46 protein-coding genes and 2 tRNA genes (1 of these 48 running past the window's edge) are annotated in these 57,671 nt (G+C 44.5%); 30 read left to right on the forward strand and 18 right to left on the reverse strand.

All coding sequences use genetic code 11. The annotated features are described in order from the left end of the window. Positions 1-840, reverse strand: partial view of a molybdopterin molybdotransferase MoeA gene (gene moeA, locus QUF19_RS23350; protein ID WP_286300102.1) — the 5' portion only. The gene continues 396 nt to the left of window position 1, outside the view; 840 of the gene's 1,236 nt are visible here — the first part of the coding sequence; it begins with the start codon at positions 838-840; its stop codon lies off the left edge, out of view. A gap of 216 nt (positions 841-1,056) precedes the next feature. On the opposite strand from moeA, the gene folE reads away from it, so the two are divergent. Beyond that, the gene (gene folE / locus QUF19_RS23355) at positions 1,057-1,710 is read left to right on the forward strand and encodes a GTP cyclohydrolase I FolE (RefSeq protein WP_004731548.1); all 654 of its coding nucleotides are present in this window, start codon (positions 1,057-1,059) and stop codon (positions 1,708-1,710) included. 424 nt (positions 1,711-2,134) lie between these two features. Here folE and QUF19_RS23360 read toward each other — a convergent pair whose 3' ends face one another. The 4 genes from QUF19_RS23360 to QUF19_RS23375 form a co-directional block, all read right to left on the reverse strand. Then, positions 2,135-2,716, reverse strand: coding sequence for a hypothetical protein (locus tag QUF19_RS23360; protein ID WP_286300118.1), 582 nt, complete (start codon positions 2,714-2,716; stop codon positions 2,135-2,137). Beyond that, entirely contained in the window at positions 2,709-3,248 is a 540-nt protein-coding gene (locus tag QUF19_RS23365; RefSeq protein WP_286300121.1) for a YaeQ family protein, read from the reverse strand. Before QUF19_RS23365 ends, QUF19_RS23360 begins: the two co-directional genes overlap by 8 nt. Before the next feature lie 117 nt (positions 3,249-3,365). After that, positions 3,366-3,575, reverse strand: a complete 210-nt coding sequence (locus QUF19_RS23370) for a cold-shock protein (protein WP_010430417.1) — start codon at positions 3,573-3,575, stop codon at positions 3,366-3,368. 498 nt (positions 3,576-4,073) lie between these two features. After that, entirely contained in the window at positions 4,074-5,165 is a 1,092-nt protein-coding gene (locus QUF19_RS23375; protein WP_286300151.1) for a PQQ-dependent sugar dehydrogenase, read from the reverse strand. A gap of 297 nt (positions 5,166-5,462) precedes the next feature. On the opposite strand from QUF19_RS23375, the gene QUF19_RS23380 reads away from it, so the two are divergent. After that, the gene (locus tag QUF19_RS23380) at positions 5,463-6,656 is read left to right on the forward strand and encodes a multidrug effflux MFS transporter (RefSeq protein WP_286300153.1); all 1,194 of its coding nucleotides are present in this window, start codon (positions 5,463-5,465) and stop codon (positions 6,654-6,656) included. 126 nt (positions 6,657-6,782) lie between these two features. Here the strand turns inward: QUF19_RS23380 and QUF19_RS23385 are convergent, their stop codons facing one another. Both QUF19_RS23385 and QUF19_RS23390 read right to left on the reverse strand, forming a co-directional pair. Continuing rightward, on the reverse strand, positions 6,783-7,568 hold the full coding sequence (locus QUF19_RS23385) for an ABC transporter ATP-binding protein (protein ID WP_286300156.1): 786 nt from the start codon (positions 7,566-7,568) through the stop codon (positions 6,783-6,785). 76 nt (positions 7,569-7,644) lie between these two features. Further along, a complete protein-coding gene (locus QUF19_RS23390; RefSeq protein ID WP_286300158.1) occupies positions 7,645-8,406 on the reverse strand; it encodes a siderophore ferric iron reductase in 762 nt (253 codons plus the stop codon). Positions 8,407-8,625: 219 nt separating this feature from the next. Between QUF19_RS23390 and QUF19_RS23395 the strand changes: the two genes are divergently transcribed. From QUF19_RS23395 to QUF19_RS23425, 7 genes are all read left to right on the forward strand, one after another. Further along, a complete protein-coding gene (locus QUF19_RS23395) occupies positions 8,626-9,534 on the forward strand; it encodes an AraC family transcriptional regulator (protein ID WP_286300161.1) in 909 nt (302 codons plus the stop codon). A 206-nt stretch (positions 9,535-9,740) separates the two neighbouring features. Next, entirely contained in the window at positions 9,741-11,888 is a 2,148-nt protein-coding gene (locus QUF19_RS23400) for a TonB-dependent siderophore receptor (RefSeq protein ID WP_286300163.1), read from the forward strand. A gap of 91 nt (positions 11,889-11,979) precedes the next feature. After that, positions 11,980-12,933, forward strand: a complete 954-nt coding sequence (locus QUF19_RS23405; RefSeq protein WP_286300165.1) for an iron-siderophore ABC transporter substrate-binding protein — start codon at positions 11,980-11,982, stop codon at positions 12,931-12,933. Then, the gene (fhuB, locus tag QUF19_RS23410) at positions 12,933-14,927 is read left to right on the forward strand and encodes a Fe(3+)-hydroxamate ABC transporter permease FhuB (protein WP_286300168.1); all 1,995 of its coding nucleotides are present in this window, start codon (positions 12,933-12,935) and stop codon (positions 14,925-14,927) included. The genes QUF19_RS23405 and fhuB overlap by 1 nt, the downstream gene beginning before the upstream one ends. A 232-nt stretch (positions 14,928-15,159) precedes the next feature. Next, a complete protein-coding gene (locus QUF19_RS23415) occupies positions 15,160-15,972 on the forward strand; it encodes a crotonase/enoyl-CoA hydratase family protein (protein ID WP_286300171.1) in 813 nt (270 codons plus the stop codon). Positions 15,973-16,065: 93 nt separating this feature from the next. After that, entirely contained in the window at positions 16,066-17,247 is a 1,182-nt protein-coding gene (locus QUF19_RS23420; protein WP_286300173.1) for an OmpP1/FadL family transporter, read from the forward strand. Beyond that, complete coding sequence (locus QUF19_RS23425; RefSeq protein WP_286300175.1) at positions 17,247-17,936, forward strand: hypothetical protein; 690 nt, start codon at positions 17,247-17,249, stop codon at positions 17,934-17,936. Before QUF19_RS23420 ends, QUF19_RS23425 begins: the two co-directional genes overlap by 1 nt. Before the next feature lie 112 nt (positions 17,937-18,048). On the opposite strand, the gene QUF19_RS23430 is transcribed toward QUF19_RS23425, so the two are convergent. The 3 genes from QUF19_RS23430 to QUF19_RS23440 all read right to left on the reverse strand — a co-directional run bounded on the left by QUF19_RS23430 (position 18,049) and on the right by QUF19_RS23440 (position 21,845). After that, the gene (locus QUF19_RS23430) at positions 18,049-19,647 is read right to left on the reverse strand and encodes a bifunctional aspartate transaminase/aspartate 4-decarboxylase (protein ID WP_286300177.1); all 1,599 of its coding nucleotides are present in this window, start codon (positions 19,645-19,647) and stop codon (positions 18,049-18,051) included. A gap of 111 nt (positions 19,648-19,758) precedes the next feature. After that, positions 19,759-21,477: an aspartate-alanine antiporter gene (gene aspT, locus QUF19_RS23435; RefSeq protein WP_286300179.1), complete on the reverse strand. Its 1,719-nt coding sequence runs from the start codon at positions 21,475-21,477 to the stop codon at positions 19,759-19,761. Positions 21,478-21,572: 95 nt separating this feature from the next. Then, entirely contained in the window at positions 21,573-21,845 is a 273-nt protein-coding gene (locus QUF19_RS23440; RefSeq protein ID WP_102435619.1) for a hypothetical protein, read from the reverse strand. Between the two features lie 245 nt (positions 21,846-22,090). Here QUF19_RS23440 and QUF19_RS23445 point away from each other — a divergent pair, with 245 nt between their 5' ends. The 4 genes from QUF19_RS23445 to QUF19_RS23460 all read left to right on the forward strand — a co-directional run bounded on the left by QUF19_RS23445 (position 22,091) and on the right by QUF19_RS23460 (position 28,276). Further along, positions 22,091-23,281: an efflux RND transporter periplasmic adaptor subunit gene (locus QUF19_RS23445; RefSeq protein WP_286300181.1), complete on the forward strand. Its 1,191-nt coding sequence runs from the start codon at positions 22,091-22,093 to the stop codon at positions 23,279-23,281. A 9-nt stretch (positions 23,282-23,290) separates the two neighbouring features. Beyond that, a complete protein-coding gene (locus QUF19_RS23450) occupies positions 23,291-26,338 on the forward strand; it encodes an efflux RND transporter permease subunit (protein ID WP_286300183.1) in 3,048 nt (1,015 codons plus the stop codon). Positions 26,339-26,478: 140 nt separating this feature from the next. Continuing rightward, a complete protein-coding gene (locus QUF19_RS23455) occupies positions 26,479-27,159 on the forward strand; it encodes a DUF3313 family protein (protein WP_286300185.1) in 681 nt (226 codons plus the stop codon). Between the two features lie 76 nt (positions 27,160-27,235). After that, positions 27,236-28,276 carry a phospholipase A gene (locus QUF19_RS23460; RefSeq protein WP_286303292.1) on the forward strand — a complete coding sequence of 347 codons (1,041 nt, stop codon included), beginning with the start codon at positions 27,236-27,238 and terminating at the stop codon, positions 28,274-28,276. A gap of 114 nt (positions 28,277-28,390) precedes the next feature. Here QUF19_RS23460 and QUF19_RS23465 read toward each other — a convergent pair whose 3' ends face one another. Beyond that, positions 28,391-30,367 carry a winged helix-turn-helix domain-containing protein gene (locus tag QUF19_RS23465; protein ID WP_286300187.1) on the reverse strand — a complete coding sequence of 659 codons (1,977 nt, stop codon included), beginning with the start codon at positions 30,365-30,367 and terminating at the stop codon, positions 28,391-28,393. A 230-nt stretch (positions 30,368-30,597) separates the two neighbouring features. Here QUF19_RS23465 and QUF19_RS23470 point away from each other — a divergent pair, with 230 nt between their 5' ends. From QUF19_RS23470 to copI, 7 genes are all read left to right on the forward strand, one after another. Continuing rightward, entirely contained in the window at positions 30,598-31,233 is a 636-nt protein-coding gene (locus QUF19_RS23470; protein ID WP_286300189.1) for an SDR family oxidoreductase, read from the forward strand. A gap of 322 nt (positions 31,234-31,555) precedes the next feature. Next, a complete protein-coding gene (locus QUF19_RS23475; protein ID WP_286303293.1) occupies positions 31,556-32,611 on the forward strand; it encodes an NADH:flavin oxidoreductase in 1,056 nt (351 codons plus the stop codon). Positions 32,612-32,855: 244 nt separating this feature from the next. Continuing rightward, positions 32,856-33,320: a hypothetical protein gene (locus QUF19_RS23480; protein WP_286300191.1), complete on the forward strand. Its 465-nt coding sequence runs from the start codon at positions 32,856-32,858 to the stop codon at positions 33,318-33,320. Between the two features lie 99 nt (positions 33,321-33,419). After that, on the forward strand, positions 33,420-34,871 hold the full coding sequence (locus tag QUF19_RS23485; protein ID WP_286303294.1) for a TolC family protein: 1,452 nt from the start codon (positions 33,420-33,422) through the stop codon (positions 34,869-34,871). 3 nt (positions 34,872-34,874) lie between these two features. Next, entirely contained in the window at positions 34,875-36,614 is a 1,740-nt protein-coding gene (locus QUF19_RS23490; protein WP_286300192.1) for an efflux RND transporter periplasmic adaptor subunit, read from the forward strand. Continuing rightward, on the forward strand, positions 36,611-39,754 hold the full coding sequence (locus QUF19_RS23495) for an efflux RND transporter permease subunit (protein WP_286300194.1): 3,144 nt from the start codon (positions 36,611-36,613) through the stop codon (positions 39,752-39,754). The genes QUF19_RS23490 and QUF19_RS23495 overlap by 4 nt, the downstream gene beginning before the upstream one ends. Positions 39,755-39,860: 106 nt before the next feature. Further along, positions 39,861-40,451, forward strand: a complete 591-nt coding sequence (gene copI / locus QUF19_RS23500; RefSeq protein WP_286300195.1) for a copper-resistant cuproprotein CopI — start codon at positions 39,861-39,863, stop codon at positions 40,449-40,451. 108 nt (positions 40,452-40,559) lie between these two features. Here copI and QUF19_RS23505 read toward each other — a convergent pair whose 3' ends face one another. Further along, the gene (locus tag QUF19_RS23505) at positions 40,560-40,817 is read right to left on the reverse strand and encodes a hypothetical protein (RefSeq protein WP_065104693.1); all 258 of its coding nucleotides are present in this window, start codon (positions 40,815-40,817) and stop codon (positions 40,560-40,562) included. Between the two features lie 300 nt (positions 40,818-41,117). Between QUF19_RS23505 and QUF19_RS23510 the strand changes: the two genes are divergently transcribed. Next, positions 41,118-43,403 (forward strand): glycoside hydrolase family 9 protein, encoded by a 2,286-nt coding sequence (locus tag QUF19_RS23510; protein ID WP_286300199.1) that lies wholly within the window; start codon positions 41,118-41,120, stop codon positions 43,401-43,403. A gap of 178 nt (positions 43,404-43,581) precedes the next feature. Here QUF19_RS23510 and QUF19_RS23515 read toward each other — a convergent pair. Both QUF19_RS23515 and QUF19_RS23520 read right to left on the reverse strand, forming a co-directional pair. Then, positions 43,582-43,656, reverse strand: a tRNA-Gly gene (locus QUF19_RS23515). Positions 43,657-43,694: 38 nt separating this feature from the next. Continuing rightward, positions 43,695-43,769, reverse strand: a tRNA-Gly gene (locus QUF19_RS23520). A 521-nt stretch (positions 43,770-44,290) separates the two neighbouring features. Here QUF19_RS23520 and QUF19_RS23525 point away from each other — a divergent pair. The 7 genes from QUF19_RS23525 to QUF19_RS23555 all read left to right on the forward strand — a co-directional run bounded on the left by QUF19_RS23525 (position 44,291) and on the right by QUF19_RS23555 (position 50,364). Continuing rightward, positions 44,291-45,454, forward strand: a complete 1,164-nt coding sequence (locus QUF19_RS23525) for a threonine/serine exporter family protein (RefSeq protein ID WP_076654024.1) — start codon at positions 44,291-44,293, stop codon at positions 45,452-45,454. 198 nt (positions 45,455-45,652) lie between these two features. Next, positions 45,653-45,991: a zinc ribbon domain-containing protein YjdM gene (locus tag QUF19_RS23530; protein ID WP_004731484.1), complete on the forward strand. Its 339-nt coding sequence runs from the start codon at positions 45,653-45,655 to the stop codon at positions 45,989-45,991. A gap of 101 nt (positions 45,992-46,092) precedes the next feature. Continuing rightward, positions 46,093-46,515 carry an N-acetyltransferase gene (locus QUF19_RS23535; protein ID WP_286300220.1) on the forward strand — a complete coding sequence of 141 codons (423 nt, stop codon included), beginning with the start codon at positions 46,093-46,095 and terminating at the stop codon, positions 46,513-46,515. A 51-nt stretch (positions 46,516-46,566) separates the two neighbouring features. Beyond that, the gene (locus QUF19_RS23540; RefSeq protein ID WP_286300222.1) at positions 46,567-47,061 is read left to right on the forward strand and encodes a GNAT family N-acetyltransferase; all 495 of its coding nucleotides are present in this window, start codon (positions 46,567-46,569) and stop codon (positions 47,059-47,061) included. A gap of 122 nt (positions 47,062-47,183) precedes the next feature. Next, complete coding sequence (locus tag QUF19_RS23545; RefSeq protein ID WP_286300224.1) at positions 47,184-47,615, forward strand: GNAT family N-acetyltransferase; 432 nt, start codon at positions 47,184-47,186, stop codon at positions 47,613-47,615. A 140-nt stretch (positions 47,616-47,755) separates the two neighbouring features. Beyond that, a complete protein-coding gene (locus tag QUF19_RS23550; protein ID WP_286300226.1) occupies positions 47,756-49,117 on the forward strand; it encodes a DUF1800 domain-containing protein in 1,362 nt (453 codons plus the stop codon). 8 nt (positions 49,118-49,125) lie between these two features. Further along, positions 49,126-50,364 carry a DUF1501 domain-containing protein gene (locus QUF19_RS23555; protein ID WP_286300228.1) on the forward strand — a complete coding sequence of 413 codons (1,239 nt, stop codon included), beginning with the start codon at positions 49,126-49,128 and terminating at the stop codon, positions 50,362-50,364. Positions 50,365-50,416: 52 nt separating this feature from the next. Here QUF19_RS23555 and QUF19_RS23560 read toward each other — a convergent pair whose 3' ends face one another. Beyond that, the gene (locus tag QUF19_RS23560) at positions 50,417-51,028 is read right to left on the reverse strand and encodes a LysE family translocator (RefSeq protein WP_286300230.1); all 612 of its coding nucleotides are present in this window, start codon (positions 51,026-51,028) and stop codon (positions 50,417-50,419) included. A gap of 101 nt (positions 51,029-51,129) precedes the next feature. Here QUF19_RS23560 and QUF19_RS23565 point away from each other — a divergent pair, with 101 nt between their 5' ends. After that, positions 51,130-52,011: a LysR family transcriptional regulator gene (locus QUF19_RS23565; protein ID WP_286300232.1), complete on the forward strand. Its 882-nt coding sequence runs from the start codon at positions 51,130-51,132 to the stop codon at positions 52,009-52,011. 42 nt (positions 52,012-52,053) lie between these two features. Here the strand turns inward: QUF19_RS23565 and QUF19_RS23570 are convergent, their stop codons facing one another. Further along, complete coding sequence (locus QUF19_RS23570; protein WP_286300234.1) at positions 52,054-53,280, reverse strand: helix-turn-helix transcriptional regulator; 1,227 nt, start codon at positions 53,278-53,280, stop codon at positions 52,054-52,056. 20 nt (positions 53,281-53,300) lie between these two features. Here QUF19_RS23570 and QUF19_RS23575 point away from each other — a divergent pair, with 20 nt between their 5' ends. Next, positions 53,301-55,307, forward strand: coding sequence for a TonB-dependent siderophore receptor (locus QUF19_RS23575; protein ID WP_286300236.1), 2,007 nt, complete (start codon positions 53,301-53,303; stop codon positions 55,305-55,307). Positions 55,308-55,531: 224 nt separating this feature from the next. Here QUF19_RS23575 and QUF19_RS23580 read toward each other — a convergent pair whose 3' ends face one another. Continuing rightward, the gene (locus QUF19_RS23580; protein WP_286300237.1) at positions 55,532-56,476 is read right to left on the reverse strand and encodes an ADP-ribosylglycohydrolase family protein; all 945 of its coding nucleotides are present in this window, start codon (positions 56,474-56,476) and stop codon (positions 55,532-55,534) included. Between the two features lie 219 nt (positions 56,477-56,695). After that, positions 56,696-57,619: an amino acid ABC transporter permease gene (locus QUF19_RS23585; protein WP_286300239.1), complete on the reverse strand. Its 924-nt coding sequence runs from the start codon at positions 57,617-57,619 to the stop codon at positions 56,696-56,698. Positions 57,620-57,671: the final 52 nt, after the last annotated feature.

The raw sequence follows: 57,671 nt of genomic DNA on the forward strand, positions 1-57,671 counted from the left end.
TGCCAGTTTCCAAAAACCGATTTGCCCCAGTTCCTCAAGAATATCTTTGGTGTAATCGGCTTCACCAACACTTACGCCACCAGAAGTCACAACCACGTCTGCTATTTGCTGTGCTTTCTCGAACGTCTCTTTAAGCGTTGCAGGGCAATCTGGGATGATGCCTAAATCAATAGCTTCACAACCAAAAGCTTCAATTAACGGCTTAATGCCGTAACGGTTACTGTCGTAGATCTGACCGTCTTCAAGAGGTTGACCTAATGGCTTTAGCTCATCGCCAGTAGAGAAGAACGCGACTTTAGGCTTGTTTAGCACTGTCACATGGCTTACACCCAGTGAAGCAATCATCGGAATATCACGAGGTGTTAAACGTTCACCTCGGCTAAGAACGATATCACCTTGTTTGATGTCATCACCAGTAGGGCGAATATTATTGTTCAGCTTGATGTCGTCTTGTTGAATCTCAATACCAGCGTCAGTTTCGACCGTATTTTCTTGCATGATGACCGCGTCACAACCTTCAGGGATTTTTGCGCCAGTCATAATGCGAATACAGGTGTTTGTTGGCCATTCACCTTCGAACGGTTGGCCTGCAAAAGATTTGCCTGCTAATGGCAGTACTTTACCGTTCTCTAGGTCTGCTAAGCGTAATGCATAACCATCCATTGCTGAGTTATCAAAAGGAGGTACGAAAATAGGGGAAAGAATATCTTCAGCAAGGACATAACCTAATGCTTCTGCAAGAGGCAGAGACAGAGTCGTTTGGATTGGTTTGATTGGTGATAGCAGCTTATCTAGTGCTTCTTCAATTGGCATTAAGCCGGGAGCGTCGCAACAGCTCATAATTGAAATCCTTTGGTCGTTATTATTTTGATTTGGTGGCTGGCAGTAGTGATTCAATAATGATCAAATTAACACTATTCGCCAACGAAATTGCAGCCACTTTAGCATAGTTTAACCCCCGTAAATAATGACCTCCCTTAAAATATGGGTGTATTTATTCAAAATTCCGAGTATCCTTGTTTGCCATCCAGAAGGGGCAATAAAAGAGGAAGTTCAATGTCAGGTCTTAGCGAATCAGCGAAGTTGGTTAAAGATGCGCTAGCAAGCCGCGGATTAGAGACACCAATGCGTCCTAATCAGGTTAGCCGAGAAGAGAAAAAGGAACGAATCGAACACCATATGCGTGAGATTCTAACTCTCCTTGAACTTGATCTTGCAGATGACAGTCTGGAAGAAACACCACAACGTATTGCGAAAATGTATGTGGATGAGATTTTCTCTGGTTTGGATTACGCCAATTTCCCTAAAATCACCGTGATCGAAAACAAGATGGGTGTTCGTGAGATGGTACGAGTAAAAGACATTACCGTGACCAGCACATGTGAGCATCACTTAGTAACCATTGATGGTAAAACTGCAGTGGCTTACATTCCGCAAGGTAAGATCATTGGTCTTTCGAAGATCAACCGAATCGTTCGTTTCTTTGCTCAGCGTCCACAAGTTCAAGAACGTATGACGCAGCAAATCCTTGTAGCATTACAAACGCTACTAGAAACGGATGATGTTGCTGTAACCATGGATGCGGTTCATTACTGCGTGAAATCGCGTGGTGTGATGGATGCAACCAGTGAAACGACGACAACAGCACTGGGCGGTATTTTTAGATCAAACCCAGCAACGCGCCATGAGTTCTTACACGGCCTACGTTAATTCGCTGCATTATTAGATGAATTCAATTTAGCCTCTGTAAATTGAAGTTCGTTGAAAATATTCTAAGCCTCGCTTTATGCGGGGCTTTTTTGTATCTGTAGTATGAGCTTTCGCGTGCGTGGATTATAGATCCCCGACTCAGTCGTTCCTCCTTCTCGAGGGTGACGGAGAATTTCGCCGAGTTTGTTCAGGTGAACCTTGAGAATCGAGGGGGACCTTTTGTGCGCCTGTTTATCTGTGTAAGTGTCTAGGTGAAGCGCACTCAAGAAGTGTGGAGCACACACATTCGTCATTCCCTAAAGCGAGGAACGAGCGTAATAGGGAATCTGCTTTTTCGAGGAGAGTTGTTTGATTAGAACGGAAATTAGATGCGCTCTACAGAATCTATAAAGCGCAAATTAGGGTGCAGCAGCTGGTGGAATGCTTAAGTAAGATTAAACAAACGCTTAAAGCGATGAACAAAGCCTGATGGTTTGTTCTCAGCTTGATAGAGGTTCAAACCATCATAAAAGCTACCCATGAAATCGACTCGAATCTCGTCATCAGTACTTCTCGAAAGGCGAGACAACAACGTCGCGGTCGCAGCTGCATGATCATTCGCTAGGCTGTAATCCATTCCTAGTCGTCCTTGAATGAACAACCACAAATGCGTCACTAACTTCAATTGCTGAGCATTGGAGTTTTGAAATTTGTCGCCGTGTTCACTGCCTACTGTGCTATCGAAAACGCCTTGCATCGCCTCGCTGGCTTCTTTATTACTTTCAAAGCGGTAGCTCACATCGATATGCACTTTGGTTAACAGCCCAAGTAAGGTTTGTCGCTCTGAGTTGTCAGGCTTATTCTCACTAGCATGTTTGAAAAGCGCATGGTTTTCGTCGGTAAATGACTTTAACTCTTTTTCATAGCCAGTTGTCAGTGCTTTTACTGAATCGAGACCAGCGAGCTGCAAACAAGCTTCGAGCTTAGTCTGGCGCTGAGATTCAGTCTGAGCTTGGATCTCAGTCATTGCTCTGTAGCTCTTCCCAAGTGACTTCTGCAGATTGCGTGTCGCTGTTAACGAAAGCAGAGTTACCCGACAGCATCACTGAAAGGTCCATTGTACGTTGTGTCATTGCTGTCAGTTGCTCGATACCATCGTTATCCAGACGGACAATTTGAGCTTTCAGGTAACCGAACTTGCCTTTGTTTTGTTCCCACCAAACGTTCGACTTGGTGTTGAAGCTGAATACGCGCACAGACTTAGATAAGCGAGTCGCTTTTTTCACGCGCTCTGGATCAGGTTCGCCGACATCAATCCAGTCTAGGATTTGGTCATCTAACGACTTCTGCCATAAATCGGGTTCTTCAATGCTAGACAACCCTTTAGTGAACTCAAGTTCAGGAGAGGCATTGATACAGAAAGCCATGATTCGAGCCATCATACGCTGTTCTGTTTCAGAAGGGTGTTGTGCAACCGTTAGATTAAAAGAGTCGTAATAGTCGCGATTCATATCGGTTAGAGAGATACGAAACTTGTAGATTGTCGGTTTAAGAGCCATTGAGGGGGTGTCTTAGGTAGAAATAGTGAGGGGGAATATTACCTTAAATCTCTGAATAGCGGGTAAAAAAATAGCCAGCAGAGGCTGGCTATTTTTAGAAAGCTTTAAAATACTAAATTAAAGTACTTTGATGCTGTCAGCTTGTGGGCCTTTTTGACCTTGAGATACTACGAACTCAACTTTTTGGCCTTCAGCAAGAGTTTTGAAACCGTCGCCTGTGATTGCAGAGAAGTGTGCGAATACGTCTGGACCGTTTTCTTGTTGAATGAAGCCGAAGCCTTTAGTTTCGTTGAACCATTTTACTGTACCAGTAACTGTGTTAGACATGATGATATCCTAAAATTAAATTTTTATTTTGAGCCAATTGTGGCACTGATAGCGCGGAAAAGTTTATTGCTATTGCGTACAACACAACGGGGTTACTAGTAATCCAACGAAATGTTTATATACAAAGAACTTTCTTTCTAGCCGAGATGAAGTCTAAATCAAATCAAGGGATAGTCAATCGAATCCATAACGAAAGGTTGCAGAAACTTGGGGGCAGTCAAACTTTGCATTCCTTAAATATCATGGAGTTACAGTAGTATGGTGATTTGTTGTCGTTTTTGTGAAAAACGTGGGTGAAATTGATGACAAATTTGGAGTAATTACACTGGTTTTATACGTGTAATCACTAAACCGAAGCCCTTAAAACAACCATCTCTAACGTCAGATTTCCAAACCGCGAGTTTGGTAGAAACGTCGTTAAATAGTAGCTATAAATAGATAAATAGCGGGAAAACTGACGCAATCAGACCTTATATCACTGTGTGATTGCGTATCGTGTTACTTCTTCAGGCGATATAGATTGCCATTGTCAGTGCTGAAGAAAATGTCGCCGTCGGGAGAGGTTTCAATGTCTCTTATTCTTTCACCTAACTCCTCTAGAATACGCTCTTCTTTGATTGCCTCACCTTGCTCGTTGACCGTCACAATATTGATGTGAGTAAGTTTAAGTGCGCCTGCCAACATCTTGCCTTGTAATTCAGGGTATTTGTCACCTTGGTAGACGATCAAACTACCCGGAGCGATTGAAGGCACGTAGACTTTTTTAGGTGCTTCAATGCCGTCTTTGGTTTCAGATTCTCCCACGCTGATAGGGCCCCAATACTCTTTACCGTGGGATGTAACTGGCCAGCCGTAGTTAGCGCCTGCTTTAATTAGGTTGATTTCATCACCACCGCGAGGTCCGTGTTCAATCGACCAAAGATTTTTACTGGGGAAATCGTAAAAAAGTCCTTGCGGATTGCGATGACCAAAGCTCCAAATCTCATTGAGAATCTGGTCGTTATCGGTGAATGGGTTGTCGCTAGGTGGGCTTCCATCGGCATTCAATCTCAATATCGAGCCTGCATGAGTGAGCGTATTTTGGCCGTTGTCTCTGTCACCACGATCGCCGATTGAAAAATACAGATGGCTATCATCAAAGGTTATGCGGCTACCAAAGTGACGACCTGTATCTGTTCTCGATTTAGACACAAACACATCTTGCCAGTCAGACACCTCATCGCCTTTGTACGTAGCAGAAGCAAGCGTGGTTACGCCTTCGCCGTCGACATCTTTACTGTAGGTAACATAGAACTTATCTTCTTCAAAAGGGGAGAGCGCGATATCCAACAAACCACCTTGGCCTTTCGCCCAAACATTGGGCAGCCTGAACAGTGTGCTTTGTTCACCAGTTTTTAAATCAACGTGTTTGATAACGCCTGCTTTTTCTGTGAGAAGCATAGAACCGTCATCGACATAAGCGAGACCCCATGGAATCTCGAGGCCGTCTGTGATTTTTTCTGCCTGCCATGTAAAAACTGGGGTTGAAGCAATTGGACCTGATACGATGAGTGCCAAAGCACAGGAAAGAATACGATGATGAGTGTTCATTGAAGTCCCTTGATTGTCATGACGTTGTATTAGTTTAGCTTGCGGTCGGCAAGTAGATAATTAGGGTCAGTGAAAAGTCACTATTCACATATTTAGTCGAGCGAGTATTGTATGATTATACAAGCTCACGTATGTTTACCCTGCCATCTTCTATTCGATTTTTCGGAGTACAATGAATACTTACCCTGCAACATTTTCGTTATTTCCTCTGTCTTTACGTTGTCAGGTAGATATTCAAGCGATCTATTCTCAAACTACTCGCTCTCGAAACCGCTGTTCTATCGGATACTTTACATCATGAGCCGTCGATTTGACTTTAAATCGATCCTACTTGCGTGTTTGGTCATCAGTATCGGCCAACTCAGTATGGGCTTGGTGTTTCCTTCTTTACCTTGGATCGCGAAAGATTTCGATGTCTCGCTAGAGCAAGCTCAGCTCTTGGTGAGTGTCTATTTGCTAGGTTTTGGTCCTTCTCAGTTTATTTATGGTCCCGTTTCAGATGCGCTAGGGCGTAAAAAGGTACTGTTAACCGGTTTGTTGATTGCCATGCTGGGCTTGTTGATGATCATCTTCTTTAGCCATTCATTTACTAGCATGGTAATGGGGCGTTTTCTTCAAGGTTTAGGGACTGGCTGTTGCGCTGTACTTGCTCGCGCTTCAACACGAGATCGATTCAGCGGGGCTGATTTGCCTTTGGCGATGTCCTACATCGCGATGGTCGCGTCGATTACACCTTTGATTGCGCCAGTAATCGGCGGCTTTATTAACTACCATTTTGGCTGGAGCATGGTGTTCATATCGCTACTTGGATATGTGTCATTAGCTTGGGTGGTATTGGCGTTCAAGTTTAAGGAAACCGTCACTCAGACCTCCGCAATTCCTTCGCCGAAGAAAATGGCATTGCAATACAAAGAGCTACTTACTTCTCGCTACTTTATGAGTTTTGCGAGTATTGGTTGGCTTAACTTTAGCTTGATGATCACCACGGTATCGGTGATGCCGTTTATCATGCAGAACCAGATTGGTATGACGTCAGACGAATACGCGATGTGGGCAGTGATTCCCGCATTAGGGATGCTCGGCGGTACCAGTCTGTGTAACCGTATTCGTCCGATATTCGGTAATAAGAAAACCCTATTGTGTACGCCTGTGTTACATATCTCGGCTGCATTTTGGCTTTTCTTCTGCCCGCTTGAACCTCTGTACCTAATGACTGGTCAATTCTTGATGATACTGGGTAATGGTATTGCACTGCCTTGTGCTCAAGCCTTGGTGATGTTGCCATACAAAAAGAATGCGGGCGCTGCGGCTGCGATGTCTGGCGGTGGCCAAATGGTGGTGTCTTCCATGGTCAGTATGGGACTGGTTCAACTGGGGTTAGGAGAAGCATGGCATCTATCGATCGTGATTACGGTGTTCACACTGATTACTCTGTTTAATATTTTGCGTGGTTTTAGTAGCCAAGAAGCAAGAGAATCTCAGCTTAACTAGCGATAAATATTAGAAAAAGGCCATTGAATTTTTACGATTCAATGGCCTTTTTTATTGTTGGGTATTGGGTATTGGGTATTGGGTATTGGGTCTTTGTACTTGGCTTGGAGCGCTTGAAAGTCTGATCTATTCGCAGACCACCGCAACTTTTTCACTCGCGGCTGTGTTAGCGGGAACTGGATGATCGATCAATCGGATAGGGGATTCATACAAAGCAGACAATGCCTCTTCATCGAGCAACTTATCCGCACTACCTTCAAATGCGATCTGCCCTTTTTTTAGGGCGACAATGTGTGTCGCGTAACGCAGAGCAAGGTTCAAATCGTGCAAGATGACGATCACCCCAACGTTGTCCTTCTTATTGAGCTCAGACAGTAAACCCATCAGTTGAAATTGGTGATGAACATCCAATGCCGATGTTGGTTCATCGAGGATCAATACTGGTGATTGCTGAGCCAACAACATAGAGACCCACGCCCGTTGACGTTCACCACCAGACAAATCATCCGCTAATGCTTGTGAAAACTCCGCGATACCGGTTCTTTCCATTGCTTGTTGGATGATCGATTTATCTTCAGAGTTCCAACGACCTAATGCGCCTCTCCATGGGAAACGCCCTAAACGAACCAGCTCTTCTACTGTCAAACCTGCAGAGGCGGGAAGCTTTTGCGGTAAATAGGCAATCTTCTTTGCTAACTCTTTGCTTTTAAATGAAGAAAGGGAAGTACCTTCGAAATCGACGGTGCCGTGATCTGGAGACATTTGTCCTGACAGCAAGTTTACTAGTGTGGATTTTCCTGAACCATTGTGACCAAGAACCACGATCAGTTCATTGGTCGGAATAGTAAGCTCTTCTATTGAGAGGATGGTTCGGTTGTCTCGAATGATGTTGATGTTTGAAAGCTGGAACATGTCGGTCCTGTATCGAGACCAATAGCGATGCTTAATGAAAGCAAATCTTTCGCACTGATCTTTAAAATAGTGGGTGTTATTTAGCGGTTTTCTTGTTGTCAGGGTGCCTAGGACAATCGTCGCAATACTTTCCTGAATCACACTTATAAACAAGGCAGCAACTGACTCTGATCAGTTTTAGCATGCCTGAATGGGCATCGACCTTAAGACTGTCTAAATGACTTTCAGGTAATTGGCATGCTTCTAACCAAAGTTTAGCTTGCCCAGTGATATAATCATTGGTCAGGCTTGGCTCGTGCTGTTGCAGCTTGATCAAACTACTTAACAGTAGATCGGCCAGTAAGTGGTTGGTAAACCCTGGGCGAATGCGTGTCCATTCACTTATTTGGCTGCGATAAAATTCAGTCAATGTAAGAATGGCTTCTCCAGCCTGTGGGATAAGCTCTTCAGGTGAACCATGTTGATGATCACCATTAAAAAAGCGATAGCCAGTAATGAACTCTTTGTATCTAAACTGACCGATATGCTTGATGTCGGGCAGTGAATGAAGTCCATAGATAGAAATGAAAGTCACATAGATAGGCTGCCAGCACACGAGATCCCACGTTCGCGTTAACCAATACGCTTTGCCTGCTTCTGGGTGGCTTTGCGCAAGGCCATCGTAAACTCGTTTGAGCTCTTTATGGCTATTATCATTCGTTACCGCAATGCTCTTGTTGTTAAGTGCGCCAAAGCTTCCGCTTAAATAAGGGGTGACTTCTTTTGAGTAAGCGAAGATTTTCTGATGTAGAGACGGCGCTTTCCGACGAGTGATAATATTGTGCAGTTGGGGAAGCATCTTAAATCAATAAATGAGAATCAGTTGCGTTATCATAACGGACATGATCGAGGATAACCATACAAAATGGAGCATCTACAGGGTGCTTTTGACGTTTTTGAGATTTATAAAGTGTGGGTAGGCTGTACATTTTTAAGTGATAAAAGCCTTTTTAAATGATAAAAGTATTGGTGAAACTAATGTGTCACTGCCAACTATAGAGAATATGAAAGCTTGAATATGAACACACCAGCATTTGATCGTATCAGCCGCGTCTTGGCTTATATTCATGCGAACCTAAGCTCGACACTATCGCTAGAAGATATCGCGAAACAAAGCTGTTGGTCTCGCTGGCAACTGCAAAGAGTGTTTCAAGCGGAAACTGGGCTGACTGTAGCAAACTATGTGAGAGAGCTTAAGTTAAGCCAAGCAGCCGAGTACTTGCTAGACGGAAAAGAGCGCGTGATCGACATTGCGCTTGGCCTCGGGTTCAACTCCGAAATTAGCTTTAGCCGTTCGTTCAAGCAGATGTTTGGAGCTAGCCCAAGCCAATATCGAAAAGCGGGCAAAAGGGTAGGGCTGAGAAAACCAATACAAGTGTCTGACACCGCAAGTGCTGCTGAAAAAGGGCTACTCAGTTTTGTGGAAGTTCGCATTGATGAAAGAGAGTCTTTCCTTGTTAAAGGTATGACATCAGAAATCAGTGGTTTGTTTTCATTAACACAAGATTTTGCAGAGAAAGTCCCTCAGCTTTGGTCTCGCTTGGAGCAGGAAGTGACGATACCAAACGATAATGTACTTCAGTTTATTGGCGTCGTTGATCTTACTCAGTCTTGTTTCGATGGCACGAATATTCACTATTGGGCTGGTGTGGAGCTGCATGACGGAATCTCAATCCCGCAATTACCAAGTATTATCTCCGATAAATTGAAGGTGCTGACTATCCCTAAGCAAACTTATGCAGTGGTTAAGCATTGTGGGCCGATTGAAAACTTGCGACATACCTTGAGCTGGTTTGTGCTTAACTGGCTGCCGAGTTCTGGTTATCGCGGTGTCGATGGTTATGAGCTCGAAGTGTACCCATTTGGCTATCAAGCCCATGCATCAGATGCTGAAATGGAGTACTGGGTTCCTATTATTAAATCGTAATCATATCCTCACAAAATCTCTTCCTGTAAGACCTCTCCCAAAATAAGGTCAATTGTGTTTTTAATCAGCAATTGACCGATTTACATTAAAAATAGGCCAAGTTCTTTTTTAATTTGCACCAAATTGTTAATTATCCCATCTCTAGATACATACAATGCAAATGAGATTTATTATTATTTATATTAAGCGTTGGTACCGAGGGAATCATGACCACTCACACTCGTTTTAAGTATTCATCATTGGCAGTAGCGTTGCTCACTGCGTTTTCAGCGCAAGCGTTGGCGGAAGAAACCGTTACAGCGGCAGACTCGAATATCGAGACTGTCACTATTATGGGTAAAGCCTATCGTAATACAGCGACTAAGTCGGCACTTGAGCCAGAAGAGACGCCTCAAGGTATTACCGTTATTGATGAAGAACAGTTAGAGCAACGAGGTGTGAAGTCCCTCAACCAAGCGCTTAGATACGCGCCGGGTGTTGTAACCGAACAGAAGGGCGCATCAGTAACGATGTACGATACGTTCTCGATTCGTGGTTTCAGTAATAACCAAAGCTACTATGATGGCTTGGTGCTCCCGTTCCTAACAGGTTGGAACCTGCAACCTCAGATAGACCCTATTGCGATTCAGCAAGTTGAAGTGTTTAAAGGCCCTACGTCTGTGTTGTATGGATCGATGCCACCGGGTGGCATGGTCAACATGATCGCGAAGACACCGCAAGAAGATGGGTCTACAAAAGTTGGTGTATCTACAGGTTCAAGAAATCTGATGGAAGCGTCAATTGATACTTCAGGTCAGTTAGGCGACAGTGACTTTTCATATCGTTTGGTAGCGTTAGCTCGTAAACAAGACAGCCAAGTTGATAACGCAGAAGAAGAGCGTTATGTGATTGCTCCATCGTTAGATTGGCAGGTATCTGATAGAACACTTATTAACTTCAATCTTTACTATCAGAATGATCCGTCAATGGGTACTAACTCTGCAATGCCGCTTGAAGTGCTGAAGGCAAGTGATCCATCTGTGTCCATGGGCGACAAGAACTGGAGTACCTTTGAACGTGAAGTCTTGATGTTAGGCTATAAGATCAATCATCAAATCAATGACAACTGGACTTTCCTTCAGAATGCTCGTTATTCCGATGCGTCGTTATATCAAGAAAACACCTACCATCGCGGTACGAATTTTAACGCAGCAACTGGTAGCTTAATTCGAAATGTGTACAGCACGGATGAAGACTCTCAAAGCTTTGTTATCGATAACCAAGTGTCAGGTCGTGTCGAGGTTGCTGGTTTAGAGCATAACTTATTGTTTGGTCTCGATTACCTAAAACTAACCGGCGACTCTTTGTACAAAGAGTTTGATGCAAACAGTAGTTTCGGTGATTTCAACGCATACAATCCGAATAACAGCCTTTTGGATAAAAGTCAGCTACAAGAGAATTATCGTGAATCACATGACATAACGACTGAACAACTGGGCCTGTATTTCCAAGATCAAGTTCGCTACGACGCGCTGGTTTTACTTGCTGGTGGACGTTACGACATGTTTAAAGCGAGTGACGATAAAACGAGCACTTACCCAACAAGCGATGGCACTGAAAAGGCCGATCACAACCAGTTCTCTTACCGCGTAGGCGCGTTGTATGAGTTAGATAATGGCATCTCTCCATTTGTAAGTTACGCGACGAGCTTTGAGCCTGCAGCAGGTACTGATATCAACGGTAATTCGTTGAAGCCTCAGTTGGGTGAGCAAGTCGAACTCGGTGTGAAATACCTTTCTGCTGATATGGCACAGCAACTTACCGCATCATACTTTTACATTACTAAGAAAGACTCAATTGCTGCCGATCCATCAGATCCAACATATCGCTCTAAGATTCAGTTAGGTGAAGTACGTTCTCAAGGTGTGGAAGTCGAAGGCCGATGGTTTGTAACGGAAGATTGGGATGTGAACGCGAGCTACACCTATGTCGATATGGAAGTGACGGAAGATGCAAATCCTGAACTAGAAGGTACGACACCGATCTACGTACCAACACACGCTGCGAATCTCTGGAGCAATTACTATGTTTACGGTGGTGCTTTAGCCGGTACGCGTTGGAGTGCAGGCGCTCGTTACATGGGTGAAATGGAAATGGATGCAACAAACACTCAGGGCAAAGTACCGTCATACACGGTCGTCGATCTATCCGTGGGTTATGACCTAGGTGAGGCAAGCGAGACACTATCTGGTGCAACGGCTAACTTGTTGGTTAATAACCTATTTAATGAAGAGTATTACACCTGTTACGACCAATCAAACTGCTGGTTCGGTGCGGAGCAGTCTGTAGAGCTAAGCGTGAACTATGAATTCTAACTAGGTTAGGGTTATCCATTTTAAAGCAGCCTAGTTAAGGCTGCTTTTGTCGTTTGAAGAAATATAGAATTTAGATTGAGCAGGCAAAGATATGAGCTTAAAACCAATAGCTTCCCATTTTTCTAAAGCAAAGAATTTGAATACAAAGCTCGCGCTATCCATCTTAGCGAGTGCTTTATCGTTTAATGTGATGGCTAATTACCAAGTAGAAGACAGTGAGGGTGTTAAAACCCTTGAAGCTCAGCCTGTTAGAGTCGCGGCGCTGAACTGGGACATTGCAGAACAAGTTATCGAACTCGGTGTTACGCCAGTCGCGGTGCCTGATATTGCAGCGTATAGCGATTGGGTTGTTCAACCTGCGATTCCTGAAGGCGTGGCGGATATTGGTACACGAACTGAACCTAATTTTTCTGCTTTGAAGAAGCTAAACCCAGATGTGATTCTTATCGCTTCTCCTCAGAAAGATCTTCAGGCGCGTCTTTCTGAAATTGCGCCCGTGCTTTACTACCAAACATACAGTGAGCAACACAGCAATGCGGCGGCGGCTATCGAGAACTTTAAGAAGATAGGTCAATTGCTTGGCAAAGAAGAACAAGCGAACAACAAACTGGCTGCGATGGATGAACGTATCGCGGTTTTAAAAGCTGAACTGGATAAAGCGTATCCGGGCGATAAGCCGAAAGTCACCTCTTTCCGTTTTGCGAGCACCACCTCGGTGTTCATTTACGGCGATAATTCGATTCCGCAATATGCGCTTGAGCAGCTCGGTTTTGAAAATGCGATGGATCTGCCTGCGAGTCAGTGGGGCATCAGTCAAAAACGAATGACTGAACTTAAGAACGTCAAGGGTGGCATTGCGCTTTACTTTGAACCTTTCCCATATCAAGAAAAACTAGATCGTTCACCTATCTGGAAGAGCATGCCTTTCGTTCGTAATGGTCAATTTAGCCCCGTTGCAGCAAGTTGGAGCTACGGCGGTGCAATGTCGATTTTGTATAACGCAGAAGCGATGGCGCAATCGCTGTTGACGTTAGCGGAGCAGTAATGAAATCCAGTGGTTTGATGATGGTGGCGGTGTTATTTATCGCCGCCCTTGTTCATTTATGGTTAGGCCAGTCTGAATTTGGCCCTATCGGTGAGTTGTTCCAACAAGTCTCACAGATCAATGACAGCGCGACATTCAACTCAATGGTCGATGAATCATTCGAGCTGATGGCGCTAATCTATGTCAACTTGCCACGTTTAGTAATGGCGGTTTTGGTTGGTGGAACACTCGGTACCATAGGTAGTTTGTTCCAACAGTTAACGCAGAACCGCATGATGTCTCCGCTTACTTTAGGCACATCATCAGGCGCATGGCTTGGTCTGGTCATTCTGAATGTGGTCGCGCCGATGTTGGTCGCTCAATATTCAGTTTGGTTTGCGCTGATTGGGGCGCTGCTTGCAATGGGGCTTATCGTTTCCATTGTTGGCATCAAAAATATGAGTGGTTTACCGATTGTCTTGGCGGGGATGGCGGTGAATTTATTACTAGGGGCATTTGCGACCGCGATTATCTTGCTCAACGACCAGTATGCGCAGAACTTGTTCGTATGGGGAGCGGGCGATCTAGGACAGAACGGTTGGGAACAAGTACTTTGGCTGATGCCCAAGTTACTGCCGATCTTCGCCATCTTCTTATTGGCGCCAAGAGTCCTGACTCTGCTTTCGATCGGTGCTGAAGGGGCTGCCGCGCGTGGTCTTAACATCGGCACGACCTTCTTTGTGTTGATGGCGATTGGTGTTTGGCTGGCTTCTGTATCGATTACCTCAGTGGGCGTGATCAGCTTTATTGGCTTGATTGCGCCAAATATCGCGAGACATTTAGGTTTCTTAAAGGCGAAATCTGAACTCATCGCAAGTTGTGTATTAGGTGCGCTATTACTTTGTGTCACCGACAGTTTGGCGATCTTCTTAGCGCAGTGGTCTTTGGACATGATTCCAACAGGGACAGCAACTGCAGTGATTGGTGCTCCAGCGTTGATCATTATTGCTCGCAAGCAAATGTCTGCTCAAGACCAGCTATTTTTCTCGATGCCTAAAGGTCCGAAGTCTATTTCATCTTTGGCTTACTTCTTGTTGGGCTCGATGATCCTTGGGTTGCTGGCGTTGAGTACATTGTCACAACCTTCTTCAGATATGGGCTACTTCGTTATCCCAGATGCATTTGAATGGTCGATTCGTTGGCCGAGAATGTTAACGGCGATATTCGCTGGTGGCGGCTTGGCGGTGGCTGGCGTCATATTACAAAGATTGGTCTACAACCCGCTTGCAAGTCCAGACATTCTTGGCGTGTCGGCAGGAGCGGTTCTAGCGTTGATTTTCAGTAGCCTGTTTATGGGCTACTCGATTCACTCGCTAAGCCCATGGGTTGCGTTTTTAGGAAGTGCGATAGCACTCTGTTTGTTGCTGTTCCTTGGCAAGAAGCATCAGTTTGCACCGTCTATTCTAATCCTGACAGGTATCTCGCTAACCGCAGTACTGGAAGCCTTGGTGCAATTTTCTCTAACGCGAGTAGGTGAGGGGAAATACACCTTATTGGCTTGGTTGGCAGGCTCTACCTATCGTGTTGAACCTGATGCAGCAATGATCATGGCTATCGTGATCACCGTTTGTATTGGAGGTGCTTTACTGTTGAGTCGCTGGGTGACGTTAATTGCTACAGGCCGACAGTTCGCTAGCGCTCGAGGGCTGAATATCAACATCGCTTATGTGGCTCTGCTGTGTATTGTCGCGGTGTTATGTTCGATGGTCACAACCACCATGGGACCAGTTGCTTTTGTTGGCTTATTAGCACCACATATTGCAGCCATGGTTGGTGCTCGCTTGGTTCGTGAACAGATCATCTTATCGTTTTTGATTGGTGCGGCACTGATGTTATTCGCCGACTGGTTAGGGCAAGTAGTTGTCTTCCCAGCACAACTTGCGGCAGGAACACTAGTTTCCATAATTGGTGGTAGTTACTTCATCTTCTTGTTACTAAAATCTCGAAGAACTTAAGTTTATAGTTAGTAGATTGATAGCCAGTCAGTAGATTAATAACAAGTCTCTTTATCAATCGAAACAAACATTAAGGCAGTGATTGGAGCTCTCCATCACTGCCTTTTTTATTGGGCTTTGTGTTTCCTAGACAAAGTGTTAGCCAACACAGATCTCGCTTCTAAAGCGTCAATTTTGCATATGTGATTAAGATGGCTACGCTAAAGGTCTGACCACCTAATTGGATAACCAAATGCCTGAACTCGAACGCCTCACTTGTTCCATTGATGAAAACCAGATCGCAACGGTTGTGTTGAATCGCCCTGATAAGCTGAATGCCATTGATATGGCGATGTTCCAAGGGGTGAACAACATGGTGGATCAGCTGAAAAAGAACACCGAGATTCGCGCCGTGATAGTGAAGGGCAATGGGGCCGACTTTTGTTCAGGGCTTGATATTAAATCTCTGTTGACCAGTAAGTCTGGCGCAATGAAGCTTTTGTTCAAATGGTTTCCTACATTGCCAAATGCAGCGCAGTGCTTTTCGCTGGGTTGGCGAGATATTCCGTGTCCCGTTATTTTTGCGATTCATGGTCGTTGTTGGGGAGGTGGTTTGCAATTGGTCAGTGGTGGCGACTTTAGAATCGCTAGCCCAGATGCCAATTTCTCGATACTAGAAGCGAAATGGGGTTTGATTCCTGACATGGGCGGTGCAATCGCTTTTAGAGAGTTGATGCGCAAAGATCACACCTTAGAAATGGCAATGACCGCTAAAGTGATTGATAGCGAAACGGCAAAGGAATATGGACTTGTGACTAAAATTGCAGAAGATCCTTATGCAGAAGCTTATGCCTTGGCACTCGAGTGCGCGAACCGATCGCCAGATGTGGTTGCTGCCAATAAAAAACTCTACAACAAAACGTGGTGGTCTAGCCCCGGTATCGCCTTGTTTTACGAGACTTGGTACCAGATTAAAGTGGGGTTAGGTAAGAACAGGGCGATTGCCGCTCAGCGTGAAATTCATCGCGACAAACCACGCGCTTATGTGGCTAGGAAGTTTAAATAGTATTTGTACAGGAATAATCGATATTCCCTTTGTTTATGGTGCTTTGCGGTAACCTTAGCGCAATTTAATGTCTAAGGCTGAATGAGCACCCTGATGAACAAAACTTTTACCTACTCTCTAGCTGCCACCGCAATCTTTACAAGTCTAAACGCTTTCGCAAGTGGCCTGTTTTTACAAGAAGCCGTTGTTGCCAACGCTGGTACTGCTGGCGCTGGTGATGGTGTCTATACTCGCTCTGCTGCTGCGATGTGGACGAACCCTGCCACCATGTCTCATATGGGCGAAAGCAAAACGACCATCAATACCATGGCGTTTGATCTTGAGATGCAATATCAAGACAACCTAGATTCAAGTGATAGCGGTAAAGCTCATTCAGTTATGCCGTCATTTGGTGCGTTCCATGCTCACCAAGTGACGGACAAATTACACCTTGGTATCGCTCTCGGTGCTGTAGGTGGCTCTAGCCTTGATTACGGCAGTGAATGGGCGGGAGCTGGGCTTCTAGAGGATATCACCCTAACCGCAATGCAAGTGAACCCATCACTGAGCTACAAATTGAACGATCAGTGGTCTGTAGGCGCAGGTGTGCAATTCAGCTGGGGTGCATTCCAACAAACAACATCTGGATTTACAGCAAAACAAGACACTGATTGGGCTTATGGCTATAACCTTGGTGTAATGTACACACCTACAGATAAACTTAAACTAGGTGCGAGTTACCGCTCGAAGCTAGAGCATGAATTCAATAATGAGTTAAAAGGTTCACTGCCTGGTAACAATCGCTCTCTGTCGACAGACCTAGCGCTGCCTGAGATCGTTGATTTAAGCGCAAGCTATGCATTGAACTCTCAACTTGACTTACTTGCTAGTATTCAGTTCCACCGTTGGAGTGAGTGGGATGAGACCGTTTTAGATTTTGGGGTGACCGCCAAAGATGGAATCCCAATCAAACGTGATTGGGATGATGTTTGGAAGTTTGCAGTTGGCGCTGACTACCAATTGAATTCAGATTGGCGTTTAAAAGCAGGCTTCTCTTATGAAACCTCGCCACAAGACGATCCTTCAATGCAATGGGTTGACCTTCCAGTGGGCGAACAGTATCGCTACTCAGTGGGTGCATCTACCTATTGGGACGACATCTTAATTGATGTGTTTTACGAGTATGCTGATCTGGGTTCAGTTGAAATGGATCGTGATGGTCCTACTGGACGCAATCTCCTTAATGGTTCGTTCGATGGTCGTATCCACTTCGTTGGCGTTAGCGCGACCTTCTAATGACATTACGTAATCTATTAATTGTTAGTTCGGTCATCCTAGGCTCAACGGGTGTTTTGGCTGAAGAGAAGCACCCAGATGATCCGACTAAGATCGTAACCAAAGCAGGCGTTGCTTATAACGAAGAGCTTAAGTTCTCGGGTTCAATCGGGCTTGATGAAGCGCGAATGATCAACGCTCGCGTTAACGCAGACGGTGAAGAGTGGCGAGTGGGCGGTTCATGGCTATTGCCTTTGGGGATCGTCAATTTCAACTTTAGTCGCTCTGAATACGACAACGATGCTTACAAGAATAACTACAGTATCGGGACATTTGTTCCGTTGAGTTATTTCGATATTGAGCCGTTCGGATGGCAAATCTTCCCGATGGCTGGCTACAGCTATAATGATGGTGAAGTAGCGGTGTTCGATGACCAAAATGTGGGTTCTGATTATGTATTGATGCCGAGTTCAACGCATGGTGGTTATATTGGTGCGTTTGGCTTAAAAACGATTACTGATGAATGGTCCATTATGGGCTTTGGCGGTGGTTCAATGGGTTCTGATGATTATTCAGGTTATTGGACTGGAGTTGGTGCCAGCTACAAATTGAGTGACGCCCAGTCGTTCAATTTCTTCACTATTTTTGCTGAGGATGACTTCGGTGAGAATAACAGTGTCGGCGCTTCTTATACCTACGAGTTCAACTAGTAGTTATCCCGCTTCTACATAAATAAAGAGCTGAGTGTATGACCACCGATTTAGGTGAACTTACACTCAGCACTTATTACTTCCCTATTAGATTCTCAGCTGTTGAATAGCGTTAGCAAATCGCTTCGTAACGTTCTACATAGCTTTGCATCACGGCATTCATCGCTTGAGTGATGTTGGCGTATTGCTCTTCTTCTAAGTTAGCGAGAGAAACACGTAGCGACCATGTTGGAGCATCAAACCCTGCGCCCGGCATTACAATCACGCCATGTTCTTCGGCAAGACGAACCAAGAAATCCAAAGGCTCATACGTTTCTTCTAACCAAGAGAAGAAACCATTGCTATGAATCGTTTGAGCAATTTCTTTCAGATCAATCTCTACATAGTAAAACGCACCTGTTTGATCGCCCTCTGCAATGATTGGGGCCGCCAAGTTCTTCTGCATCAACGTATGGTAACGACGGCGCACAATCTGCTTAGCCAAGCGTTTATACTCTTCACCACCTTGCATCAAAGACAGCAATGAAAACATCGTCATCTGGATTTGTTGAGGTGTAGAAAGACCCGCAGTATGGTTCAGTGCCACTGCTCGGCTGTCTGCAACCAATCGATCAATAAATTTAATCTTGCTTGGTTCAAGGGAAATACCTTTGTATCGTGCCGTCAGCGTGTCTCTGGTTTGTTCTGGAAGATCAGCGATCATACGATCGAAGTTGTTGTCTTCATGCACGCCAATCACCCCTAAACGCCAGCCTGTTGCACCAAAGTACTTAGAGTATGAATACACCAGAATCGTATTCTTCGGAGCAAGCATCGCTAACGAAGTGAAGTTATCCGCGAAGGTGCCATATACGTCATCAGTCAGTAGAATTAACTCAGGACGACGGTTAGCAATTTCTGCGATTTTGTAGAGTGTCTCATCACTCAGTCTTACCGATGCTGGGTTGCTTGGGTTTACTAAGAAGAAAGCTTTCACGCTTGGATCATTCAACTTCTCTAATTCAGAATCCGGGATCTGCCACGCTGATTCTTCCGTTGCCATAATTTCTACTTTGTTTAGTGAATAATCTTCAAGCTCTGGCATCTCGATGTAAGGTGTGAAAATCGGTGCGCCAATCGCAATCGTATCGCCTTTGTTTAACAGACGGTTACTCTTCAAAGTGTTGAAAATATACACCATGGCTGCCGTACCGCCTTCAACAGCAAACAAGTCAAACTTGCCAGCAGGTACTGGTTGAGAGCCTGCCATCTCTTGTTCAATGTATTTACGAGCGATCAGTTCTGAATACTTGAGCATACGGTCAGGAACAGGGTAATTGTTACCTAGAATACCGCCAACCCACTCATAAATCAGCTCATCGCTGTCTACTTGATATTGATCGGTAATGAACTGGAAAGCTTCAATTAGGAATTGAACACCTTCTTGCTCTTCGTGTTTTTCACAAAAGTGAAGAAAACGCAGGCTAATGTCTTGTTTAGCGCCCATTCCACCAAAGCCTTGGTAGCCAGAGAAGGTCGCTTTCGACTCTTCAAGAGCAAACATGCCGAGTTGGAAGAAAGCTTCACGTGGTGCTGTTGCTACCCAGTTAGGGTTGCCGCGGCCAGCGTTGATCATCGTTTTTTCATGTGAATGCTGAGCAAGGTCGATCAGTGTATTTTTTACTTCAAAAGGGCTCAGTGTTTCTAGGCGTTTTTCATCTGTGCGTTTCATATTCGTTTCTCTCTAAATTGTTTATTGGTTAGCTATTGTTTGGATTGAATAGCTAACGTTTGATTAATGATCTTTTGGGGTAAGAGCCAGGCTCTTGATTAAGTTGTTTTTCTAAGAAATTTTGGTAATTAGGTTGATGATTACTGGTCCCCATAGAGTGAGGAAGATATTGGCAACCGCGTAAGTCATCGTGAAACTTGGTACGGGTGTGCTGTTCTGTGTTTTTTCTAGAAGCGATGCGAAGGCTGGGTTAGCGCTGCGGCTACCTGCGACAACGGCTAAGGCTTCTACCGGGTTCTTGATTTTCAACACGTAGTAATTGAATAGGAACGTTAGTATTTGAGGAATCAAAGTGACTAATACACCGAGCAGTAATAGCGTTACGCCATTCTCTTTGATTGCAGTCAGTGCTGGAGCGCCTGCGTTGATACCAACAACTGCAACAAATACTGCTAGTCCGAATGTCTGCATAAAGTTAGCAGCGCCATGGTTAACGCTTCCTAAACGTGGTGTACGCATTCTTAGGTAGCCAACAAGCAGGCCGGAAACCAAACAACCTAAACCAGAACCAAGCGCAATATGAGAACCACCGATTGAGAAGCCAATCTCACCAATCAGGTAACCCAGCACCATGCCGAAAGACATGGTCACAAAGTCCGTCACACTTGGAAGAGGGCTGTTGTAACCGATTTTCTTCACGACTTTGGCAAGGTCTTCTTTGAGACCCACTAGCGTGATTTCGTCGCCAAGGTGTAATTCAGTTTCTGGTAATGTTGAAATGTCATGACCCATACGAGACAGCTGAGCGATATAAACACCACGGCGAATACGTGCGTTGGTTTCATCGTGAAGCTTACGTAGAGTGATGCCTGCTAGTTTCTTGTTGGTCAGTACGACTTTTTGTTGTGTCTGAATAACGTTGTTTTCTTCGCTAAATTCACCCAGTTCAACCCCAAGGGATGTCACTTTCGGAAAGGCACGCGTTAAGCCAGTTAGGTAAACCTTGTCTCCAGCCGCTAAGATAGGGTTCTTAGCGATATCTAAAGTCGACTCTGCTTCGTCCTTGGTGCGATAAATAGCTTCGATGGTTAAATCTGTGTCGAATGCTTCTTCTAGTTCAACAACGCTTTTTCCGACAAAGATCGAGTTGGCGGTAACCTGGTAAGCGCGTGAAGATACGCGGCTTAGTGCTGGGAATTCACCCTCGTTTAACTGCTTGTTACCAGCGCCCATTTTCTCTGCGAGTTTTTTCGCTTCTTTAGTGATGTTCCAACCCATTACCATAGGAATGAGTGACATCATTAAGATTGGGCCAAGAGAGCCGAAGATGTAGGTGATTGAGTAACCGACAGCCACGTTTGTCTTAAGTGTTGATGTGACATCGGGAGCTAGGTTGAGCTGATCAATTGCGTTGCCCGCTGTACCTATGATTGCCGATTGCGTTAAGCCGCCAGCCGCAAGACCTGCCGCTAAACCTTTGTCTAGTCCTGCCCATTTAGAGAGCAACACAACCGTCACCAATCCTACAAACGTCATCACGAATGAAGCGAATAAGCGTGTTAGTGATGAAAGGCGGAATGATGAGAAAAATTGCGGTCCGCCGTTGTAACCCACCATGAATATAAATAGCGCAAAGAAGATGCTTTTTACTTCGTTGGAAATCGCGATTCCGCCGATTTGACCAAGCCCTACCGCAACCAAAAGTGAACCTGCGATTCCGCCTAGTTCAAATTTACCGATTTTAATTTTACCGATTAAGTAACCAAGTCCTAATGATAGGAATAGAGCTATAAATGGATAGTCTCTTAATTGTTCAATAATAAATGACATGATAAACCTTTAATGAAATGGTTTTTATATTTCATAATTAATAATATGTTGATGTTAAATTACAGAGTGTTTTCGTTATCTGTAGTTATTTGAACCTAAGAGTTGTTTTTCTTATGGTGTAATCGTGAAGCCTTTTTATGGTCATGAGTTTTATCTTTGTGATGCTTATTATGATGACCATCCGGATGGTGATTAACTAAATGCTTATGACCTTCAGGTTCTCCGCCATGTGGCTGACCTGAATGAGAAGGCTGATGCGCTCTATACTCTAGATGGTCCTTGTTATGTTTATGGTCGACTTCTTCTCCATATACACGTTTCATTTTTTCTTTAATAGCGACTTTCGTGTGGTGTGCTTGATTAGACATATTAATCTCAGTTAGTTGTTTAAGGAACGATGAGAATTATATCTATCGAGAGAGAATATAAATCATGTTCAAATAAAATCGACATAAAGGATTAAAATGATTTTTACTTGATAAAAGTTTATCAAGTCATTGTATTTGTTGGTTTTATTTTTATTTTATATAGCTTTACTGCGATGTTATATCAGTTTGATTTATTGACGGTGTCGATAGATAGAATAGCCGGACTTTAAAAACAAGGTGAACACATGAGTAAGTATAAAGGCGTAATCGTCGGGTCAGCTTTATTTATATTATTGTCTTTTGTATTCGGCTTTCATTACGTGAAAAGCGAAATAATAAAAGAAAAGGTAGCAAGTTTTAAATTACCAGCGACATCTGTAACAACTGAATCAGTAAATAAAGAAGTTTGGAATGAGAGTTTGCAAGTGATAGGTAACATTCATGCAAACCAATCTATAGATGTGACAAGCCAAATGTCAGGGCAAATAAAAGAAGTGCTTTTTAAATCGGGTCAATTTGTCAATAAAGGCGATGTTCTTATTAAATTGGATGATGCCCTATTGAAAGCTAATCATAAAAGCCAGTTAGCAAAAGTTGAATTGGCGAGAACGGAATTGAAACGAAATAAAAAGCTACTTAAAAATAATAGCGTCTCTCAGAATTCGGTAGATAAACTTGCAGCTCAATTTAATGCTGAATCCGCGAAACTCGAATACATCTCTACTCAGGTTGAATATATGAAAGTTAAAGCGCCTTTCTCTGGCAATGTTGGAATTAGAAATGTTGATGTGGGTGACTTTATTAACTCAAGCACAGCGATTGTTGACCTTGAAGATAGCTCTCAACAGTATGTCGATTTTTCTATTTCGGAGCTTTACCTTCACAGCGTGAAAGTGGGTCAGGATCTCCAGTTTGAATCTGACGCAGCTAACGATGCTGAGTATCACGCAACGATTACGGCAATTGAACCAAGCTCAGACGCCAGCACACACAATATCGAACTGCGAGCGGTGACGACTCAGCCTGTTCCGTTGGAGTCGGGAATGTATGTGGATGCGACGCTGACCACTTCAGATTCAAACTCGGTGATCAGTGTGCAATCAGTGGCAATCAGCTACACCTTGTCTGGCGATACTGTGTTTGTTCTTGATACGTCAACGAAACAAGTGAGCACGAATTCAGGCAGCGTAAGCTCTGACGACAAAGATCCAAGCAGTCAAGGTTCAGAGAAAGCAGAGACACCATTTTATGAATACAAAGTGGTGCAACGTACTGTGGAAATTGGCCCGAAACAGGGTGGTTATGTGGGTGTTATTTCTGGTTTAAAAGAGGGCGATGTGGTGGTGACATCGAATCAACATCAGCTTAAAAACGGCGGTCTGGTTTTAGTGAACAATCAACGACCTCTTGTTACCAATACTAAGCCAAGTAAATAGGATACTCCCATGACATTTACTGATGTATTTATCAAACGTCCGGTTTTGGCGACGGTATTAAGCCTTGTGTTGTTGGTGTTGGGTCTAAAGGCCTTTACCTCGCTGCAAGTGCGCCAATACCCAGAAATTGAAACAGGTGTGATTACCGTTACCACCAGTTATCCAGGTGCCAGTGCATCGAGCGTGCAAGGTTATGTTACCCAGCCGTTGCAGGCTGAAATCGCCCAAACTGCGGGCATTGACTATATGACATCAGACAGTGCCTTGGGTAAATCGGTCATTACGGTTTACTTGAAGCTGGGTTACCCATCAGACGGCGCGCTGACGGAGATTTTGTCTCTGGTACAACAAGTGAAATACAAGCTGCCTTCAGGGGTATTGGATCCGAGTATTCTTAAATCGACATCTCAATCTCCAATTTTATATGTCTCTTTCTCAAGCGATACGCTGAAAACAGAGCAGGTGTCAGACTATGTGAGCCGAGTGGTGAAGCCAACATTCTCAACCGTTGAGGGTGTATCTAAAGTCGATATGTTGGGGCAACAAGATTTCGCGATGCGTATCTGGTTAAAACCTCAAAAGTTGGCGTCTTATGGTTTAACTGCAACTGATGTACAAAATGCGTTGCGAGCAAACAACATCGTGAGTGCCGCGGGTAAGTTACAAAACCCTTATATCGAAGTCGATATCAATGCTCATACCGATTCTAGCTCTGTAGAAGACTTTAAAAACATGTCGCTCAAAGCACATGACGGACAACTGGTGCATTTGAAAGATGTTGCGACTGTGGAACTCGGCGCGGCTACTTATGATTCAGACGTTGAATTTAATGGTGTGACGACTGTTGCAACTGCGATCAGCAATACCGCAACATCTAACCCGTTAACCGTGGTTGAGGGCATTTATGAATTGCTGCCTCAGATAGAAGCAGGCCTACCTGACGGTATTAAAGCGGATGTGGTGTACGACTCAACCAAGTTCATTGAGACATCGATTGATGAAGTAGCAAAAACGCTGATGGAAGCGGCTCTGATTGTTGTCATTGTTATCTTTGCGTTCCTCGGCTCTATGCGTGCGATGTTGATCCCATTGGTGACCATTCCATTGTCGCTGATTGGCTCGATGTTCTTCATGTTGAGCATGGGTTTCAGTATTAACTTGCTGACGTTATTGGCGATGGTTCTTGCGATCTCTTTGGTGGTTGATGATGCGATTGTGGTGGTGGAGAACACCTTCCGTCACCTAGAAGATGGTACCAGCCCAATCAAAGCAGCGATTGACAGTGCGCGTGAAATCGCAGGCTCTGTGATTGCGATGACCATTACCTTAGCCGCTGTGTATGCACCCATCGGTTTCATGGGCGGTTTGACCGGTAAGTTGTTTACCGAGTTTGCTTTCACCTTGGCGGGCTCTGTTCTGATTTCAGGCTTTATCGCACTTACGTTGACGCCGATGATGTGTTCAAAGCTGCTCAACAAGTCGGTATTGGATGGAAAACTGGTTAAGAAGATCGACGTTGTTATTGCTGGTGTAACTGAGCGTTACCGAAAGGTGCTTGAGCATGTGCTTAATAACCGAGTTTATATCTGGCCAGTAATCGGGACATTGCTGATTAGCTTGGTGTTCATGTTTATGAATACTGCTTCTGAGCTGGCACCTGAAGAAGATCAGGGCGTAATGATTGTGATGGGACAAGGACCTGCGCAAGCCAATACCGATTACATTCGCCACTTTACCCCGGCTCTGATTGACGCCATTGGTAAAAACGACGAAGTAGAAATGACCATGCTGGATAACGGCTATATGAACAACAACGCGTTCTTTGGTTTAGGTGTATTGAAAGATTGGGATTCACGCGAATCAACGGCGAAAGAGGTGATGCAACGTTTCGAAAAAGAGAGCTCTGTATTACCGGGTTTGCAGGTGTATACCTTCTCTCCACCGGATTTACCAGGCACACCGCAAGGCTTGCCATTCCAAATGGTATTGAAGACACCAACAGGCTCGTATCAGGATCTGTATCAATACGCTGAGAAGCTAAAAGAATACGCACAGAAGAGCGGTAAGTTTATCTACGTGCAGAACGATCTTAACTTCAATAAACCGCAAGTTGAGATCCAAATTGACCGTGATAAAGCGGCGCAAATGAATGTGAGTGCTCAGGACATCGGTACCGTGCTGTCTCGCTTTATTAGTGAGGGCTTCGTGAACTACTTCTCGATGGATCAACGCAGCTATCAGGTTATCACGCAAGTACCGAACGAGAATCGTAACTCTTGGGATGATCTGAAGAATTACCACGTACGTTCAAATACTGGCGAAATGGTTCCACTGGCGTCTTTAATCGAGATTAGCCAATCGGTACAACCTTCAAAAGTGGATCAGTTCCAACAGTTAAACAGTGCCATGATCGAAGCGAAGATGATGCCGGGCATCAGTATTGGTGAGGCTTACCAAGTGATGGAAGAGGGTGCTGCGCAGATATTGCCTAAATCATACAGCACGGATACTTCTGGGCAGCTACGCCAGTTCTTGCAAGAAGGGTCTTCGTTGGTAACGACGTTCTTCTTAGCCTTGGTGATTATCTACTTGGTATTGGCAGCGCAGTTCGAAAGCTTACGCGATCCGCTGGTGGTATTAACCAGTGTGCCGTTGTCGATCTTTGGTGCTTTAATGCCACTGTACTTGGGCATTGATACGCTCAACATCTATACAGAAGTCGGATTGGTGACCTTAATCGGACTCATCAGTAAACACGGTATTTTGATTGTTGAGTTTGCTAACCAGATGCAACAAGAGTTGAAATGCAGCCGCCGTGAAGCCGCAATCCGTTCAGCGACCGTGCGAATGCGCCCAGTATTGATGACAACTGCCGCCATGGTTGTAGGTGTTGTACCGCTGCTAATAGCGAGTGGTGCAGGGGCTCAAAGTCGATTCTCAATTGGCTTGGTGATTACGGTGGGTATGTCTGTGGGCACGCTATTTACGCTGTTCGTGGTACCAACGATTTACACCTACTTAGCGGCGGATCATACCGCTCAGGAACAAGAAGCTTAGTAACGTGAGAGCTAATGATCACGAAAGCTCTTCCAAACAAATCATTCATTAACAAGAAAATTTAATCAACACGAATCCCATTTATGAGCCTGACCGCTTAGGGGTTCGTGCATTCAAAATTCAGGAAATTAGAGGTTCACATGAAACTACATTACTTATATCCATTGCTTGCGTTGTTCACCGTTGGCTGTGCAAGTTCAGTCCCAAACAAAGAAGAAATCAAAAGCGTCGATTCAGATCATTACTTTGTCGATAGCCAGTTTGATGACGACATGGCGGGCATGTCGTGGATAGCAAAAGACAGTGCTTCACATCACTTTAATCAGTTCAAATTCAATAGTGTAGAGATTAAAAATGCAGGCATCGACAAGCGAGTATCGAAAGAGGTGCAAGAGCAATTCAAAGCACAAATTCTTACCAGTATGAACGACAAGTTGAAGCATAAACTGCAAGGATACGAGAACTCTATTTTGGCTAATAAAGTGCTCGATATTAGTGTTGATCTATATGGCATTGATGACATCCCTGAGGACATGCGTGTGACGGAGTTTATCCCTGTTGGTTCTATTATCGGTGCGGTTAAATACGCTGCGGGTACTCGAGATCGTTCAATTCGTGTGTTGGCAAGTGTCGACCTAAAAGATCATGATTCTTCAGAACTGATTGGCCGTCGTATCTTTGTGGTGAATGACAATGGTGTATTAGAGAACGAAAAGTCTGATATCACCATCGACATGCTTGATAAAAATATCGATCAAATCACCAAGCAAGCGGTCGATTTTGCTTTTGAAGTGACTTACCTAAACAAGAAGCAAGGTTAAGCTCGTGAACAGCGACAATAAAGCGGACAACAATAGACACGGCAGTTATAAAATCTACCGTCAGCTTGTTCTGTTAATGCTTAGCAGTAGTTTAAGCGTTCCTGCGTTTGCGAGTGATAGCAGCTACGAAGAATGTATTCTGCATTCATTAGCGAACGCGACAAACGAGCAAAGTGTAGAGTGGCTAAAGCAACAGTGTAGTTATGCAGTCGCTGATTCAGAAGCTGAAACTAAGGCTAAGGCTAAGGCTAAGGCTGCGGCTAAGGAAAGTGAGAACAGCACAAAAGTGCAAACCACTGAACTAACACCGGAACTGTCACCTGAACAAAAGATTTCGCGCTTGAAGTTGGAATACTCGACGGAAGACAACCCCTTCGTGATTACGCCTTATCGCTTAAACTATATTTTGCCAGTCACCCATATGACGAACGTCAACACTCAACCTTATGGCGATGAGCGATTCGGTGGAAAAGCGGATGACCTTAGTGATGAAGAGATAAAGCTGCAATTGAGTTTGAAGATCCCCGTGGTCGACGATGGTGTGTTCAATCAAGACGATAAGATCTATTTTGGTTTCACATTGAAGTCATTCTGGCAGGCATATTCATCCGATATCTCGGCTCCATTTAGGGAAACAAACTATCGCCCAGAAGTGTTCTATGAGACGCCTTTAGATATAGAGTCGACAGAAGGTGTATGGTTTTCTCGATTGGGGCTTGAACATGAGTCGAATGGTCGAACCGCCGAACTGAGTCGCAGTTGGAACCGTGTTTATGCGGGCTTGGGCTATATGGAAGATGACTTTGCGGTGTACTTTCAGCCTTGGTACCGGATACCAGAGTCGAGCAGCAGTGACGACAACCCTGACATCCAAGATTATCTAGGGCATTACGAATTATCGGGCGCTTATAAATGGGATGAGTTTGAGCTGTCTGCGTTGGGGCGTTACAACTTTCAAACTGGTTATGGTGGCGTTCAAACCTCACTTAGTTTCCCATTGTTTGGGCGATTAAAAGGGTATGTTCAGTACTACAAAGGCTACGGTGAAAGCTTGATTGATTATGACTATAGCAGCGAGCGAATCGGCGTTGGTATTCTGCTGACCAACGCCTTATAGAACGTCTGCTTTGGAGTTGTACTTTGGAGCCTATCGAGATAAAAGCACCGCCGAGAATGGCGGTGCATTGAAATTAGCGTTGCGGTGTTTGAGGTGAGAATGAAGGCGTTTGAACTATTTTACTATCTCGACTTTCGACTCAATTTCAGAGATGTTGCTATTGAAGAACAAGGTCTGCGCGACTTTCAGAACGACCGGATAACCGGATTCCAAAATGGTTTCATAATAGTACTCTTCGGCAGCAGCAGGGTTGCCTTTCGACTCTTCCAATTTTGCCAAGATAATCATCGACATGACGTTGTATTCACTTCTCGGTATCAAGGTCATGTAACGCTCGGCGGCGTTCGGGTTATCTTGGGTGAGCGAGTAGGCAGCCAATGCATCGTATATGCGATAAGAGGTTGGATTGTTCTCTGCTAAAAGAAGCTTCTTGCCGAACCGATCGTTAAGCTTTTGAACCAGCTTTTCCTTTTGTGAAGACTTCAACAAAAAGATGTCCGCAAGCTCATACAAATATCGGCTCGACATTACAAAGTGATTGTCAGGTTCAAGCTCGTTGGCGGCGATGATCTTTTTCAAGGTATCAGTTCTGTCCAATGTCATGAAGGTCAAACCAAGTGATTCAAGAGTCAGTTGTAGCGCTTCTTCTTGCTTAGGTAACTCAGAAATCTGTTGTCTTAAAATGGACTTTTGGATGTCGATATTAAATGAGTCCAATAAATCGTCGAGCATGTTACGCATAGTGGTGTGCAGTGAAGAAGCATCAATCAGGTAATCACGGCCTAAATGTTTGAAGTTGGAGATGCGGTTGAAATAGGTAATGTCCAAGTACTCTCTATCGCCATCAACTTTTCTTTTAAAGCTGACCACGTTAGCGGAGTTTGGCACCAAGGTTTCATCGACCACGATGCGAAAGTCACGATAGGTCGTAAGGTAGCTCATCAATTTATGGACAATGCCGCGTTTAAAGGCATCATTTTTCAAACTCTCATCAATTCTGACGTAGATATAGCGCGGTTCAAGTGACAAGTAATGAACCGAAGAGTGGGCCTTGTGGTTTTCAAGAACTTGGGCATTCGTTACTTGATTTGTCTTGTCAGTCGTCTCCGAAGAGCGGCTTTCAGAATCAAAGAGATCAGTCATGCCATTAACGGATGAGCTTGCGTCATTGTCGGAAGATGAAGCTGTATATGAGGACGAAGTTGATGACTGTGAACTCCACCAAAACACACCAATGGCGATGACAATAGCGCTTACCACGATAGCCAAGCGAAAGGGTTTTCTCTGTTTTGTTTCTGGCTTTGTGGTGGTGTCGTTCCTTGTCGCTGTACTTTTTGTATTGCTGGCAGAAGGCTGAGCTGATCCATTTGTTAGATCATTAGAGTTAACTGTTTTACTCGATGCTTCATCCCGATTAGGTTGGATATTGGAAAGCGGTGTTTGGTTATTTGGTGTATTGTCGCGATGATTCTGTAAGTTTTGAGTTCGATGATTTTCAGTTTCAGCTTGGTTTTGGTTTTGGTTTTGGTTTTTGTCTTGGGCATGAGCACGAGGCACTTGTTCATGAAGGGCTTTTGAATCGTCAACTTCATCGTGACTTATGGGTTGGTCAGCAATGACCGCCGCCCCATTGATTGGTTGAGGTGAATCTTGTTGCGTCTTCATTGAAGAGTCGAAAATAGATGCAGATTCGGGTTGTTCAGTATTTTCATATACATCGGAAACTGGCAAGGTCTTGGTCACCATTGAAGGGTGAATCAAAATGGTTTTCTGAACATCAACATCCAGCTTATATCCTCGCTTGGGTACCGTGATGATATAACCCATCGAGTGTCGCTCAGCCGATTTCAATGTTTTGCGTAATTCGAAAATAGCTTGAGTGATCACTTGATCCGTTAAGATCGACCCGTTCCAAACCTCATTAATCAACTCATCTCGTGAGAACACTATGTTTGGATTCTGGCAAAAGAAGTCCAGTAGTTTGGACAAACGGTTGTCGATAATCACGTCTTCGTTATCCATGATGAGCTTGTCTTCATCTGGGACAAACAACCACACGTCGAAAGAATACTGGATACGTTCTTTTTTCATAGCTACCGATACTAAGTCATTGTATTAAAATTACTTTAGTAGACAAGTTGGGGCAATTCAATCAAGCAATGTTCAATTGTGATAAGTGGTCGTGCTTTTGAGCCAATCAATGGTTGCTTGATAAATATGGCTTTTAATATTGAGACTTATTCGCATTTGTTGATCTGAGTGAAAGAACCAATTAGATTGTGTCGTTAGTATTAGGAACAACATCATTTTTTGAGGTATTTATGAGTACAGTCGTTGTATGGGGAGCGGGCAGTGGTTTGGGCGCTGCAATGGTCGAGCACTTTCATCAGCAAGGTTTTGAAGTGATTGCGATTGCTAGAAATCCAGAGAAGAACCCGCGCTTGGCAATTCTTGGCGTAACTTCACTTAGCTGTGATGCGACCGACAAACAACAAGTTGAGAAGACGATTGCTGAATTACCGAAATCGGCATTGGTTGTTTCAAGCATGGGCAGTTTTAGAGTAGATGTTCCGGTTGACTACATTGGCCACCGACATGTGATTGATGCTCTGGAAACGAATGAAATCAAACGCTTTGTGTTGGTGACGTCTTTAGGTTGTGGTGATTCATGGCAGTACCTATCAGAACGTTCTAGAAAAGGCTTCGGCGCTGCAGTTCGTGAAAAATCATTGGCGGAAGCTTGGTTAATGTCGAGCTCGTTGGATTACACGATTCTACGCCCAGGCGGCTTGCTAGACGGTGAGGTGACTGGTAACGGTGAACTTTCTCAGCAAGTGGAAGTGCATGGTGTGATTTATCGACAAGAAGTCGCACGACTTATTGAAACGTTATTAGCGAACGAAGCGAGTATCGGCCAGGTCTATCAATGTATCGATCCGACGGTTAAATATGGCTAATGCTATTAAAGCGTTGGTTAGAGAAATTTCTACCTATCTAGATACTTGCAAAGCCGTTTAGTGAGACTGAACGGCTTTTTGTTTGCTCCCTATATCTTTTGTTATTTCCTATCTATTGAATCCATTTCTTGTCGCTTTCTTATGTGAGAGTGCCGCTCTCTTAATCTAGATTAAGTTTTGCCTGCGATATTCTCTGTACTATCCGCTTGAATCAGTGCCCATCAGCAATGGGTAACTCGCAAAACGATTTTAATGAGGATTAGACTTGAGTACTTTGTTTACAGAAACCCGCATTGGCACCATGACATTGAAAAACCGCTTCATGAGAAGTGCGACGTGGGAAAATATGGCGACAGAAGATGGCCATATGACAGATAAACTTTACGCTATCTATGAAGAGTTGGCTCAAGGTGAGGTTGGCTTGATCGTGACGGGTTACGCGAACATCGTTGAAGAAGAGAAGCCTAACGCAGGCATGATGGGCATGTATAACGACTCGTTTATCGAGGAGTATAAAAAGCTAACTCAACTGGTTCACGACAACGACTCTAAAATCGTGATGCAACTGGCTTATGGCGGTACCAAAACCACGTATGACCTTGGCGAACGAGTAATCTACGCACCAAGTGAAGTTCCAGAAAAAGGAACTCAAACACTGGGCAAAGCGATGACCAAAGACGAAATTGGTTACATTGTTGATGCGTTTGCCAAAGCGTCACTAAGAGCTAAACAGTCGGGCTTTGATGGTGTTGAGATTCATGCGGCACACACGTACTTGATCAACCAGTTCTTAAGCCCTTACTATAACCAGCGTGAAGATGAATACGGCGGTAGCTTAGAAAATCGCATGAGATTCTTGCTTGAGATCTACACGGCAACACGCAAGTTGGTGGGTGATGATTTCCCTATCTTGGTTAAACTAACAGCCTCTGAATTTTTCGAGGGTGGCGTGACCTTTGATGAAACGCGTTTAGTGTGTAAAAAGCTAGAACAAGTGGGTGTTGATGGCATCGTGGTGTCAGGCAACATTCATGGCAAAGCCGACACCATGATTGGCGAGTCACACGATGGCTTTACCATTCAAGCTGAAGGTTACTTCCATGAGTATGGCCATGCAATTAGCCAAGATGTCGACATTCCTGTTATCACGGTGGGCGGCTTAACCGATTTTGATGCCATTGAATCTATTGCAAATAACACGGGCATTGAATACTTCGCGCTCTCACGTCCACTACTTTCTGAACCGCACCTAGTGAAGCGTTGGAAAGAGGGTGACCGAAGCCCTGTTGAATGTGAACGATGCTCCAAGTGTCGTACTAAGCGCGGTAACTTCTGTGTGGTAAACAAAGACAGAAAAGTACAGCTAGCTCGCATGTAGTCGATGACCCCAGATCCAAGTCTGAGTCTAAACGTGAGCCTGTGTAACACCGCAGGCTCATGTTTCTCTAGCCTTCCATTTATCGATATTTGTAACCTTATTAATCACATCTCTCGCTTATTGAATGTTCCTTTTGTTTATCTATGCAGCAGTTACTATCAATTTCAGCAAATATTTGCTCTTCATCGTTGACCTTACCCTAAGGGGAACCTTTATAGTTGTCTTATAAATTTAAAGGTTAGCTATGACAAACACACTCCGAACAACTTGGATTACTGTTTTCAGCATCATCGCGATGTTGATGTCTAGCTATGCCTCAAGCTCATCAGCCATGATGACTGAAGTAATGATGATGGAAATGAGCTCGAGTAAATCGGCTTGTTACCACAGCGATACGTCGATTAATGATTCAATGGCAGGATGTCATGTGACGAGTGATGATGCACACGCTGAACACTCTAATATGAGTGCCCATGACTTGATGGTTCAATGCGATATGTCTTCAATGAACGAAGACGGCAGTCACATGATGGGTAACCATTGTTCGAGTGCCGATTGTTGCGCCTCAGTTTGCTCTGCGACTTCTTATCCAATTCAGGCTGTTCAAGCCGCCAATCCATATGTCTCTTCTTTAGCTCGTTTTCAATCTGTCATTATCGGGCAGAAAGTCGCACGCGCTCAATCTTTATTACGCCCACCCACCGCATAAATCTATATCTAAAAACATAGCGATATCAGAGTCATAAATCTGATACGCCAATCTTTTATACGCGTTATTTAACGCTAGATATGGACATTCATTGTGAATATAAAACCAACAACCTCTGTGTTTGGAATAAACGCGAGTGTCGTGGTCGCTACTGCCTTTGTTTCGAGTGCTGCTTTTATTTCAGCCAGTGCTTTAGCTTCGGATCCTGCTTCAACACAAGCGGAGCAACAAACCTCAACACAGCAACTCAATACATTGATTGAGATAGCATTGAGCCAAGACAGCAATCGCAAACAGTACTTTGCTCAGTCGCAAGCGATGCGAGAAACCGGTATTGCCAGCGCGACCTTAATGGATCCGAAATTGAAAGTCGGATTTGGCGGACTGCCAGTCGATAGCTTCCAGTTTGATGAAGACCCGATGACCAACATTTCGGTCGGTCTAATGCAGCAATTCGAGCGTGGCGACACGCTAGACCTCCAGCAGAAAAAAGCGGGGCAGCAAGCGGATGGTTTGGCTCTTCAAGTGCAGGCTCGCGAACTGACCATCGCAAATAGCATGACGCAGCTTTGGGTTGAATTGGGTTACCAACAAGTTGCAGAAAGCATCATCAATGAGAATCGACGCTTATTGGTTGAGCTAGAGAACTATGTGCAAACCAATTACTCGATAGGTAAAAGCGAAGCGCAAGATCTACTTAATGCGCAGCTTCAAGTTAGTAAGCTTGATGAGAAACTGCAAGCCAACCAGCAAGTTCAACGCCGTCTAATCTCTCAACTGTCTGAGTGGCTCGGTTCTGACTGGCTAGGGACTCAAGCTATTGGAGCTCAGGCTCTTGATTCTCAGGGCGTACTTAATGCAAATAATCAAATTGATTGGTCGTTATTAGAAAGTAAATTGGCGACTAACAACGATGCAACCAAGCATTATCAACTGTTGATGGATCATCCGCTCGTTAAGATCACAGAAGCGACTATATCATCCAATCAAACTCAAGTAGAGCTAGCTGAGCAAGCGTATACGCCTCAGTTTGGTGTGGAAGTGATGTATGCCCATCGACAAGCGAACAACATGGCTGGCGAACCTGCCTCTGATCTTGTCAGTGCTTATCTAACGGTTGATATCCCACTGTTTACGGGCAACCGACAAGACAAGAACTTGTCTGCGGCTCAGTACCAAGTTGGCGCGGCTAAATCCCAAAAAGACACCTTACTTTCCCAAATGAACGCGCAAGTGAATGCGTTATTAGTAGATAGGTCGAACCTTATTCAGCGGTTAGATCGTTACCAAAGCACCTTGCTTCCTCAAACTGCCGCTCGTATTAGTGCGGTGGAAAGAGGCTATCAAAACAACACCGCGCAATTTAATGACGTTATTTCAGCAACGGCAGATGAGCTTGCTTTGAAACTAGAGCAACAGCGTTTGATTACCGATCTCAACATCGTAAATAGCAAACTGGCTTCACTGGTCAGTGGTTTTGGCTATCAAGTTAATCAACCGCAACTCAACTCCACCGTAACTCAAAACAACAGCCAATCAATAAAGGAATAGACAATGAATACAGTAAAAGTAGCGACTATCGCTTTATTGGTCGGTGGCGCATTAGGTTTTGGTGCAAATCACTTTCTCTTTAATTCAGCTCACGATATGTCGGCAATGGCTGCTTCTAGCGGGACAGGTTCAGCAGCAAGTTCAAGTGATGATCCTCTTTATTGGGTTGCACCGATGGACCCAAATTATCAGCGTGACAAGCCGGGTCAGTCTCCTATGGGGATGGATTTAATTCCTGTTTATGCGGATGACTTAAGTGGAGGATCAGACAAGGCAGGAACCGTATTTATCGACCCGTCGGTAGAAAACAATCTTGGTGTCAAAACAGCGAAAGTTAACTTCGAAGCACTGTCTCCTCGGATTGAAACGGTTGGTTATGTGGCGTTTGATGAAAGTACATTGTGGCAAACCAACGTAAGAGCAGCTGGCTGGGTTGAGAAGCTTTATATCAATGCTGTCGGTGAGAAGGTGAACAAGGGCGATGTGCTGTTCACACTTTATTCTCCAGAGCTGGTTAAGGCACAAGAAGAGTTACTTAGTGCGTACAAAACGGGTCGCAAAGGACTAATCAAAGGTTCCACCGAGCGCTTGATTACTTTGGGTGTCGATAAAGCTCAGATTCGTTCGATCACTCGCCGAGGTAAAGCCTCGCAAACCATAGAAATCAAAGCGCCTGCGGATGGCGTTATCGCTAGCCTCAACATTCGTGAGGGTGGTTATCTTTCGCCAGCTCAAGCAGTTATCAGTGCCGGGCCTTTAGATGAAGTTTGGGTTGATGCTGAAGTGTTTGAACGCCAAGCACACTGGATCTCGTCGGGCAGTAATGCAGAGATGACACTGGATGCGATTCCCGGTAAGGAGTGGCAGGGCAACGTTGATTATGTCTACCCAATCCTAGACCCAAAAACTCGAACGTTACGTGTTCGTTTGAAGTTCTCGAATCCTAATGGCGAGCTCAAACCGAATATGTTCGCCAATATTGCGTTGAAACCAATCAGTGATGATGCCGTGCTCACCATTCCAAGATCATCGGTTATCCATTCAGGTGGCATGACTCGAGTGGTGTTGTCCGAAGGAGAGGGCAAATACCGTTCAGCACGCATTGAAGTCGGGCGTGAAGCTGGCGAGAAAATCGAGGTGTTGCAGGGGCTCACACAAGGCGAACACATTGTTACTTCCGCGCACTTCATGTTGGACTCTGAATCTAGCCAATCCGCTGATTTGTCACGAATCAATGGCGTTGAAGAGCAAGCCGAAACGGTTTGGGCAAAAGGTGAAATTGCAGATGTGATGCAAGGCAGCCGTATGGCGACCATCAATCACCAACCTGTTCCTGAATGGGATTGGCCGGGCATGGTGATGAATTTCACCTTCGCAGAAGGCTTAGATATGGCCGACGTGAAGCGTGGGCAAGTCGTTGATTTTGAGATGATGAAAACAGAGTCAGGCCAGTATGAAGTTGTTGATTACAAGGTGAGCGAGCATCAAATGGCTGGCGAAGTGTGGGTGAAGGGAAACATCACTATGCTGATGGCAGACTTCGGAATGATCACGGTAAATCACAAGCCAGTGCCTGAGTGGGATTGGAAAGCAGGTGAGATGAACTTCCAAGCGAGTGAAGACCTCGATTTATCCGAGTTTGCTGAGGGTCAAACCATCCGGTTTCTAGTGGCGAAACAGGGCTCGGATTATGTGCTCAAGTCTCTCGAACCGACGAATAGCACAGGTGAGGGCACATTATGATCAATGCAATCATTCGTTGGTCCATCAGTAACCGATTCTTGGTTCTGGTCGCGACGGTCGCTATCGTGTTTGGCGGGTTATACAGCGTTAAAAATACACCTGTCGATGCGGTTCCTGATCTGTCTGATGTTCAGGTAATCATCAAGACCAGTTATCCGGGTCAAGCGCCACAAGTGGTTGAGGACCAAGTAACGTACCCACTCACCACTGCGATGTTAGCCGTGCCGGGAGCCGAAACGGTTCGTGGTTACTCGTTCTTTGGTGATTCCTACGTCTATATCATCTTCAATGATGATACTGATATGTATTGGGCGCGCTCTAGGGTATTGGAATATCTAAGCCAAGTAGCACCTAACTTGCCATCAAGTGCCAAGCCAACATTAGGGCCAGACGCAACTGGTGTGGGCTGGGTTTACAGCTATGTACTGCAAGACAAAACTGGTAAGCACGACTTAGCAGAGCTTCGTAGCCTGCAAGATTGGTTCTTGAAATACGAGCTGCAAACCGTCGATGGTGTGTCTGAAGTCGCGACTGTCGGTGGCATGGTGAAGCAGTATCAAGTACAGATTGATCCTGCCAAATTACGTGCTTACGACCTAACGCTTCAGCAAGTCAACAAGGCAATCCAAGATGGCAACCAAGAAACGGGTGCCTCAGTGGTTGAGATTGCTGAAGCGGAGCACATGGTTCGTACCACTGGCTACCTCACAAGCATTGAAGACATTCAATCACTGCCACTAAAAGTGACCGATAAAGGTACACCGCTGTTATTGGGTGATATTGCTGACATTAACCTTGGCCCGCAGATGCGTCGGGGTATCTCTGAGCTCAATGGTGAAGGCGAAGCGGTTGGTGGCGTTATCGTGATGCGCTTTGGTGAAAATGCGAGTGAAGTGATTGATTCTGTTAAGAGTAAACTTGCAGAGCTGCAAGCCGGTTTACCCGATGGCGTTGAAATTGTCGCGACTTATGACCGTTCAACCTTGATTGATTCTGCGGTTGAAAATCTATGGAAGAAACTGGCTGAAGAGTTCATCGTGGTTGCGGTTGTGTGTGCGCTGTTCTTGTTCCATATCCGCTCGTCGTTGGTTATCGCGCTTAGCTTGCCTGTCGGTATCTTAGGTGCGTTTATCGTGATGCATTGGCAGGGCATTAACGCCAATATCATGTCCCTCGGTGGCATCGCGATTGCGATTGGTGCCATGGTCGATGGCGCGATCGTAATGATAGAGAACGTTCACAAGCACATAGAACGAACGCCTCTGACTGATAAAAACCGTTGGCAGGTGATTGGTAAGGCTGCAGAAGAAGTTGGCGCACCGCTGTTCTTCTCGTTGATTATCATTACTTTAAGCTTTGTTCCTGTATTCGCATTAGAAGGGCAAGAGGGCAAGATGTTCTCACCACTCGCGTTTACTAAAACGTATGCAATGGCGGCGGCTGCAGGTTTGGCTATCACATTGGTTCCTGTGTTAATGGGGTATTTCATTCGTGGAAATGTGCTACCTGAACATAAAAACCCAGTGAACCGTAGTTTGGTAGCGATGTACAAACCGCTTCTGAATCTCAGCCTCAAGTATCCAAAGGTGATGATTGTTATTGCTCTTGGTTTGATGGCGTCTGCGTATTACCCAACCAGCAAGCTTGGCAGCGAGTTCATTCCTCCTTTGGACGAAGGTGACTTGATGTACATGCCGACCACTTATCCGGGGATCTCGATAGGTAAGGCGCGTGAACTACTCCAGCAAACCAACAAGTTAATCAAAACCATCCCAGAAGTTGAAACCACATGGGGCAAAATTGGACGAGCAGAGACCGCAACCGATCCTGCACCACTGACCATGATTGAAACGGTTATTCAGCTTAAACCTCGCGATGAATGGCGTGACGGTGTCACTACGGAGTCGCTACGTAAAGAGTTCGATGATCTGATTCAGTTCCCCGGTTTAACGAACGCGTGGGTTATGCCAATCAAGACTCGTATCGACATGCTATCGACCGGTATTAAAACACCAATCGGAATCAAGATAGCAGGGTCAGATCTGAGTGTTATCGAGGATATTGGCTCTCAGCTGGAGCCTATCTTAAATGGTGTAAGTGGCACGGCTTCTGTGTATGCCGAACGTGTGGCTGGTGGACGTTATGTGACGATAGACATCAAGCGACGCTCTGCTGCTCGTTACGGATTAAGCATCAAAGAAGTGCAGCAGGTTATTTCGACTGCAGTTGGCGGTATGAATGTCGGCGAAACGGTAGAAGGGCTGGAGCGTTACCCAATTAACGTCCGCTACCCGCAAGATTACCGTGACTCTGTGGTGAAGTTGCAGAACTTGCCACTCGTTACGCCAAACGGTGCTCGTATCGCGCTGTCTGACGTCGCTGATATTCGTTACGAAGATGGCCCACCAATGATCAAAACAGAGAATGCGCGTCCTAATGGCTGGGTATTTGTGGATATTGATGGGCGTGACCTTGGTTCTTACGTGGCAGAAGCGCAGCAAGTCGTTGCTGACCAAGTTGTATTACCGGCGGGTTACTCGCTCGCTTGGTCGGGTCAATACGAATACATGGAGCGTGCGAAGGATCGTTTGAGTGTCGTTGTGCCAATCACCATCGCTATCATCATGCTGTTACTTTACTTGAGCTTCCGACGAGTCGGTGAAGTGATGATGATCATGGCAACACTTCCTTTGGCTATGGTGGGTGGACTGTGGTTGATGCATTACCTCAATTACAACTTCTCTATCGCAGTGGGCGTTGGTTTCATCGCATTAGCCGGCGTTGCGGTCGAGATAGGTGTGATCATGTTGGTGTATCTCAATCAAGCGTGGCACTACAAAAAGCTCGATGCAGAAGAGAACCAACAAACACTTCAACAAGCTGACCTAACGGATGCCATCCGTGAAGGGGCAGGGCTTCGTGTTCGTCCAGTAATGATGACGGTTCTTACGGTGATCATTGGCCTAATTCCAATCATGTATGGCGAAGGAACGGGCTCTGAAGTGATGCAACGAATTGCCGCGCCGATGATTGGCGGAATGGCGTCTGCGTTATTGCTCACGCTATTGGTGCTCCCAGCAATATTTAAGCTTTGGAAGCAGCGTGAGATTACCCGCAGCCAAAACGAGACAAACAAATAACGTATTGATTATTAGCCCTTACTTACCAAAACAGAGTGAGTAAGGGCGTACCACATGAACATGTGAAACTAACAAATAAATAACTGAATTATTCTAAGGAACGATCATGAAAAAGACACTTATTGCGATTGCACTGACATTAACTACTGCAACGGCTTTTGCTGAAATGGACCACTCAGCTGTTGACCATTCAAGCATGGACCACTCGATGATGAAGAGTGGAGAGATGGATCATTCAAAAATGGATCACAGCATGATGAAGGATGGAAATATGGACCATTCGAAGATGATGAATATGGATGGAATGATGGACATGGAAGGTATGTCAGAAGTTGGGATGCCAGCTCAAGGCGCAAAACCGGATAAAGTGGTTCATGTCCTACTGAGCGATGACATGAAAATCACCTTTAAGAACAAGGTTGATATTGAGCCGAACGACGTGGTGCAGTTCGTTGTGATGAACACAGGCAAGATTGACCACGAATTCTCGATTGGTTCTGCCTCAGAGCAGTTAGAGCATCGAGAAATGATGAAAAATATGGGTAACCACGCTCATGACTCGGGCAGTACAGTCACAGTTAAGCCGGGCAAAGCGAAGCAGATGCTTTGGCATTTCCACGGTGATAATCAAGTCGAATTTGCCTGCAATATTCCAGGACACGCGGAAGCGGGCATGACGAAGTCGATAACGCTTTAGGCATTATCTAATAGAGTTAGAAATAGCTGCTAGAAAAGTACTAAAAACAGAAAGCTAAAAGATAAGTCTTAGCTCATCGCGCTAGTTGAGACTTATCTTTCTTGGCCACTACTGTAATAGGATCGATGTTTCCAGCAGGTGGTGAGCTTCGCCACTGAGGTGTGGTAGCTCTGACATTATTTTCTTAAGCTTGTCGTCGATCGAGTCCACTTCATTCAAAGAACGAAACGCAAGCACGGCCTGTTCTGGTTCGCTACTCACATAACCTTTCAACGTATTAAGCTGAATTTTGTTCGCATTTTCGACTTTTGATAATGCGACATTGATTGCTTCGATGTTGATTGTTAACTCATTGCTTTTAAACATTTTTAATTATTTTGGGGTTGTTGCTAATGCGCGCACATTAACACAACCGTTTTTTAGGATATTGACCAAGATTATTAAACCAGCATTTTTGTGAAACTCTTGGCTAAATCAAAAGTACCGTCACAAACTCGTTTTGGCTATCCATGCAATTGATTCATGAGCTTGTTCCTTAGTGTTAAATATCACAAGAAATCATAAGATTTATTTTTACGAGTCTGTTTTTTGCGAATGTTAACTCTCTATTATTGAATCTATTTAGTTAGTTTCCTTGGATATATGAAACATTTCTAAGGAAGAATGATGCAAAAAGGAACGTTATCTCTCGCGATTGTCATGATTTTATCTTCTGGATCGATACACGCAGAAGAGCAGATTAGAAATAGTAACTTCGAAGCCAATATGAATGGTTGGTGGAATGCAGGAGCCGATGTAACAACAGAAAACAACGAAGCTTGTATTGATATTAAAAACCCGGGGAACAATTCTTGGGATGTAATTTTAGGCCACAGCGGTATTGGTTTAGAGCAAGGCCAGAAATATCAGGTATCGTTCGATATATATGCAAATACTGATACTGAGATGAAAGCCTTGATCCAACATGAAGGGCCTCCTTATACGCATTATTTTCTAAGTGACGTGGGTGTATCAATAGACAAGCAAAGCTATACGTTTGATTTTGTGCAAGAACTTGAGAGTGACGCCGATACAGAATTCCAGTTTCAATTAGGAGCACAGAAAACGGGTGTCATCTGTGTTGATAACGTTTCTGTTGTAGGTAAGCCATTTGTAAAAGTAGCGACTAAGATGCCTATTCGAGCTAACCAAGTTGGCTTCTTACCTCAATCCGACAAGTATATCTTTGTTGAAAACTCGTCAACTGAACCTCTTAAATGGACATTAGTATCTCATTCTGGGATCAGCCTCGACCTCGGTAAAACAGAAGTGTTCGGCCTGAATAAAGCGTCGGGTGAGCACATTCACCGATTTAACCTTTCAAATTATACAGAGACAATGAACGGATTAACGATCAAAGTCGGCGATGATGTCAGTTATCCATTCGATATTAGAAGCGATGTTTATAGCCAGTTAAAGCTCGATGCTTTGTCTTATTTTTATCAAAATCGTAGCGGTATAGATATAAAACCTGAGTTCGTTCAACGCGACGATCTCGCGAGGCCTGGTGGCCACATGTCCGACAGGGTGACATGTTTTGATAAAGTCGATAGTTGGGGAAATAGATGGCCTGGCTGTGATCTGACTATTGATGCAACCGGTGGTTGGTACGATGCGGGCGACCATGGTAAGTACACAGTAAATAGTGGTATTTCAACTTGGACGCTCCTGAATTTATATGAGCGAGGCAAGTTCTTAGAGAACAAATCACTTCCGTTTTCTGATGGGAAAGTAAAAATCCCTGAAGCAAATAACGGTGTGAATCCGCTGTTGTCTGAAGCGCGCTGGAACATAGAGTTCATGTTGGCGATGCAAGTTGACTCTGACACGCCAATAGCCGTTCCTGTTGGTAATCAGTCTGCCAGTAAACAGCTAAAACTTACCGAGATTAACGCGAGAGGGCTGGCATTCCACAAGATCGCAGATGAGTCTTGGACTGGCATGCCATTACCGCCACACAAAGATACTCAGAAACGTTATGTTGGTTATCCTACGACAGCGGCCTCATTAAATTTGGCCGCAATTGGCGCTCAGTGCGCACGTATTTGGAAAGATATCGACAGTGATTTCTCGGAGTTATGTTTGGATTCAGCGACCAAAGCATGGAACGCCGCAAATCAACATCAAGATATCTATGCTTACGACAACTTCACAGGTTCTGGGCCGTATGATGATATTGAATTGAGTGATGAGCGATACTGGGCTGCGGCCGAGCTCTTTATCACAACCAATGAAGAGGTTTACAAAAAAGTATTGATTGATTCTCCACACTATCTTGAAGTGCCGAAGGGGAACATCAACGCCGATGGTGACATGTACTGGCAGTATATAGCGCCTGCGGGCACCGTGAGTTTAGCCGTGGTACCTAACTCATTGGACAGCCAAGTTATTGAACAAGCACGTAAGAACATCATTAAAACGGCAGAATCTTATACCAAGCAAGTTGCCAATGAAGGCTACAACATCCCTTATACAGTCGAAGAGTATTCGTGGGGCTCAAACTCTAACCTTGTAAACCGAAGTATTTTTTTGATTTACGCTCACGATTTTTCTAATGATGTTCGATACATCAAAGCGGCGGCTAGTGCGATGGATTATATCCTCGGAGGTAACCCGATGAATATCTCTTATGTTACTGGTTATGGAACGAAACCTGCTGAGAATCCTCATCATCGATTCTGGGCTTACGCTGCTGATGAAAGTTCACCAAAACCAGCGCCGGGTGCGTTAATTGGAGGCCCAAATTCGGTAAGTTTTAGTGATCCTATTGCCGCTGTGATGAAAGGTAAATGTGTTGGACAAACGTGTTACAGCGATAATATTGGAGCTTGGACGTTGAACGAGATAACCATCAACTGGAATGCGCCACTAGTATGGGTTACTTCTGCTTTAGATGAAGGGCAGCTTGATTGAGGTAATCAATTAAATTAAGAATATTCAAAGAGTAATATCATTTGGTATTGCTCTTTTAAATACAAAAAATCACACAATGAAGTGCGCAGTTCTAATTGTTTTAGGTTTTGAAGCTAAGATGAGATGGAAAATCTAAAGGGATATTGTAAATAAAGAGAATTTGAAACTAAAGAAAAGTTGGAGCGTGCAGCGGGAATCGAACCCGCATCATCAGCTTGGAAGGCTGAGGTAATAGCCATTATACGATGCACGCACACTGTCTTATGAGTAAGACTGAGGCATCAAGAAGACTGGAGCGTACAGCGGGAATCGAACCCGCATCATCAGCTTGGAAGGCTGAGGTAATAGCCATTATACGATGTACGCACATCGTCTTAACGAGTTTGATAATGCCACATCTAACTGAAAACGAAACCTTTTTCTTTCATTTTTATTCTAAGTGCTCGCATAACCACCACTACGCTAGTTTTTCAATCATATCTGCCGGTTTGAGAGTGAATAAAATGTGACTAAACTCTCGTTAAGCTCAAGGTTTAACGTCGCAGTTAGTTTATTATTTATTGAGAGGGATTTTGGGATGAATTTATAACCCGATATTGAATGTTATTTCCTCAGCAACGCAGGCAAACTCTGAGATTAAACGTGTTAACACAATCGTGATTTAAGCCAAATTTATAAGTGCGTTTATAACAATGTGGATGCATGGTTTTAACTTACGAATGATTCGTATTATTCACTAAACTAATCCCAAATGAGTAGAGTGATACACGCCTCTGTGCGTTCGCAGAAAAAAGTAACGAATTTAGTTGATAATTCACGCAAAAGTCTCGTCATTCCGTCTGTCGTTTGGTACATTTGCCGCACATTTTGTCTCGCCTAAAATACCCATGCCTTCTCAGTTCAGAATTAACAAAATTGTTGAAATTGGTGACACTCTTCACCGCAGCGGTTGTGCTCCCTATAAGCTTGAAAAGTACACACAATTCTATGCAAAAAAGCATGGTGTGGATGTGATGATCCAAGCAACGCCAACTGCTATTAACTATCAATTTCCAGACGATAACAACGCCGTTATTCTTAAGCGTCTAAAGCCTGCGTCAATTAACCTGAGTTTGTTGGCCAATACCATCATTCGTATTAACCAGCCAAGCAGTGAGCCTGTACCAGAGCCTGTCGGTTACTCTAAATTTGTTACCGCACTAGCTAATATGGGCATTCCACCTGCGTATTTGATGCTAGTCGGCAGTACGTTGGAAGCGGTTGGCTTTTCTGCGTTATTGGGTTTGATGGTTTGGGTATGTCAGCAAGTGCTGCATTCACGTCGCGCAATTGCGGTTGAATTTATCTCTGCATTATTGACGGGTATCTTTGTGGCGTTTTTGGCAAGCACTGGTTTGCCAATCCCTGTGTGGGCGTTGTGTATTGCGTCAATCGTCTTGTTCGTCCCCGGATTATCGATAGCCAACGCATTAGAATGTTTGGCCTTCAACGATCTCGTCTCTGGTACTAGTTTACTAGGGCAGAGTGCCTTAACGCTGATCAAGCTGTTTGTCGGGATTATCATGGGTCTCAATATTGGTGAAGCGATATGGGGACAAGCGGTTTCTATCGACTATACCAATGCGGTACCAGTGTGGATGCACATATCAGGCTTGGTGTTGATCTCTGTGTCTATCGGTGTGATGTTCAATGCTCGCCCTAAAGACATCTTACTTGGCTTGCCAGTTGCGGTTCTGGGTATGTGGGGTCCATTCTATCTAGGTTTTGATAGTGGTTGGGTTGTGGGTACTTGGGTAACCACCGTTCTTATTACTTTGTACGGCACTTGGATTGCTAAAAAAATGGAACTCACTGGGTCTATTTACATCGTGCAAGGCATTATCATTTTGGTTCCGGGTAGCCGTGTATTAGTGAGTGCCAGCCAATCGGTGTTCGAGCAGTCAATCTTGCCGATCCCAAGCATTGGTTTATCGGCGTTGTTTATGTTCTCCGCGATTGTGGCAGGACAAATCACGGCATATTCGATCTACTCGCCAAAAGTAGAGCGTTAATCTGACTAGATTACTGGTGCCGCTCAGGTAACCTCGTTTCTTAAACAAACGCAGCTTAATGGCTGTGTTTGTTCGTTTTAGAGCCGCTCTTTTCCTACTTTAAGTTTATCTTCAGACAATCTGGTAGATTTGTACTCGCTAAGCCTAGCAAGAGTCATTAAAATGGACGCAAATTCTATTTAAATGAAGTATTAACGTATGTCTTTACCTCCTTGTCCGCAATGCCAATCTGAATATGTCTACCCAGACCAAAACAACCTAATCTGCCCTGAGTGTGCCTATGAATGGAATCCGGAAGAAGAACGTTTAGAAAGAGAAGCTGCGCGTGTTAAGGACGTGAATGGTGTTGTATTAGAAAGTGGCGATAAAGTTACCTTCATTAAAGACCTAAAAATTAAAGGCAGTTCTTCTGTACTGAAAATAGGCACCAAAGCGGTAATCAGACGTATCAATGAAGGCAAAGATCACCAACTAGACTGTAAGCTTGATGGTGGCGGTGAAATGCTTGTGACAGCTAAATACGTGAAAAAGCAGTAACCATTCTTTCGAACTATTGTCGTAAATCTTCAATATTATTAGGCCGTTTCTGAGCATACTGACTAGCAAACAGAGTCAAATTCAAACGTTAGAGAATCAAAATGATCAGAGAATACAGCGCAGCCGACACCGAAACGGTTCTAGATATTTGGCTCACGGCCTCCATTAAGGCACACAACTTTATGACGCCTGAATTTTGGGAGTCACAAGTGGGCAATATGCGCGATATCTACCTTCCTGCCTCACAAACCTATGTGTTCCAAGTTGATGGGGAAGTTCGTGGGTTTTATTCGCTTTATGAGGGGATATTGGCCGCGATCTTTGTCTGCCCTGAGCATCAAGGGAGTGGCACTGGGAAACAGCTTATGCAACACGCCAAGCTTGAATGCCCTAATTTGTCATTGAATGTGTACAAAGAGAATCAAGCGACCATTGAGTTCTACCTCTCTCAAGGCTTTAAGATCGTAAGTGAACAAGCCGATGAGCACACAGGACACCAAGAGTACACCATGTATTTAGCCTAGCGTTGGGCTTAGTGAATAGTTAGATGAGTATTAGGTAGGAATCGAAGTTATATGGATATAGTCAAAGCCGACATGGCGCACTCGAATGCGTTCCACCATTATGTAAAAGCTTGTATCGATGATGGACTCGAAATCTATACCGGTATTACCGATGGCAGTGATACTTACTTAGAAAGGCGAATAGCTTATTCAAAAGGTGAGTGTTTGCCAGAAGGGTGGACGCCAGCTTCTACTTACTTTTGTATCGAGTCTGGTCAGATTCTTGGCGTGATTAGAGTTCGTCACGGTACCAGTGAATACATTCATGACGTTATCGGGCACATCGGCTACGAGACTCTGCCACAAGTGAGAGGGCGAGGAGTCGCAAGTCACATGTTGTCTTGGGTTCAACGTCATATACTTATCGAAAGCGCTATTATTACCTGTGACTGCGACAATGTTGCTTCGCAAAAAGTGATTGAGAAGTGCGGCGGCCAGTTCTTAAATATCTTTTATTCAGAGCAAGATCAGCAAGAGGTGTTGCGTTATCAGCTAGACCCAAAATGAACACTAAAGCATGGCACTTGCTTATGTTCGCTTACTTTCCGTTAGCGAGATTTTATTAAATTGAAGCCACCATTGATGGTGGTTTCTTTGGTTATAGTTCATCGATTATTGTTGGAGATATTTTGAAGTATTCGACAAGACCTGCTCAGTCATCAGATTATGAATTTCTGTTCGAGCTAAAAAAGGCGGCTGAATTTGAGCCAATCAAGGCTGTTTTTGGCTGGGATGAGCAAGTTCAACGAGACATACACGCCGAAGAGTGGGAAGAAGAAAGGCCTGAAATCATTGAGTATCAGGGCAAAGCGATTGGCAGTGTGTTGATGCAAGATAAAGGTGACCACTTCTACTTTTGCCGATTCTTTTTGCTGCCTGAATATCATGGAAAGGGTATCGGTAGCCAAATCCTCACCGATTACTTAGCTCACGCAGATAAGCTCAGTAAGCCGGTTGAGTTGTGTTATCTGCAAGGTAATCGCGTTGGAGAGCTTTACTTAAGATTTGGTTTTGAAATCACCGCGCAAAACGACCAGTTTGTATATATGTGGCGTAAATAGACATTCATCCAAAATGGTCACACCGTGTCTGTAACTTGATAGGCACCTGAAACCCATCTAACGTAAAACCTTGTAAAGCTCCCTATGCTTGATGACTAAGCGATTACACTTAGAACAGATCGAGCGTAAGGGAGTGTGCAATGAATTATTACCCGACTTCAAAAATCGTGGGTGAGCAAAGGTTTGGTTTTGGGCCTAGATTAGGTCAAACAGCCTATTATTCTCCTTTAGAACAGTTGGATAAAAAGCCATTCGTTCATCAGTCCATTCAAGCTCTACCCACAACCGAATCTATCCTGATAACCGTCGGTGAGAATCGTGAACAGCGAAGAATGGCTAAGGGTGATGAGCAAAAGATGCAAGCAATGAAGAAAGAGGCACAGTCTTTTCTTCGTACTCACTACCGACAACAAGCTCAAGCTCGCCATCTGCAAAGCGTTGAAACACCTTATGGTTTTCAAGAGCGCATTATTCAGTTTTGGAGTAACCACTTTGCCGTTTCGGTTGACAATCGAAAGCTGATGCCCTTGGCTGCAAGTATTGAAAATGATGTGGTTCGCCAGCATTGGAATGGCAACTTTGGCGATATGCTGATGGCTTCTTCAAAACATCCAGCCATGCTTCTTTATCTAGATAATCAACTCTCGATTGGGCCCAATTCCAAAGTAGGTAAGCGCCGTGATAAGGGGCTGAATGAAAACCTCGCTCGTGAAATTCTAGAGCTTCATACTCTTGGTGTTGATGGCTCCTATACTCAACAAGATGTGATTGCATTGGCGAAGGCGATTTCGGGGTGGGGTATTAAATTCCAATCCCCAAATGCTGGTTTTCGATTCGCCAATAACCTCCATGAGCCAGGCAGTATCACCTTACTTGGAAAATCCTACTCTCAATCAGGTATCTCACAGGGGGAGTCGTGTTTAAAAGCCTTAGCTACCCATAAAGACACAGCCAAACATTTGGTTGATAAGCTTTGCCAGCACTTTATTGGTGGCACGCCTAACGATCTTTCAGAACAGATGGTTGCTGCATACTTAAAGGGCAATGGTGATTTACTGCCTGTTTACCGCTTGTTACTGGGGAGCACAGAGGCAAATGAACCCAAGCCCAATCGATTTAGACCGCCGAAAGAGTGGCTATTTGCGGTACTTCGCAGCGCCGACATTCCTCTTAATGATAAGCAAGCACTGAATACTCTCAATACACTAGGTCAACCACCTTTTAAACCGGGTTCACCGGCAGGATGGTCGGATCAAGATAGAGACTACAACAGCCCTTCGGCATTGACTCAACGTATGCAAGTCGCTAATAGGCTGGCCTCAATCGCGATAAAGTCGGCTAAGGCGTCTGGTACAAAACCAAAGGCGGTAGTGGATGACGTGATCGCAGCTTTATATGGCGATGCGATTGATGAACATACTCAAATTGTTTTGCGCAAAGCCGACAGCGCTGCAATGCAACTTTCCTTGTTGTGGTTAAGCCCACAGTTTCAATATCGTTAGGAGTGGGTATGAAAAAGACAAACGGTTCGCAGACTATGAAGTCGCAAAGTAATAAGCCACACAATCACGGCCTACAAAGTATTCATCGCCGCCAGTTCATGGGCATTGCCGCGGCTGTTGGTGTGAGTGCGATTTTGCCATTTCCAAGCTTTGCCAAAATGCGCTCAGACAATATCTTTGTTTGGATATCACTGCGTGGCGCGATGGATGGGTTAAACGTTGTGGTACCTCATGCTGATCCTGATTATGCAGATCTAAGACCGAATATAGGTTTGAAGCCCGATCAGCTACTTAAGCTAGATAGTTTCTTTGGGTTACACCCTTCGCTTAAAAATTGTCATCAATGGTATGAAAATAAAGAACTTAGCCTCGTTCATGCTTGTTCAACCGCTTATCGCGAGCGTTCTCATTTTGATGGACAAAAGATATTAGAAAACGGCACTTCCGACCCTTTTAATACAGAAGGGTGGCTTAACCGTTTACTTGCACTGAGCTCAGAACAATACGATGGAATCGCGATTGATTCAGGCCTGCCGCTCATCATGCAGGGCGAATCTACCGTGGCAAGTTGGTATCCAAACCGCTTGAAAACACGCGACAAACAAACCGAGCTACTTGAAGAACTCTTCCAAAGTGACCAAATGCTGTCTGCCAACTTTGAAAGCGTAATGAAGATAGATGATCTTGTGGGTGACCAAGGCGTTGGCAAACAATTTAAGTCATTGATGAGTAAAACGGGCGATATCTTATCTGCCGATAACGGGCCAAACATTGCAGCACTAGAATTAGGTGGTTGGGACACCCACGCAAATCAAGGCAGCGTCAATGGTAGGTTGAGTAACCAACTTAAAACCTTGGATGCAGGGTTAGCGGCACTTAAGGAATCGTTAGGTTCACGCTGGAATAATACGGTGATCATCGCCGCCAGTGAGTTTGGTCGAACAGCTAAGGAAAACGGCACAAAAGGCACCGATCATGGCACTGGTAACGTCATGTTGGTTACTGGTGGGGCAATGGCTAACAAGGATTCAAACATATCGAGTTCAAGCGAATCTGGAGGCCGAGTTATCGCAAACTGGCCGGGATTAAGCCAAGAGAATCTGTATCAAGGGCGAGATCTCAAACCAACCACCGACATGCGAGGTGTAATCAAAGGCGTGCTAAGTCAGTATTTGTCGATAGAAACGAAGCAGCTCGACACCATCTTCCCTGATAGTGAAATGGTAAAGCCACTTCAAATGATATGAAGTGGCTTTGAGCCTTAGATTGTGGGCTTTGGGGCATAGCTTTGAATGTGGTTTACGACTTAACCGCCAACAATGCACCGAATGTCACCAATCCAACCCCACACGCTTGATTGAGTCGTTTCTTTGCTCGCAATAAATGCGTCTGTAATGTCTTTGAAGTGAAAAGCATTGCGACAATTCCGAACCACAAGCCGTGAAGAACAATCATGTAAAGCCCATAGCCGAGTGCTACATGTTGGTTGTTAGTATCGGGTGAGATCACTTGGCTGAAGATACTCAAGAAGAACAACATGGTTTTTGGGTTGAGCACGTTACACAAAAAGCCTTGGGCTAAATAACGCCAAACACTGATGCTCTGCGTCGTTCCTTCCATAGGTGCGAGTTGACTGTCTGCGCTTAGAATGCCTTTTATTCCAAGGCAAATAAGGTACGCGGCACCTGAGTATCGAATGATGTCGAAAAGTTGCTCGTTCTGTGAGATTAAGTAACTAATCCCCAGCATTGAATAGCTAATATGAACGCAAATCGCGAGGCTGACTCCTATTGCAGTCCAAATACCGGCTTGTCTACCTTGATTGATACTGTTCTTCAAAACTAAAACGAAATCAGCACCGGGGCTTATAACAATCAATAGTCCTAACACCGCTAAGCTCAACCACTCCATAAATACTCCAATTCTGTTATTTGATGAGCCGTCATTGTATGGTTTTTGTTTGCTGCCTATAATCGAAATGAACTCCATTAACCTGTGAGAAATAATCACACATGAGGCATCTAAAAGCATTTCATGTTTTCCATGTCGCGGCTCACTCTACGAGTTACAGCAACGCGGCAGCAAAACTTAATATTACCCATGGTGCGGTGAGCAAACAGATCAAAGTTCTGGAAAGCTATTTATCTCAAACTCTGTTTTATAAGCAGGGTCGTAATGTGTGTTTGACCACAGAGGGTGAGTTACTCAAAGGTTACACAGAGCAAGCGTTTCAGGCGTTGGATACGGGCGTTAAAAAGCTGAACCAGCTTAATAACCATGCGTTAGAAGTTTCGTGCGAACCAACACTAACCATGCGTTGGTTAATGCCACGTTTAGGTGATTTTTACGCCGAGTCGGGCATTGACGTTCGTTTGTCCACCGCTGGTGGGGCTGTGAACTTAGGTGCGACTGGGTTAGATATGGCAATTCGCCGAGACGACTTCAACGTAACCGAGCACTACAAACAGATTCCGTTGGTCACAGAATGGGTTGGCCCTGTATTCTCGCCTGATTATTGGCAACAGGTTAAAGATAATCTAGGTGATGTGAAATTACTGCACAGCAGCACTCGACCAGATGCTTGGAGTCATTGGGCGTCTATCACTGAAAGCACAGTTAATAGCGGAGTATTGTCACAAGCTGCTGCGAACCAGACATTTGCACACTTCTACTTTTGCTTTCAGGCGACTGTTGATGGTTTAGGGGCTGCGCTTGGGTCTTATCCACTTGTCGCTGACGATATTGAAAGAGGTAACTTGATCGCGCCGTTTGGTTTTGTACCTTCTGGACACCAGTACATACTGCTCACGCAAAACAGCGAGCATGATCAGCCAGAAAACCCGTTTGTGACTTGGCTGAGGAATGAGTTGTCGCAGTGTGTTCCAGGCTATTAACATCTTAAAAACTAACAACCGATATCTTTGTTACTTTAGAAGCTAACTCGTTCTTGATGTTGAGTGCTTAGCAAGTGCATGAGGCGGCACACCAAACGCTTTCTTGAAAGCAATGGTGAAGTTAGAAGGGTGCTGATAACCTGCCTCATAGGCTGCTTCGGTTATTGATACCAAGCCTCGTTCTAAGTGCTGGCGCGCTATATCTAAGCGTCGGTGTCGGATATAACCATTGATAGTGAGATTGTAAGATTGCTTAAATCGACGCTGTAAGTTGGAGATACTCATTGAGAATCGACCTGCGATGCTTTCAAGACTGAGTGGCTTATCTAAGTTGATTTCAATGTAGCTGATGATGTCTTCTATCTTGGCATCGAACCCTTTTTCAGCCGAAACTTGGTTATCGTTTTGGTCAAAAACAACACTCTGATCCGTGCCGTTTGGATTAGCGTTAATGTCCTCAGAAGTGCACTCTTGGCAACATTGTATAGGCATCTGAGAAAGAGTTTGAGCGATCAATTGTTGGGTCAACGTCTCGACGACGAGCTTGTCTTGAAAGTTGGTCGGTGTCGCTTGGCTGGTTAATCTGTTCGTTAATTGAATGATGTCAGGGTTTAGCTCTAACTCGTAAAACGCTTTGTGTGAATCTAGGAATGACTTGTTAGAACAGTGGTCGCTTAAACGAGGCTCTACCCATTGAGGCTTAACCAAGATGTTAATTTTATTCATCTTATTGTTTTGGATTAGTGAACGCCTAAAGTTGGCAGGTTTGGTTAAGTTTACTACTACGCCTTGTGGCCCATTACTGGCATCGAGATCGAACTCAAGATCGTCATAGCCAAAGGTGAGTTTCCCTGCGAGAAGAATGGTAATCAAGATAGCGGAGTGAGCCGTCGATACGATGTTGCTGTCTACTAATTCAATACAACGACCGCCATGAACAAAGATTTGGTCATTGTATTGGTAAGAAAGGAATTTGCCTTCAGCAAGTGATGTCTGCTTGGTCTGCCCTTGTGTCACAATGATCTGCTTTTCAGTCTGCTCGAGCTTTTTGGTCAAAGCGACTTTTTTAGTTAACACTGGTTTGTTCGTTAACACAGCTTTCTTGTTTAATTCGACTCTTTCAGTCATAGCCGTTTCGGCAAGTTTAGTTTGCTTTGATGTTACTTCACTCATTTGACCGTTCCTCATAACACCTATGCGTTTCTGCATGAGCAAATCATCTGTGCATTTATAAATTACAACCCTATCATGTTTGCGAATTATTATCATTTACATCTAGGATTGAATTTATGGAAAGCCCAGTCAACTCAACAATCAAGCTTTCAGCCCTCTGTATTGCAATTGCCAGCGCGTTTAGTAGCCCGGTGATTGCAGAGGAAAACACATCGCACTTTGATGAAGTGGTGGTGTGGGGAACGAGAGTATCAAGCAACACTGAATCGATCATTGCCGATGACATGTCACTCAAGCAAGCTGACCATATGTCAGATCTACTGCGTGAGATTCCCGGTGTTGATGTTGGGGGAACGCACTCGGTGAACCAACGAATTACCATCCGTGGCTTAAGCGAAACTGACTTAGACATTCGACTCGATGGTGCTTCTCAGCACGCCAATATGTTCCACCATATCGGTAACTTGACGCTTAACCCTGACATCTTGAAATCGGCCGATATCCAAGTCGGTAATAACTCGGTTACGCAAAATGGACTAGGCGGTTCGGTGCTTTTTGAAACCAAAGATGCGAAAGATCTGCTTCGTTATGACGAGAGTTTTGGCGCTCGTGTTTATGGCGGCTACGCAACGAATGCAAGTCAGCAAGGTTCTTTAACTGTGTATGGTTTGTTGTCGGATAAGGTTGATGCCATGCTCTACAGTCACTATATGAGCCGTGATGATTTTAAGGACGGCGACGGCAATGAAACCTTCGGCTCAGAAGGGGACGTGTATAACATTCTCGGTAAGATTGGTTATGAACTGAGTGACTTACACCGCTTTGAACTCTCTTATGATCTCTACCGTGATAGTGGTGATTACAGCCCGCGTCCAGATATGTCGGGTGGCGCGAATGAAGGCTTGTCTAACGATATTCTCATTCCTACTGACTATGACCGTGACACGATAACGGCTAGCTATGAGCTACGTGGCGAAAGTCACCAAGGTAACGTGACTCTGTACAACACAGAAACTGAAATTCAGCGTGATGAAAGCGTTATGGCACCGCGTTGGCCTTCGAATCGTTTATCTAATAACGCGGCGAAGAACCAAAACTTTGGCTTGAACGCGAAGTTCCAATCGGACTATCGCTTGATGTCGTTTGATAACATCGCGACCTATGGTTTTGACTACATGGACAAGTCATCAAGCAGCTATATCGGCAGCAGTAAGTTTATGGACGAGTCAGCAATTTCTACCGCACTTTTTGTTGAAGACCAATTCTACTTTACCCAAGCCTTTTCTATCACTGCGGGCGTCCGCTTCGATGATTATCAACGCAAAGCCGAAACTGGTAACGACGACTTTGACGACGTGACATGGTCGCTGGCAACACAATGGGATGTCACTCAAGATTGGACGTTGTTTGCCAGCATACGCTCGTTGTTCAAAGGCCCAGAGTTGATGGAAACCTTTATCGTTTATCAAGATGCTGCGTTTTTAGCGGACGATATTAAAGCCGAAACCGGGCAGAACACGCAAGGTGGCGTGCGTTTTGATAAGCGTTTAGATAACCACTTCATCGGAGCAAACCTAACCGTATTCCAAACCAATATCGATGATTACATAGCTGAAGAGTATCAGCCCGCGAACCAGAGTTACTTGATTTACAACTTAGGCGACGTGGAAATAAAAGGCTTCGAAGCTAGCCTGTCTTATGGCTACGAGATGTTTAACAGTAAGCTGTCTTATGCACGTTCAGATACTAAAAATAAAGACACAGGCGGCGCTGTCGCGGGTGGAAATGGACGCAGTATTGATATGGGTGACAGCATCACGCTAACACTGGATTATCAGTCTGAAGCGCTAGAAACGATCTTTGGTTGGAACTCAATGTTGGTGAAAGACGAAGACAATGTATTCGATGGTCAGCCAATTAAAGAAGGTTACGATGTTCATAACCTTTACGCTCAATGGGTGCCATCAAATGTTGACGGACTGTCTGTTACCTTTGGTATCGATAACGTGTTTGATGAGCAATACACCTCACACGCATCTCGTTCAGGCACAGAAAGAGGCTTTACCTTGGATGACTATGAACCTGGCCGTAACTACAAGCTTTCTGCCGCGTATCAGTTCTAGAAAGGTTTAAATTCGTAGGTTTGGTTGGAGCGATAAACTCACGGTCGTAGGGATCCGCAAAGCTTATTGCCCAAAACTGAAGTCATTCTTTAAGTCAGTCGTTTAAGCAGTTCCTTTCTGTAACTAGCTTAAATGACGAATGAAAATTAAAGCGCCTCTCGGGCAAGGAATCGAGAGGCGCTTTAGTTTTAGATTGTCTGAACAGTTAATCAGGCTCCACAATGCTATTCAATTGGCAGAGACAAGACACCACCATTGAGTTCGACTTGGTTTAGCCATTCTGTTGGAATTGCGCCGTCTTCTTCGTAGAAGCAGGCTGCTAATACCGCGCCAATCACGATCGCACGTCCGCAACTATCACCGCCACATAAGATGTTATCTCGAATGCCTTGTTTAAAGCTTTGAGCGCCAGCAATGATGCGAATTAGCAATGGGAACGCGGCATTCAATTCACAATGGAGTCCAAACTTCTTCGCGGCATCTGTTATTGAAAGCTCAGGTTCAGTCAGTGCTTCATCGATTTGATCGTGTATAAACTTGCTGCAGGTCTGTCTTACCATTTCTACCGATTGTAGTGGTGAATTACCTTGTATCGCAGCTTGAATCAGTAGGGTGATGGCTTGTGCCCACTCTACCGCTTTATCATTATTATTAGTGACTCGAACCGCACTCTCGACCATAGCCGGTAAGGTGTGAGAAGTGTAGGTACATGCCACCAAAGGAATAAGTTTTGAAACCGCAGGTAATTGGGTGTCATCAGCGCCACAGGCTGTGATTGGGGCATCAGTTAGCTCCAATTGATGCATGTTCAGCAAGCTCATACGAGTCGCTTTATCAATGTAGCCTTGCCAACTGCCACCAAAATCAAACCAGAAACGGAAGTGCTTAATGTAACTCGCTTCATCGTATTGTTGATTGTCGACTAGGCTGTCGACCATCGCCAATAACTGAGCACCGTATTGCGATTGATCACCTGCGGTTTTTCCTTGGTGCGCGAAGTAGCCTTTGTCTTGATAATCGAACTGGTTTGGCGAACGAAATTCTGGCTCAAAACCAGCAACCTGTAAGATCCTCTCTTGGTCATACAGCCAATGCAGCCCCATTGAAGCGGCGTCTCCAACCAATGCGCCCACAACGGCGCAAAAAGCTCTTTGTTTATGATTGTCCATGCTGAGTGAAGTCCTTGAGAAAAATCAATGAAATTGGGTACTAAAAGTATAGTGTTTAAATGAGGGGTTTGCTGTGTTTCGATAGAGAGTTTTTAACGAATTAAACCTGATTGGTCAATGAGTTAAACCAATCAGGTTAAGTTGATGAATATTATCAATTAGGTGTTAATTCTGGCCATCGAACCGATGCTTGAATTCACGTTCAAATAGCCAGCGATGTTAGCGGTTTAGATAAACACTCGATCGTTGCTCGATTACTTTGAAAATACTTGAAAGAGTGAAACATAGTGCGAAGTAGACCGCGCCTACAATCAACCAGATCTCGAAGATCAAACCGGAAGAGTTGGCCATTTCGGTGCCAACAAACGTCATTTCTTGAATCGAAATCAATGACACAATTGAGGTGTCTTTAACCAACGAAATTGCCTGACCTGCCAAAGGTGGTGTAATCGCCGTTAATACCTGAGGGCCAACTACAAATCGATATTTAGAGAATGCAGACAACCCGAGCGAATCAGCCGCTTCCCATTGCCCTTTAGGAATGCTTTCTAAACCAGCTCGAATCACCTCAGCGATATAAGCGGAAGAGAGCAGGCCAATACAGATAACACCAGAGGCTAAGTTTTCCCATAGGTTTGCGGGCCCGAATAGGAAATCTTGAACAGCGTTAATTTCGCCATTGTGTTCACGTAAAATGCTTTCTAAGCCAAGTAGTGGGATCAGCTGGTTAGAGACAAAGAAGTAAAAGATAAACACAAATACCAATGGTGGAATATTTCGAACCAACTGGATGAAAATCAGCGCCGGTGTTTTGAAGAAAGCGATCTTAGAGTGTCTTGCTACCCCTAACAGTGTGCCGAAAGAGAGCGCTAACACCATGCTCCATAAGCTCAAACGCAATGTTGCGACCAAGCCTTGGAAGAAGTAGGGAATACTGCCTTGAGAAGGTGGAATAAAAATTAATGTGAACGCGTCTTCCCATCGCCACTGATAGTTGATACCGACAGAAGAACGATAATAAAGCCAACCTGCGAACGCACAAATAATGGCAAACAACACACCATCTAAGAGATTGAGGCGTTGATACCAAGGCTTCATGTGAAGGTTGGGCTTGGGCGTTGATAATGCGCTAGTACTACTCACGTCATTCCTGTTTAAACATTAATTATTATTGGGTTGTTGCTTGGATCTAAAA

It is taken from the genome of Vibrio sp. FE10, assembly GCF_030297155.1.
GTDB lineage: Bacteria > Pseudomonadota > Gammaproteobacteria > Enterobacterales > Vibrionaceae > Vibrio > Vibrio apostichopi.

Excerpts from the sequence above, each read along its gene's own strand:
- QUF19_RS23530 (WP_004731484.1), top strand. The coding sequence starts at position 45,653 with ATGTCTTTACCTCCTTGTCCGCAATGCCAATCTGAATATGTCTACCCA.
- QUF19_RS23395 (WP_286300161.1), top strand. The coding sequence starts at position 8,626 with ATGAACACACCAGCATTTGATCGTATCAGCCGCGTCTTGGCTTATATT.
- QUF19_RS23525 (WP_076654024.1), top strand. The coding sequence starts at position 44,291 with ATGCCTTCTCAGTTCAGAATTAACAAAATTGTTGAAATTGGTGACACT.
- QUF19_RS23380 (WP_286300153.1), top strand. The coding sequence starts at position 5,463 with ATGAGCCGTCGATTTGACTTTAAATCGATCCTACTTGCGTGTTTGGTC.
- folE (WP_004731548.1), top strand. The coding sequence starts at position 1,057 with ATGTCAGGTCTTAGCGAATCAGCGAAGTTGGTTAAAGATGCGCTAGCA.
- copI (WP_286300195.1), top strand. The coding sequence starts at position 39,861 with ATGAAAAAGACACTTATTGCGATTGCACTGACATTAACTACTGCAACG.
- QUF19_RS23495 (WP_286300194.1), top strand. The coding sequence starts at position 36,611 with ATGATCAATGCAATCATTCGTTGGTCCATCAGTAACCGATTCTTGGTT.
- QUF19_RS23370 (WP_010430417.1), bottom strand. The coding sequence starts at position 3,575 with ATGTCTAACACAGTTACTGGTACAGTAAAATGGTTCAACGAAACTAAA.
- fhuB (WP_286300168.1), top strand. The coding sequence starts at position 12,933 with ATGAAATCCAGTGGTTTGATGATGGTGGCGGTGTTATTTATCGCCGCC.
- QUF19_RS23385 (WP_286300156.1), bottom strand. The coding sequence starts at position 7,568 with ATGTTCCAGCTTTCAAACATCAACATCATTCGAGACAACCGAACCATC.
- QUF19_RS23480 (WP_286300191.1), top strand. The coding sequence starts at position 32,856 with ATGACAAACACACTCCGAACAACTTGGATTACTGTTTTCAGCATCATC.
- QUF19_RS23465 (WP_286300187.1), bottom strand. The coding sequence starts at position 30,367 with ATGAAAAAAGAACGTATCCAGTATTCTTTCGACGTGTGGTTGTTTGTC.
- QUF19_RS23570 (WP_286300234.1), bottom strand. The coding sequence starts at position 53,280 with ATGATAATAATTCGCAAACATGATAGGGTTGTAATTTATAAATGCACA.
- QUF19_RS23505 (WP_065104693.1), bottom strand. The coding sequence starts at position 40,817 with ATGTTTAAAAGCAATGAGTTAACAATCAACATCGAAGCAATCAATGTC.
- QUF19_RS23400 (WP_286300163.1), top strand. The coding sequence starts at position 9,741 with ATGACCACTCACACTCGTTTTAAGTATTCATCATTGGCAGTAGCGTTG.
- QUF19_RS23475 (WP_286303293.1), top strand. The coding sequence starts at position 31,556 with ATGAGAAGTGCGACGTGGGAAAATATGGCGACAGAAGATGGCCATATG.
- aspT (WP_286300179.1), bottom strand. The coding sequence starts at position 21,477 with ATGTCATTTATTATTGAACAATTAAGAGACTATCCATTTATAGCTCTA.
- QUF19_RS23390 (WP_286300158.1), bottom strand. The coding sequence starts at position 8,406 with ATGCTTCCCCAACTGCACAATATTATCACTCGTCGGAAAGCGCCGTCT.
- QUF19_RS23405 (WP_286300165.1), top strand. The coding sequence starts at position 11,980 with ATGAGCTTAAAACCAATAGCTTCCCATTTTTCTAAAGCAAAGAATTTG.
- QUF19_RS23490 (WP_286300192.1), top strand. The coding sequence starts at position 34,875 with ATGAATACAGTAAAAGTAGCGACTATCGCTTTATTGGTCGGTGGCGCA.
- QUF19_RS23365 (WP_286300121.1), bottom strand. The coding sequence starts at position 3,248 with ATGGCTCTTAAACCGACAATCTACAAGTTTCGTATCTCTCTAACCGAT.
- QUF19_RS23450 (WP_286300183.1), top strand. The coding sequence starts at position 23,291 with ATGACATTTACTGATGTATTTATCAAACGTCCGGTTTTGGCGACGGTA.
- QUF19_RS23360 (WP_286300118.1), bottom strand. The coding sequence starts at position 2,716 with ATGACTGAGATCCAAGCTCAGACTGAATCTCAGCGCCAGACTAAGCTC.
- QUF19_RS23575 (WP_286300236.1), top strand. The coding sequence starts at position 53,301 with ATGGAAAGCCCAGTCAACTCAACAATCAAGCTTTCAGCCCTCTGTATT.
- QUF19_RS23510 (WP_286300199.1), top strand. The coding sequence starts at position 41,118 with ATGCAAAAAGGAACGTTATCTCTCGCGATTGTCATGATTTTATCTTCT.
- QUF19_RS23430 (WP_286300177.1), bottom strand. The coding sequence starts at position 19,647 with ATGAAACGCACAGATGAAAAACGCCTAGAAACACTGAGCCCTTTTGAA.
- QUF19_RS23425 (WP_286300175.1), top strand. The coding sequence starts at position 17,247 with ATGACATTACGTAATCTATTAATTGTTAGTTCGGTCATCCTAGGCTCA.
- QUF19_RS23565 (WP_286300232.1), top strand. The coding sequence starts at position 51,130 with ATGAGGCATCTAAAAGCATTTCATGTTTTCCATGTCGCGGCTCACTCT.
- QUF19_RS23470 (WP_286300189.1), top strand. The coding sequence starts at position 30,598 with ATGAGTACAGTCGTTGTATGGGGAGCGGGCAGTGGTTTGGGCGCTGCA.
- QUF19_RS23580 (WP_286300237.1), bottom strand. The coding sequence starts at position 56,476 with ATGGACAATCATAAACAAAGAGCTTTTTGCGCCGTTGTGGGCGCATTG.
- QUF19_RS23540 (WP_286300222.1), top strand. The coding sequence starts at position 46,567 with ATGGATATAGTCAAAGCCGACATGGCGCACTCGAATGCGTTCCACCAT.
- QUF19_RS23460 (WP_286303292.1), top strand. The coding sequence starts at position 27,236 with ATGCTTAGCAGTAGTTTAAGCGTTCCTGCGTTTGCGAGTGATAGCAGC.
- QUF19_RS23440 (WP_102435619.1), bottom strand. The coding sequence starts at position 21,845 with ATGTCTAATCAAGCACACCACACGAAAGTCGCTATTAAAGAAAAAATG.
- QUF19_RS23455 (WP_286300185.1), top strand. The coding sequence starts at position 26,479 with ATGAAACTACATTACTTATATCCATTGCTTGCGTTGTTCACCGTTGGC.
- QUF19_RS23555 (WP_286300228.1), top strand. The coding sequence starts at position 49,126 with ATGAAAAAGACAAACGGTTCGCAGACTATGAAGTCGCAAAGTAATAAG.
- QUF19_RS23535 (WP_286300220.1), top strand. The coding sequence starts at position 46,093 with ATGATCAGAGAATACAGCGCAGCCGACACCGAAACGGTTCTAGATATT.
- QUF19_RS23375 (WP_286300151.1), bottom strand. The coding sequence starts at position 5,165 with ATGAACACTCATCATCGTATTCTTTCCTGTGCTTTGGCACTCATCGTA.
- QUF19_RS23415 (WP_286300171.1), top strand. The coding sequence starts at position 15,160 with ATGCCTGAACTCGAACGCCTCACTTGTTCCATTGATGAAAACCAGATC.
- QUF19_RS23550 (WP_286300226.1), top strand. The coding sequence starts at position 47,756 with ATGAATTATTACCCGACTTCAAAAATCGTGGGTGAGCAAAGGTTTGGT.
- QUF19_RS23560 (WP_286300230.1), bottom strand. The coding sequence starts at position 51,028 with ATGGAGTGGTTGAGCTTAGCGGTGTTAGGACTATTGATTGTTATAAGC.
- QUF19_RS23420 (WP_286300173.1), top strand. The coding sequence starts at position 16,066 with ATGAACAAAACTTTTACCTACTCTCTAGCTGCCACCGCAATCTTTACA.
- QUF19_RS23445 (WP_286300181.1), top strand. The coding sequence starts at position 22,091 with ATGAGTAAGTATAAAGGCGTAATCGTCGGGTCAGCTTTATTTATATTA.